The sequence below is a fragment of the Nocardioides lacusdianchii genome, assembly GCF_020102855.1.
GTDB lineage: Bacteria > Actinomycetota > Actinomycetes > Propionibacteriales > Nocardioidaceae > Nocardioides > Nocardioides lacusdianchii.
This window is the reverse complement of record NZ_JADHZD010000016.1, coordinates 1-57,351: the sequence shown is the minus strand read 5'-3', so window position 1 is coordinate 57,351 and position 57,351 is coordinate 1. Positions and strand designations below refer to the sequence as shown.

General features: G+C 72.1%; 50 protein-coding genes, 4 tRNA genes and 1 other RNA gene (1 of these 55 only partly in view). 39 read left to right on the top strand and 16 right to left on the bottom strand.

The window, feature by feature from the left end:
• The 3 genes in view from IRX98_RS18585 to mftM are tightly spaced (at most 4 nt apart) and all read left to right on the top strand, a layout consistent with a single transcriptional unit that may run on beyond the window.
• Window positions 1-87, top strand: partial view of an AAA family ATPase gene (locus IRX98_RS18585; RefSeq protein ID WP_224279305.1) — the final stretch only. 1,134 nt of this gene lie to the left of the window's left edge; 87 of the gene's 1,221 nt are visible here — the last part of the coding sequence; its start codon lies beyond the left edge, outside the window; its stop codon occupies window positions 85-87.
• Window positions 88-91: 4 nt separating this feature from the next.
• Window positions 92-1,612 (top strand): VWA domain-containing protein, encoded by a 1,521-nt coding sequence (locus IRX98_RS18580; RefSeq protein WP_235745940.1) that lies wholly within the window; start codon window positions 92-94, stop codon window positions 1,610-1,612.
• On the top strand, window positions 1,612-2,532 hold the full coding sequence (mftM, locus tag IRX98_RS18575; protein WP_207083554.1) for a mycofactocin oligosaccharide methyltransferase MftM: 921 nt from the start codon (window positions 1,612-1,614) through the stop codon (window positions 2,530-2,532). The genes IRX98_RS18580 and mftM overlap by 1 nt, the downstream gene beginning before the upstream one ends.
• On the opposite strand, the gene IRX98_RS18570 is transcribed toward mftM, so the two are convergent.
• The 5 genes from IRX98_RS18570 to mftD all read right to left on the bottom strand — a co-directional run bounded on the left by IRX98_RS18570 (window position 2,529) and on the right by mftD (window position 7,963).
• Window positions 2,529-3,206: a MadR family response regulator transcription factor gene (locus IRX98_RS18570; protein ID WP_277988341.1), complete on the bottom strand. Its 678-nt coding sequence runs from the start codon at window positions 3,204-3,206 to the stop codon at window positions 2,529-2,531. The genes mftM and IRX98_RS18570 overlap by 4 nt on opposite strands.
• Window positions 3,203-4,648, bottom strand: coding sequence for a MadS family sensor histidine kinase (locus IRX98_RS18565; RefSeq protein ID WP_224279303.1), 1,446 nt, complete (start codon window positions 4,646-4,648; stop codon window positions 3,203-3,205). Before IRX98_RS18565 ends, IRX98_RS18570 begins: the two co-directional genes overlap by 4 nt.
• A 13-nt stretch (window positions 4,649-4,661) precedes the next feature.
• Window positions 4,662-5,846, bottom strand: coding sequence for an iron-containing alcohol dehydrogenase (locus tag IRX98_RS18560; protein WP_224279302.1), 1,185 nt, complete (start codon window positions 5,844-5,846; stop codon window positions 4,662-4,664).
• Window positions 5,847-6,008: 162 nt separating this feature from the next.
• Entirely contained in the window at window positions 6,009-6,788 is a 780-nt protein-coding gene (locus IRX98_RS18555) for a mycofactocin-coupled SDR family oxidoreductase (protein ID WP_224279301.1), read from the bottom strand.
• The gene (mftD, locus tag IRX98_RS18550; RefSeq protein ID WP_224279300.1) at window positions 6,785-7,963 is read right to left on the bottom strand and encodes a pre-mycofactocin synthase MftD; all 1,179 of its coding nucleotides are present in this window, start codon (window positions 7,961-7,963) and stop codon (window positions 6,785-6,787) included. Before mftD ends, IRX98_RS18555 begins: the two co-directional genes overlap by 4 nt.
• A 279-nt stretch (window positions 7,964-8,242) precedes the next feature.
• Between mftD and IRX98_RS18545 the strand changes: the two genes are divergently transcribed.
• Window positions 8,243-8,623, top strand: a complete 381-nt coding sequence (locus IRX98_RS18545) for a hypothetical protein (RefSeq protein ID WP_224279299.1) — start codon at window positions 8,243-8,245, stop codon at window positions 8,621-8,623.
• Window positions 8,624-8,702: 79 nt separating this feature from the next.
• Here IRX98_RS18545 and IRX98_RS18540 read toward each other — a convergent pair.
• A tRNA-Arg gene (locus IRX98_RS18540) sits at window positions 8,703-8,775 on the bottom strand.
• A gap of 182 nt (window positions 8,776-8,957) precedes the next feature.
• On the opposite strand from IRX98_RS18540, the gene IRX98_RS18535 reads away from it, so the two are divergent.
• From IRX98_RS18535 to IRX98_RS18510, 6 genes are all read left to right on the top strand, one after another.
• The gene (locus tag IRX98_RS18535) at window positions 8,958-10,796 is read left to right on the top strand and encodes a phosphoenolpyruvate carboxykinase (GTP) (protein ID WP_224279298.1); all 1,839 of its coding nucleotides are present in this window, start codon (window positions 8,958-8,960) and stop codon (window positions 10,794-10,796) included.
• 48 nt (window positions 10,797-10,844) lie between these two features.
• On the top strand, window positions 10,845-13,097 hold the full coding sequence (locus IRX98_RS18530; protein WP_224279297.1) for a putative bifunctional diguanylate cyclase/phosphodiesterase: 2,253 nt from the start codon (window positions 10,845-10,847) through the stop codon (window positions 13,095-13,097).
• Between the two features lie 45 nt (window positions 13,098-13,142).
• Window positions 13,143-14,570 (top strand): glycosyltransferase family 2 protein, encoded by a 1,428-nt coding sequence (locus IRX98_RS18525; protein WP_224279295.1) that lies wholly within the window; start codon window positions 13,143-13,145, stop codon window positions 14,568-14,570.
• A 10-nt stretch (window positions 14,571-14,580) separates the two neighbouring features.
• Window positions 14,581-14,787 (top strand): hypothetical protein, encoded by a 207-nt coding sequence (locus tag IRX98_RS18520; RefSeq protein WP_224279293.1) that lies wholly within the window; start codon window positions 14,581-14,583, stop codon window positions 14,785-14,787.
• 171 nt (window positions 14,788-14,958) lie between these two features.
• Window positions 14,959-16,806, top strand: coding sequence for a phosphoenolpyruvate carboxykinase (GTP) (locus IRX98_RS18515; RefSeq protein WP_224279291.1), 1,848 nt, complete (start codon window positions 14,959-14,961; stop codon window positions 16,804-16,806).
• Window positions 16,807-16,945: 139 nt separating this feature from the next.
• Window positions 16,946-17,950 (top strand): TrmB family transcriptional regulator, encoded by a 1,005-nt coding sequence (locus IRX98_RS18510; protein ID WP_224279289.1) that lies wholly within the window; start codon window positions 16,946-16,948, stop codon window positions 17,948-17,950.
• Between the two features lie 475 nt (window positions 17,951-18,425).
• Here IRX98_RS18510 and IRX98_RS18505 read toward each other — a convergent pair.
• A tRNA-Ser gene (locus tag IRX98_RS18505) sits at window positions 18,426-18,516 on the bottom strand.
• A gap of 64 nt (window positions 18,517-18,580) precedes the next feature.
• Window positions 18,581-19,042, bottom strand: coding sequence for a hypothetical protein (locus IRX98_RS18500; protein ID WP_224279286.1), 462 nt, complete (start codon window positions 19,040-19,042; stop codon window positions 18,581-18,583).
• 100 nt (window positions 19,043-19,142) lie between these two features.
• Here IRX98_RS18500 and IRX98_RS18495 point away from each other — a divergent pair.
• From IRX98_RS18495 to IRX98_RS18485, 3 genes are all read left to right on the top strand, one after another.
• Window positions 19,143-19,227, top strand: a tRNA-Ser gene (locus tag IRX98_RS18495).
• Window position 19,228: 1 nt separating this feature from the next.
• Complete coding sequence (locus tag IRX98_RS18490) at window positions 19,229-20,110, top strand: AAA family ATPase (protein WP_224279284.1); 882 nt, start codon at window positions 19,229-19,231, stop codon at window positions 20,108-20,110.
• A gap of 3 nt (window positions 20,111-20,113) precedes the next feature.
• Window positions 20,114-21,490 (top strand): vWA domain-containing protein, encoded by a 1,377-nt coding sequence (locus tag IRX98_RS18485; protein ID WP_224279282.1) that lies wholly within the window; start codon window positions 20,114-20,116, stop codon window positions 21,488-21,490.
• A gap of 7 nt (window positions 21,491-21,497) precedes the next feature.
• Here IRX98_RS18485 and IRX98_RS18480 read toward each other — a convergent pair whose 3' ends face one another.
• Genes IRX98_RS18480 through IRX98_RS18470 form a run of 3 tightly spaced genes read right to left on the bottom strand, consistent with a single transcriptional unit; the run spans window position 21,498 to window position 24,184 of the window.
• A complete protein-coding gene (locus IRX98_RS18480; protein WP_224279280.1) occupies window positions 21,498-22,820 on the bottom strand; it encodes a hypothetical protein in 1,323 nt (440 codons plus the stop codon).
• Window positions 22,813-23,760: a hypothetical protein gene (locus IRX98_RS18475; protein WP_224279278.1), complete on the bottom strand. Its 948-nt coding sequence runs from the start codon at window positions 23,758-23,760 to the stop codon at window positions 22,813-22,815. The genes IRX98_RS18480 and IRX98_RS18475 overlap by 8 nt, the downstream gene beginning before the upstream one ends.
• Window position 23,761: 1 nt before the next feature.
• Complete coding sequence (locus IRX98_RS18470; protein WP_224279275.1) at window positions 23,762-24,184, bottom strand: hypothetical protein; 423 nt, start codon at window positions 24,182-24,184, stop codon at window positions 23,762-23,764.
• Window positions 24,185-24,370: 186 nt separating this feature from the next.
• Between IRX98_RS18470 and IRX98_RS18465 the strand changes: the two genes are divergently transcribed.
• Window positions 24,371-25,888 (top strand): potassium/proton antiporter, encoded by a 1,518-nt coding sequence (locus IRX98_RS18465; protein WP_224279272.1) that lies wholly within the window; start codon window positions 24,371-24,373, stop codon window positions 25,886-25,888.
• 7 nt (window positions 25,889-25,895) lie between these two features.
• Here the strand turns inward: IRX98_RS18465 and IRX98_RS18460 are convergent, their stop codons facing one another.
• Both IRX98_RS18460 and IRX98_RS18455 read right to left on the bottom strand, forming a co-directional pair.
• The gene (locus IRX98_RS18460; RefSeq protein ID WP_224279270.1) at window positions 25,896-26,399 is read right to left on the bottom strand and encodes a LytR C-terminal domain-containing protein; all 504 of its coding nucleotides are present in this window, start codon (window positions 26,397-26,399) and stop codon (window positions 25,896-25,898) included.
• Window positions 26,399-26,695: a type II toxin-antitoxin system VapB family antitoxin gene (locus tag IRX98_RS18455; RefSeq protein WP_207083576.1), complete on the bottom strand. Its 297-nt coding sequence runs from the start codon at window positions 26,693-26,695 to the stop codon at window positions 26,399-26,401. Before IRX98_RS18455 ends, IRX98_RS18460 begins: the two co-directional genes overlap by 1 nt.
• A 68-nt stretch (window positions 26,696-26,763) precedes the next feature.
• Between IRX98_RS18455 and IRX98_RS18450 the strand changes: the two genes are divergently transcribed.
• Window positions 26,764-28,356, top strand: coding sequence for a helicase HerA-like domain-containing protein (locus tag IRX98_RS18450; RefSeq protein ID WP_224279268.1), 1,593 nt, complete (start codon window positions 26,764-26,766; stop codon window positions 28,354-28,356).
• A gap of 21 nt (window positions 28,357-28,377) precedes the next feature.
• Here the strand turns inward: IRX98_RS18450 and eccCa are convergent, their stop codons facing one another.
• Window positions 28,378-32,382: a type VII secretion protein EccCa gene (gene eccCa, locus IRX98_RS18445; protein WP_224279266.1), complete on the bottom strand. Its 4,005-nt coding sequence runs from the start codon at window positions 32,380-32,382 to the stop codon at window positions 28,378-28,380.
• A gap of 130 nt (window positions 32,383-32,512) precedes the next feature.
• Between eccCa and IRX98_RS18440 the strand changes: the two genes are divergently transcribed.
• From IRX98_RS18440 to IRX98_RS18390, 11 genes are all read left to right on the top strand, one after another.
• Complete coding sequence (locus IRX98_RS18440; RefSeq protein ID WP_224279264.1) at window positions 32,513-33,880, top strand: ubiquitin family protein; 1,368 nt, start codon at window positions 32,513-32,515, stop codon at window positions 33,878-33,880.
• Between the two features lie 299 nt (window positions 33,881-34,179).
• Window positions 34,180-34,491, top strand: a complete 312-nt coding sequence (locus tag IRX98_RS18435) for a WXG100 family type VII secretion target (RefSeq protein WP_207083579.1) — start codon at window positions 34,180-34,182, stop codon at window positions 34,489-34,491.
• 33 nt (window positions 34,492-34,524) lie between these two features.
• Window positions 34,525-34,815 (top strand): WXG100 family type VII secretion target, encoded by a 291-nt coding sequence (locus IRX98_RS18430; protein WP_207083580.1) that lies wholly within the window; start codon window positions 34,525-34,527, stop codon window positions 34,813-34,815.
• 149 nt (window positions 34,816-34,964) lie between these two features.
• Window positions 34,965-35,357: a hypothetical protein gene (locus IRX98_RS18425; RefSeq protein WP_224279262.1), complete on the top strand. Its 393-nt coding sequence runs from the start codon at window positions 34,965-34,967 to the stop codon at window positions 35,355-35,357.
• A 5-nt stretch (window positions 35,358-35,362) separates the two neighbouring features.
• The gene (locus tag IRX98_RS18420) at window positions 35,363-36,706 is read left to right on the top strand and encodes a hypothetical protein (RefSeq protein ID WP_224279260.1); all 1,344 of its coding nucleotides are present in this window, start codon (window positions 35,363-35,365) and stop codon (window positions 36,704-36,706) included.
• 111 nt (window positions 36,707-36,817) lie between these two features.
• Window positions 36,818-38,200, top strand: a complete 1,383-nt coding sequence (gene eccD / locus IRX98_RS18415) for a type VII secretion integral membrane protein EccD (protein ID WP_224279258.1) — start codon at window positions 36,818-36,820, stop codon at window positions 38,198-38,200.
• 16 nt (window positions 38,201-38,216) lie between these two features.
• Complete coding sequence (locus tag IRX98_RS18410; RefSeq protein WP_224279256.1) at window positions 38,217-39,635, top strand: type VII secretion protein EccB; 1,419 nt, start codon at window positions 38,217-38,219, stop codon at window positions 39,633-39,635.
• Window positions 39,632-40,873 (top strand): S8 family serine peptidase, encoded by a 1,242-nt coding sequence (locus tag IRX98_RS18405; RefSeq protein WP_224279254.1) that lies wholly within the window; start codon window positions 39,632-39,634, stop codon window positions 40,871-40,873. The genes IRX98_RS18410 and IRX98_RS18405 overlap by 4 nt, the downstream gene beginning before the upstream one ends.
• Window positions 40,874-40,928: 55 nt before the next feature.
• The gene (locus IRX98_RS18400) at window positions 40,929-41,996 is read left to right on the top strand and encodes a sugar phosphate nucleotidyltransferase (protein ID WP_224279253.1); all 1,068 of its coding nucleotides are present in this window, start codon (window positions 40,929-40,931) and stop codon (window positions 41,994-41,996) included.
• Window positions 41,997-42,040: 44 nt separating this feature from the next.
• Window positions 42,041-43,342 (top strand): UDP-N-acetyl glucosamine 2-epimerase, encoded by a 1,302-nt coding sequence (locus IRX98_RS18395; RefSeq protein ID WP_224279252.1) that lies wholly within the window; start codon window positions 42,041-42,043, stop codon window positions 43,340-43,342.
• A gap of 64 nt (window positions 43,343-43,406) precedes the next feature.
• A complete protein-coding gene (locus tag IRX98_RS18390) occupies window positions 43,407-44,783 on the top strand; it encodes a flavin-containing monooxygenase (RefSeq protein WP_224279251.1) in 1,377 nt (458 codons plus the stop codon).
• On the opposite strand, the gene IRX98_RS18385 is transcribed toward IRX98_RS18390, so the two are convergent.
• A tRNA-Ser gene (locus tag IRX98_RS18385) sits at window positions 44,775-44,860 on the bottom strand. The genes IRX98_RS18390 and IRX98_RS18385 overlap by 9 nt on opposite strands.
• A 118-nt stretch (window positions 44,861-44,978) precedes the next feature.
• Here IRX98_RS18385 and ffs point away from each other — a divergent pair.
• From ffs to IRX98_RS18340, 9 genes are all read left to right on the top strand, one after another.
• Window positions 44,979-45,068, top strand: an RNA gene (ffs, locus tag IRX98_RS18380) — signal recognition particle sRNA small type.
• Between the two features lie 68 nt (window positions 45,069-45,136).
• Complete coding sequence (locus IRX98_RS23205) at window positions 45,137-47,287, top strand: DNA polymerase III subunit gamma and tau (RefSeq protein ID WP_308045421.1); 2,151 nt, start codon at window positions 45,137-45,139, stop codon at window positions 47,285-47,287.
• Window positions 47,288-47,318: 31 nt separating this feature from the next.
• Window positions 47,319-47,696, top strand: coding sequence for a YbaB/EbfC family nucleoid-associated protein (locus tag IRX98_RS18370; RefSeq protein ID WP_224279250.1), 378 nt, complete (start codon window positions 47,319-47,321; stop codon window positions 47,694-47,696).
• A 10-nt stretch (window positions 47,697-47,706) separates the two neighbouring features.
• Window positions 47,707-48,303, top strand: a complete 597-nt coding sequence (recR, locus tag IRX98_RS18365; RefSeq protein ID WP_224279249.1) for a recombination mediator RecR — start codon at window positions 47,707-47,709, stop codon at window positions 48,301-48,303.
• The gene (locus IRX98_RS18360) at window positions 48,300-48,881 is read left to right on the top strand and encodes a DUF5063 domain-containing protein (protein WP_224279247.1); all 582 of its coding nucleotides are present in this window, start codon (window positions 48,300-48,302) and stop codon (window positions 48,879-48,881) included. Before recR ends, IRX98_RS18360 begins: the two co-directional genes overlap by 4 nt.
• Before the next feature lie 91 nt (window positions 48,882-48,972).
• A complete protein-coding gene (locus IRX98_RS18355) occupies window positions 48,973-50,253 on the top strand; it encodes an aspartate kinase (RefSeq protein WP_224279245.1) in 1,281 nt (426 codons plus the stop codon).
• A complete protein-coding gene (locus IRX98_RS18350; RefSeq protein ID WP_224279243.1) occupies window positions 50,250-51,299 on the top strand; it encodes an aspartate-semialdehyde dehydrogenase in 1,050 nt (349 codons plus the stop codon). Before IRX98_RS18355 ends, IRX98_RS18350 begins: the two co-directional genes overlap by 4 nt.
• A 10-nt stretch (window positions 51,300-51,309) precedes the next feature.
• On the top strand, window positions 51,310-52,362 hold the full coding sequence (locus IRX98_RS23630; RefSeq protein WP_224279241.1) for a helix-turn-helix transcriptional regulator: 1,053 nt from the start codon (window positions 51,310-51,312) through the stop codon (window positions 52,360-52,362).
• Between the two features lie 52 nt (window positions 52,363-52,414).
• A complete protein-coding gene (locus tag IRX98_RS18340) occupies window positions 52,415-52,846 on the top strand; it encodes a hypothetical protein (RefSeq protein ID WP_224279239.1) in 432 nt (143 codons plus the stop codon).
• Between the two features lie 4 nt (window positions 52,847-52,850).
• Here IRX98_RS18340 and IRX98_RS18335 read toward each other — a convergent pair whose 3' ends face one another.
• Window positions 52,851-53,471: a hypothetical protein gene (locus tag IRX98_RS18335; protein ID WP_224279238.1), complete on the bottom strand. Its 621-nt coding sequence runs from the start codon at window positions 53,469-53,471 to the stop codon at window positions 52,851-52,853.
• A 193-nt stretch (window positions 53,472-53,664) separates the two neighbouring features.
• Between IRX98_RS18335 and IRX98_RS18330 the strand changes: the two genes are divergently transcribed.
• The 4 genes from IRX98_RS18330 to IRX98_RS18315 all read left to right on the top strand — a co-directional run.
• Window positions 53,665-54,552, top strand: a complete 888-nt coding sequence (locus tag IRX98_RS18330) for a DUF4397 domain-containing protein (RefSeq protein WP_224279236.1) — start codon at window positions 53,665-53,667, stop codon at window positions 54,550-54,552.
• Entirely contained in the window at window positions 54,549-55,238 is a 690-nt protein-coding gene (locus IRX98_RS18325; RefSeq protein WP_224279234.1) for a class F sortase, read from the top strand. Before IRX98_RS18330 ends, IRX98_RS18325 begins: the two co-directional genes overlap by 4 nt.
• Window positions 55,238-56,221: a hypothetical protein gene (locus IRX98_RS18320; protein ID WP_224279232.1), complete on the top strand. Its 984-nt coding sequence runs from the start codon at window positions 55,238-55,240 to the stop codon at window positions 56,219-56,221. The genes IRX98_RS18325 and IRX98_RS18320 overlap by 1 nt, the downstream gene beginning before the upstream one ends.
• A 151-nt stretch (window positions 56,222-56,372) precedes the next feature.
• On the top strand, window positions 56,373-57,351 hold a 979-nt coding region (locus tag IRX98_RS18315; protein WP_224279230.1), incomplete at its 3' end, for an integrase core domain-containing protein.

The following is a 57,351-nucleotide window of genomic DNA, read 5'->3' as shown; positions in this document are numbered from 1 at the left end:
GACGAGGCACCCGCGGTCAAGACGGTCACGGCCAGCCAGGGCGAGCGCTCGTTCGCTGCGCGCTCTGCCCGCAAGCGTCCGGTCTGATCCGATGGAGGGGGCAGTCCATCGCTTCATCAGGTTCCTCCGCCTCAACGGGGTGCGGGTGAGCACGGCGGAGGCGATCGACGCGATGCACGCCGTCGCTCAGGCCGGCGTGCTCGGTGAGCGCGAGGTGCTTCGATCGGCGCTCATGGTCAGTCTGATCAAGGACCGTCGCGACCTGGACACCTTCGATCGCGTCTTCGACCTGTTCTTCGGGCTGCAAGCGGTCTTCGAGGACGAGGTCGGCCACGGCCACAGCCACGACGACCTGACCGATGACGGCGAGCTCGAGCAGTTCACGCTCTCCGACGAGCCCGGCGACATCCCCGAGGACGGTCACTCGCACGGCAAGCCGGACGACATCAAGGAGTTCTTCAAGCCGGAGGACATGGCGCAGCAGTACAACCTCCACCAGGAGGCGAACAAGATCGACATCGCTGCCCTAACCGACGAGATCGTGCTCTCCAACGACACCGAGGGCAGTGCCGGCGAGGCCGCGCGCGTGCAGATCTCCACGCACCGGATGCACAACCCGGGCTCCCCCGGCGACCTCATCCGCAGCCCTGGCATGGAGCTCGACGTCGAGCTCACCGTGGCCCAGGAGATGGCACTGCTCAGCTGGCTCGAGGACGCCCTGCCCGATGTCGACGAGGACCGCGGTGCGACGCTCGAAGCCCTGCGCGCGGCACTCGCACCCTTCCTCGCCGGGTTGCCCGAGCGCTTGAAGCAGCACCTCGAGAAGCTGATGGCGGTCGAGCACGAGATCGAGAAGCGCGAGATCCGGGCAGCCCAGACCGAGCGGATCCACGAGCACGAGCGGGCCGAGCTGGAAGAGGCCCTGCGCCGCTTGCTGAGGTCGCTGCGTGGCGCGCCGCGTCCGCGTCGCAAGGCCGCCGCGCGTGGCGTCGTCGACGGCGCCCGCACCATGCGCGCCAACATGAAGTACGACGGCGTCCCGTTCCGACCGGTCACCGTCAGCAAGGTCGAGGACCGGCCCAAGCTGCTGGTGCTCTGCGACGTCTCGCTCTCGGTGCGCTCGGCGGCGCGCTTCACCCTGCAGCTCGTGCACAGCCTGCAGTCGCTGGCCTCGTCGGTGCGCACCTTCGCGTTCGTCAAGGACCTCGTGGAGATCACCGACCTGTTCGCCGAGCACCACCCCGAGGAGGCGCTCTCGCTCGTGATGTCCGGACTGCCGGCCGGTGGTGTGCTCGACGTCGATGCCGACTCCGACTACGGATCCGCGTTCGAGGACTTCCTGGAGCAGTTCGGCTCCGCCGTCACCCGCCGTACGACCGTGATCGTCCTCGGCGACGGCCGGGGCAACGGCAACGACCCGCGACTGTCGGTCTTCGAGGAGATCACGCGGCGGGCCCGCGAGACCGTCTGGCTCACCCCGGAACCGCGCTATTCGTGGGGACTGGGTCGCTGCGATCTCCCCGCCTATGCGGAGTACTGCAGCCGCGTCCAGGTGGTGCGCAACCTGACCGGTCTCGACCGGGTCACCATGTCGATGTCCGAGGTCGGCTGATGACCGAGGCCGCGACCTCGGCCCCCATCGACCCGCTCCAGGCCTGCCTCGACGGGGCCTATGTCGACGAGGTCGTGGAGGTGCGTGCGCAGGGTCCGGTGCCGCCACGACGCGCGCTGCACACGATCCGCACCGAGCACTTCGACGTGCACAACGACCGAGACCTGCTCCACGTCGGCCACCGGGTGCCGCCCGAGCTGGTCGACGACGACCTCGCCGGGCTGCTCGCCGATGAGCTCTTCGGTCCGGGCTGGCTGCGTGGGCCCGAGGTCTTCGAGCGGATCTTCACCGGCATCGTGCGCACGTCGCGGTCCGGGGCACTGGACAGCTGGGAGCTCTTCTACCGCAACTCGATGGCGCGCATCGAGCAGCGCATCGACGACCACACCGGGGTGGCGCAGGGCTCAGATCGGCACGGCACCATCGCCAACTACGCACCCGTCTACGCCCGGGCGGAGCAGCTGCTCGCTCCCGGCAGCGTGCTCGAGCTGGGCTGCTGCTTCGGCTTTCTCTCGCTCCGCATCGCGGCCAGCGGTCGGCGCACGACAGCCAGCGACCTCTCCCCCGGCACCAGCCGGCTGCTCGCCGGGGTGGCGCCGCGCCTCGGCATCTCCTTGACCACGGTCGCGGCCGATGCCGGGCACTTCCCCGGTCCTGACGCGAGTGCCGACACGGTGCTGGCCATCCACCTCCTCGAGCACCTCGACGCCGGGCACGGCGACCGAGTGGTCGCCGAGGCGGTGCGCCTGGCGGCGCGGCGGGTCGTCATCGCCGTACCCCTCGAGGACGAGGCGGACGAGACGTGGGGCCACGTCCGCACGATCAGCCTCGACGACCTGACAGCGTGGGGCCGCGCGACCGGGCTACCGTTCGAGGTGAACGAGCATCACGGCGGCTGGCTGGTGATCGACAAGCGTTAGATCAGGCCGAGCTTGGTCGCTTCGTAGACGGCCTCGGCGCGCCGGGAGACGCCCAGCTTGCGCAGGATGTTGCCGACGTGGAACTTCGCGGTCGTCTCGGAGATGTACAGCTTGACGCCGATGTCGCGGTTGGAGAGCCCGCGCGCCAGCAGCCGCAGCACCTCGCGCTCGCGGGCGGTGAGCTGCTGGGACTCCTCGGGGTCCGGGGTGTTGAGCCCGCGCACCATCGCGGCCGCCGACCGCGCGTCGAAGGCACTCTCACCACGGCTGATGTCGCGGATCGCCCGGACCAGCCCGGAGGTGTCGACGTCCTTGAGGACGTAGCCGCGCGCGCCAGCGCGGATGGCCTTGAGCACCAGCTGCTCGTCGAGGAAGGTGGTCAGCACCAGCACCCCGATGTCGGGGTGGCGGCTCGTGAGCTCGGCGCACAGCTCGAGCCCCTCGGTGTCGGACGCGGTCGACAACTTGAGGTCGAGCAGCACGATGTGCGGCGCGGAGCGGCCGATCACGGTGAGCGCCTCGTCGGGGGTGGATGCCTCGGCGACCACGATCAGGTCGCGCTCCCGCTCGAGGATCGAGCGCAGGCCCTGGCGAACGATGGCGTGGTCGTCGACGAGCATGATCCGCACCGTTTCCACGTCATGGCCGTGCTGGGGTGGTGTCAGCGTCGTCACGAGCTGTCCTTTGTTCGGTGGGCCTTCAGTGCGGCGGGTTGCCGCTTCCCGGTCGCGACCAGCTGGTCGATGATGCCCGGCCGGTCGGGCGGTGTGAGCGGGAGCGGGATGCGCATCTCGACGCGGACTCCGCCGATGCGAGCACGACGGAAGGCGACGCTGCCGCCCAGCTCGACCAGCCGGCTCTCGATGTTGGCGAGGCCGCGGTGCGACCCGTCGCCGGAGCGACCGCGCTCCAGGCGCAGCAGCCGGCTCAGCTCCTTGGGGTCGCCCTGCCCGTCGTCCGCGACCGACACCAGCACCTGGTCTGGCCGGTAGCGCAGCCGCACCACGGCCCGCTCCGCCTTCGCGTGTACGGCGACGTTGAACATCGCCTCGCCGACAGCCCTGGCCACCTCGTGCCCGGCCTCGGCCGGCAGCAGCACGGCCTCGCCCTCGACCCGGACCTGGACCACGAGCTGGGGCCGGTGGTGGGCGGCCACCTCGCGCAGCAGCTCGGGCAGCTCGACCACGGTGTCGCTCGGGGTGCGGTGCAGGGCATAGATCGCACGCCGCAGCTGGTCGACCGCCTGCTGGGAGAGTTCCTTGGCCGTCCCGAGTCGATGGGAGATGCCGGCCCCGGGTTCACCCAGGGACTCCGCCTCGCCGCGCGCCACTTCGACGGCCATACCGGCCGAGAGGACGTACTGCGCCACGGAGTCGTGCAGCTCACGAGCGATCCGGTGCCGCTCCGTGTCGATGAGCTCGCGCTGGTGCGCCAGCACCAGTCGGTCCTCAGCGAGCCGGAGCTCGGAGGTACGCACCTCGAGGTCGCGCTCGTGTGCGCGAGCCTCGCCGTGCAGGAGCTGCGCTCGACGGTGCAGGGCCATGCTGGCCTGGTACTGCTCCGAGGTGTGCAGCGAGACCGCCGCCTGGTTGGCGAGGATGCGAAGCACGGACAGGTCGCCGGGTTCGGGGTCGACGGCCAGCTGGTGGAGGCCCACGAGACAGCCGATCGGCCGACCCTCGAGCGTCATCGGCACGCGCACCCATCGGCCGTCGTCGTTGCTGCGCACCGCGTGCCCGGCCCGGATGGCACCCAGCTCACGCTGCACCATCGGCGGCAGGCCGGAGTCGTCGGCGGTCGGCTGCCCGTGGGGACCGTCGGCCGGACCCAGGACCAGGAACCGGGGCCGGGCGCCCCTGAGGTGCCCGTCGGACAGCGCCAACAGGGTCCACTCGGCCTGCAGGTGCTCGGCTGCCGCCCGCACCACTTCCTCGAGCAGCCCGCGAGGCCCCTCGTGGGTGCGCACCAGCGCCCGCGAGATCGAGTCCATCGCGCGTACGGCGCGCTGCATCCGCTCGTCGGAGTTGACGTAGGCGCGGTAGTAGGAGCCCTTGCCGGACCTGACCCCCGTGAGGGTGGCCAGGTCCGGTGGAGGCTGCTGTGGCCGCGTCGTCACGATGCGCCCCTCATCACAGGGCGTCCCTGAACAGCTGCTGGATCTCGGCCTCGGACGCCGTGCGCGGGTTGGTGGTCAGGCACGCGTCGTCGAGCGTGGTGTGCGCCATCGTGTCGATGTCGGTGTCGGACACCCCGAGCTCGCGCAGCCCGCGCGGAACGCCCACGTCGTCGGCGAGCCGCCGGATGTGCTGGGCGAGGAGCTCGGCGGCCTCCTCGCCGGGCATGCCGTCGACGGCGATGCCGGCCGACCGGGCCAGGTCGATGAAGCGGTCAGGACTGGCACGGGCGTTGTAGCGGATCACGTGGGGCAGCAGGACACCGTTGACCACGCCGTGCGGCGCGTCCAGCAGCCCGCCGACCTGGTGGCTCATGGCGTGCGTGGCGCCGAGGATCGCATTGGTGAAGGCGAGGCCCGCTTGCAGGCTGGCCTGCGCCATCTTCGCCCGCGCCGTCATCTCGGCCGGCTCGGTGATCGTCGTGCGCAGGTTGCGGCAGACGAGGCCCACCGCGTTCAGCGCATGGGTGTCGGCGAGCGGGTTGTGCGCCAGCGACACGAAAGCCTCGATGCCGTGGGTGAGTGCATCGAGGCCCGTGGCGGCGTTGAGGTCCTCGGGCATGGTCGTGAGCAACCGCGGGTCCGTGATCGACACATCGGGTACCAGGGCTCGGCCCATGATGGTCAGCTTCACGTGCCTGTCGGTGTCGGTGACGATGCAGAACTGCGACACGTCGGCGCCAGTGCCGGAGGTCGTGGGGATCATCAGCAGCGGCGGGATGGGTCGCGTCACCTGGTCGACGCCGGCGTAGTCGCGGATGTCGCCGCCGTTGCCGGAGAGGATCGCGACGCCCTTGGCCGCATCGATGACCGAGCCGCCGCCGAGGGCGATGATGACGTCGCACTCGCTTTCGGCATACAACTCGTAGGCCCGGCGCACCTCGTGGTCCTTGGGGTTGGGCGTGACGTCGGTCCACAGCACCGGCGTGAGCCCCTCGGCCTTGAGCCGGGTGAGCAGCGTCGCCAGCCAGCCCGCCTCCACGATGCCGGGGTCCGTGACCAGGAACGGTCGACGTGCCCCCAGCCGGATGGCCGCGAACCCTGCCTCACCCAGTGAGTCGGCACCGAACACCACCTCCGGCGCGTGGAACTTCGCCAGGGCTGGAGGGGCCGGGGGGCGCGAAGGGGTCAGGGCAGACACCACAGGACCTCCTCACCCGGTTCGTTTCCACGGTAGCCCAGGGAAGCGAGCCGGGAACCCACTGGTGGGACGCCCTCACCCTAGGTGCCGGCCGGGCGACTTCCGCCCGTCACTGTGCGGGGGCCGCCCTGCCCGATCGGACAGGCACAACCAGATGCAAGCTCAGCCTCCCAGGTCGATGACCGAGCCGTTGAGCAGTCCGCCCGCCACGGAGCAGCAGTGCACGATCGTCGCGGCCACCTCCGCCGGCTCGTGCAGGCGTCGGGTGAGCTGGTCGCCGGCCAGGTCGGCCGGGTCCTCGAGCCCGTAGAGCCGGGCCGTCGCGTCGAGCATCGCGGTGCGAGTGGCTCCGGGTGAGACGGTCACCGCCGTGACGCCGGTCCCGACCAGGTCTGCCGCCAGGCCGCGCACCAGTCCGATCACTGCGTGCTTGGTCGCGGTGTAGCCGGCCAGGTGGAACAGCCCCCGGCTGCCCGCGGCGGAGGCGATCGCGACGAACCGGCAGCTCGCCGGGTCCGGGCCGGCCAGCATGTGGGGTACGGCGACGACGGCGGTGTTCCACACGCCGACCAGGTCGACCGCCCAGAGCGACTCGAGCTCGGCGGCCGTCGTCTCCCACGCGGGCCGACCGCCGACCATCACGGCGGCGCTGGCCACGGCCACGTCCAGCCTTCCCCAGCGCTCCAGTGCGAGGTCGGCCGCCGCACCGAGTCCGTCGGGGTCCCGGACGTCGGCGACGTGCGTGATGACCGCGTCGCCGTACGACCCGAGCAGGTCGAGGTCGTCGCGCGTCGCCAACGGGTAGTCGACACCGGGCAATCCATGGTCCTCGCCGAGGCACGCATCGACCGCGACCACGCGGCAGCCGTCGTCGACGAGGGCGCGGACCGTGGCCGCGCCGATCCCCCGAGCAGCACCGGTGACGAGGGCGACGCGGGTCACGACCGCGGGACGCCCAAGGTGCGGGTGAAGCCGTCGGGGACGATCACGTCGTCGGGCGTGAGGTCGTGGATGGAGGAGTGGCCGAGCCCCAGCAGCGTGGAGTCGATGCCACCGCGCAGGATGTCGAGGACGTTCTCGACGCCCGGCTGGCCGCCGGCGGCGAGCCCCCAGAGGTAGGCGCGGCCGATCATCACGGCCTTGGCACCGAGGGCGACCGCCTTCACGACGTCGCTGCCCCGCCTGATCCCGGAGTCGAGCAGCACGTCGAGGTCGTCACCGACGGCGGCCGCGATCGACGGGAGCACCCGGATCGGGGCCGGGGTGCCGTCCAGGTTGTTGCCGCCGTGGTTGGAGACGGAGATGGCGGTGACCCCCGCGTCGCGGGCGCGAAGCGCGTCGTCGACGCGGCAGATCCCCTTGAGCATAAACGGCCCACCCCACTCCTCACGCAGCCAGGCCACGTCCTCCCAGGACGGCGGCGGGGTGGTCATCCATTCGCCGTACGCCCCGAAGAACGTCGGCGCCTCGCCACCGGGCTCGGCCAGGTTGGGCGCGCTCAGGTCGGGCAGGGCACCGGAGCGCAGGAAGTCGGCGAGCCACCGCGGGCGGCGCAGCACCTCGGGCGCGAACTTCGCCATCGCCTTGAGGTCGAGCTTCTCCGGGATCTGCGGGCTGCCCCAGTCGCGGCCGTGCGAGAAGGACCAGTCCAGCGTGGCGATCAGCCCGACCGCTCCCGCGTCGCGGGCCCGATTCATCCGACGGACCATCGCGTCGCGGTCGCCCATCCAATAGGTCTGGAAGAACGTCTGCGAGTTCGCCGCGATCACCTCGGTGAGCGGCTTGCTGGCGAATGAGCTCAGGCCCATCGCCGTACCCCGCGCCGCAGAGGCGCGCGCCACGGCAACCTCACCGTCGGGGTGCACGGCCTGCACCCCTGTCGGCGAGATGATCACCGGCATCGAGATGTCCTGGCCCATCACCCGGGTGGCGAGGTCACGCTTGGCCGAGAGTCCGGCCACGTGCGGCGCCAGGCCCAGCTCGCCGAACGCCCGCGTGTTGTCGTCGTAGGAGATTCCCCGCTCCGACCCGGCGAGCAGGGCGGAGTAGACCGACGACGGCAGCCTCTTCTTCGCCCGTCGTTGCGCCTCGTTCACTGTCTCGAACCACTGACCCATCGGATCCTCCTCGTGTCGTCGGTTCGACGCTAGGCGGCGTACACGGTGCTGATAACTGCCCGTCCGGAGGGGACGTGACCACCACACCGGCAGGCCGTTACAGCCCCGGACGCACGCGAGATCACACCGCGTGCGGACACCCAACTGCCATTCGTTGCCGTTAGGCGTGGCCACAAGGAGACCCATTGGCCTGCCGGGCGCCGCACACAACGACATCGAAGAGGTCGAGCGGCTCGCCCGGGTCAAGCTCAGTTGCGGCATCGAATTCGCCAACCCGCGATGAACGACACCGTGCGCCTGACGATCGAGCGAATCGACATCACCGACATCGCCCTGCCAGGCGACGTGCTGCTCGACATCACCGAGACCACCGAGTCCGTTCTCGAGCGCGGTCGCCTGGACAACCGTGCGCTGGTACCGCGGACTTCTACCGTCGATGCAACGCACCCTCAGCTCCCCGCTGCTCCTCGGGAAGGTCGAGGTGATGACGGCCAGGGTGATGGGCATGATCACGGCTGCGCCGATACCGCTGGCCACGCGTGGAGCGGCTCCGAGCGGTCAGGCGACGCGGACCCCGAGGGGGAGTGGTGCGGCTGGGTGCGCCGGGACCCGCCTGCTTCCGCCAGTGGTACCTGCGGTGGTTCTTGGGCCGATTCTTGAGCCGATGCTGGCGACCGTGGTGGGTGGTGTCTCGCCTCGCGTGTGGCGTTCGTGCAGGTCATCGACCTGTTCCGATCTGCGCGCCTGTAGGGATTCGAACCCCAAACCTTCTGATCCGTAGTCAGATGCTCTATCCGTTGAGCTACAGGCGCCCGTCCGTGCTGGTCGTAGGACCCGCGAGGACTGGTCGAGAATAGCGGACGTACTCCGGACGAGCGAAATCAGCACCTCCCGAGGGCCGGTCCGGCCCGCGAGGCGGTGCCCTAGGGTGCCTAGCACCGCACACGCGACGGCACGTCGAACAACGGGTCGTCGCACGACGAGAGGCAGCGCGATGGCAGATCTCGAGGCAGTCCTGGACGAAGCCGGGCTGACCAACCCCCGTGTCCGCGAGTTCGTCAAGGAGTACGCCGAGCTCACCGGCGCCGAGCACGTCGAGGTGGTCAACGCCTCCGACGACGCCCGCCTCCTCGAGGAGGCCGTGGCGGCCGGCGAGCTCCAGCGCGCGGGGGAGGGGCGCTACTACTCCCGCAGCTACTACAAGGACACCGCCCGCTCCGAGGAGCGCACCATCGTCGCGACGAACGACGAGAAGGACCGCGGCGTCTACAACAACTGGCGCCCGGCCTCGGAGATGAAGCCGATGCTCCACGACCGGATGCGCGGCGCGTCCGAGGGCAAGACGATGTACGTCATCCCCTACCTGATGTCACCCCCCGGCAACCCGCTCGAGCCCTGGGCCGCCGGCGTCGAGCTCACCGACACCCGCACCGTCGTGCTCCACATGATCCGGATGGCCCGCGTGGGCGTGCAGTTCGTCAACGACCTCGAGGACCCGGACTCCTTCGTCCGCGCGGTCCACGTCACCGGCGACCTGGAGAGCCTCGGCCAGGGCACCCCCGACGACCAGCGCTACTTCGTGACCGTCGCCGACGAGCGCACGATCCTGCACTTCGGCTCCTCCTACGGCGGCAACGCGCTCCTGGGCAAGATCGCGCACGGCCTGCGGCAGGGGGCGTACGACGGCTGGGCGAGCCGGAAGTTCCTCGCCGAGCAGTACATGCTCATCGGCATCCACGACAAGGAGACCGGGAAGACCTGGCACGTCTGCGGCGGCTTCCCCAGCGCCTCCGGCAAGACCAACCTCGCGATGATGGCTCCCCCGGACGCGCTGGGCGAGCGCTACCACGTGACGTTCTACGGCGACGACATCGCGTGGCTGTGGGTCGACGAGGAGTCCGGTCGGCTGATGGGGATGAACCCGGAGTACGGCGTCTTCGGCGTCGCCAAGGACACCAACGAGGTGACCAACCCCAACGCACTGGACTCGATCCGGGAGGGCTCGCAGGCGATCTTCACCAACGTCGCCCACAACCCCACGACGGGCGAGGTGTGGTGGGAGGGCAAGTCCCCGAAGCCGCCGACCGACGTGAAGGGCTGGCTCGACTGGACCGGCGCACCACTGGCCGACCGCAAGGACAACGACACGGCCGCGTGGGCGCACCCCAACAGCCGCTTCACCACGACCCTGGCCAACGTCCCCAACATCGCACCCGACTACGACGTGCCGGCGGGCGTGCCGATCGACGCGATCATCTTCGGCGGCCGCACCCGCGACCGCGAGCCGCTCATCCGCGCGATCACCGACCTCGCCGAGGGCGTCTACGACGGCCTGACGCTCGGGGCCGAGGCGACCTTCGCGGCCGAGGGCGTCGACGGCCAGCTGCGCTACGACCCGATGTCGAACCGGCCCTTCATGGCCTACGGCGAGGGTGACTACGCCCGCCACTATCTCGACGTCGTCGGTGCGGCGAAGGAGCAGCCGATCTTCGCGCACGTCAACTGGTTCCAGAAGGACCCCGACGACGGGCACTTCCTGTGGCCCGGCTACCGCGACAACCTGCGTCCGCTGCTCTGGCTCCTGCAGCTGAAGAACGGCGAGGTCGAGGGACGCCGCACGGCCGTGGGCATCATCCCGACCGAGGAGGAGCTCGACCTCGCGGGCATGGACGTCCCGGCCGCCGACCTCCAGCGCATCCTCACCATCGACAAGGAGCGCTGGCAGCAGGAGATGGGCTTCCGCGAGGAGCACCTCGCGCAGTTCGACCGGATGCCCGAGGAGATCTGGGAGGCGCACCGCCGGGTGGCTGCGGACCTCGACGCGGAGGACTGACCACCGAATCGGCCCCGGCGGACGAAGATCGCACGTACGATCAAGTGCGTGTCAAGATCTCGGCAACATGCGGACCCGCTGCTGTGGTTGCGCAACGGCAAGCCCGGCGTAGGGCTGGCGGTGCCGTTCGCCGCGGTGGCGCTGGCGTGCCTCGGGGTCATCCTGGTCCCGCCGTACGTCAGCGGGTGGTGGGTCTACGCGTTGGCCGGGCTGCTCCTCGTCGCGGTCGCGGCCCTCTTCGTCCTCGCGGTGCGCCGCCCCGAGCGCACGTGGCTCGACCCGGCGCCGGCGTACCTGATGTTCCCCTTCGTCGCCCTCGTGCACCACGCGTCGGGAGGCGCGGCGGGGGGCACCTCGTCCGGACTGAGTGCGAGCGTCCTGCTGCCCATCCTGTGGCTGGCCATCACCGGCACGCGCCGTGAGCTGTGGGTGGCGAGCGGCCTGACGGTGCTCGTCTTCCTCCTCCCGATCGTGCTCATCGGCGCGCCGGAGTACGTGTGGGGAGACTGGCGCCGCGCCGCGGTGTGGAGCACGGTCGCGCTCGTGCTCGCCCCCGTCGTCCAGCGGATCGTGCACGACCTCGACCGGGAGACCCGTCGTGCCCGGACGGCGAACGAGCGTGTGGAGCGGCTCTTCGACAACGCTCCGCACGGGGTCGCCCTGCTCGACCCGGCGGGAACGGTCGTGCGCGTCAACACCGCCCTGGCCGTGATCGTCGGCCTCGAGCCGCCGGACATGGTCGGGCACCCCTTCACGAGCTTCGAGACGCCCGGCGAGGACGCCATCTCGGACCACGTCGAGCGCCTGATGTCCCACCGCAGCGAGATCATGGACGCCGAGTGCCGTCTGCGTGACTCGGGCGGCAACGACGTCGCCGTGGCGCTCAGCAGCACCGTGGTCCAGGACCCGCAGATCGGCGACATCGTGATGGTCAACGTCGTCGACGTCTCCGACCGCCGTCGCTACCTCGACCGGCTCGCCCACCTCGCCGACCACGACGTGCTCACCGGGCTGGCCAACAGGCGCCGCTTCGAGAGCGAGCTCGAGCGACACCTGGACCGGTGCCGCCGGCACGGTCCCACCGGAGCCCTGCTGCTGCTGGACCTCGACAACTTCAAGCAGGTCAACGACTCGCTCGGGCACAACGCCGGCGACCAGCTCCTCGTGACGATCGCGGGTCTGCTGCGTCGTTCGATCCGCACCACCGACGTCGTCGCGCGGGTGGGCGGCGACGAGTTCGCCATCATGCTCACCGACGCCGACCAGGCCGCTGCCCAGCGGGTGGCGGACCTCGTCGTGGAGCGCATCCGCGACCACGCGGCGACCCTCGACGGCGTACGCCGTCACGTGTCCGCGAGCGTGGGCGCGGTGACGTTCGCGGCGGCCTCCGAGCACTCCGCCGACATCCTCGCCCTCGCCGACATGACGATGTACGACGCCAAGGAGTCCGGCCGCAACCGCGTCGCGCTCCTCGCCGAGGGGGAGGGACGCGGCCCGCGCAGCTCGATGCGGCTGCAGTGGCAGTCGCGGATCGAGGAGGCCCTCGAGCACGACCGCTTCGCGCTCCACTTCCAGCCCATCATGGACATGAAGACCGGTCGCATCGACTCGGCCGAGGTGCTCCTGCGCCTGCGTGGCGAGGACGGCGAGCTCGTGCCGCCCGGGCGCTTCGTCTACATCGCCGAGCGCGCCGGCCTCATGCCGAGGGTCGACCGCTGGGTGCTCGACCGCAGCCTCGAGATGCTCGCGCAGCTGCGCCAGATCGTGCCCGACTTCTGCCTGGAGGTGAACATCTCCGGGGCGTCGATGGGCGACCCCGCGGTCGAGCAGACCATCCTGTCGGCGCTCCAGCGCTTCGATGTCGACCCGCACGCGCTGATCCTGGAGATCACCGAGACCTCAGCGGTGGCGGACGTCGCCCTGGCCCGCGAGTTCGCCGAGCGGATGGCGGCCCTCGGGTGCCGGTTCGCCCTCGACGACTTCGGGGCGGGCTTCGGCTCCTTCTACTACCTCAAGCATCTGATCTTCGACTACGTGAAGATCGACGGCGAGTTCGTCGCGCACGTCCACCGCTCGTCGGTGGACCGCACGATCGTGCGCTCGATCGTCGGCATCGCCCGCGACCTCGGCAAGCAGACGGTGGCCGAGTTCGTCTCCGACCCCGAGATCCTCGAGGTGGTCCGGGCCGAGGGCGTCGACTACGCCCAGGGCTTCCTGATCGGCAAGCCCGTGCCGATGGACGTCTTCATCGAGGAGTTCCTGCTGGTGCCCGCACCCGTGCCCGCCGTGGCTGCGGACTGAGCGCGCGGGCCACCACCCATGGCACAGCAGGAGGGAGCAGGTCGCGTGCAGTGGCTGCAGAGGTCAGTGGGACTGGCGATCGTCGGGACCGCCGCGCTGGGGGCGGTCGCCCTCTGGCTGGCGGTCGCCGCCGGTGCCCCCGAGAGGGGTCGCGCCCCCAGTGAGGGGGTGCTGTTCGGCATCTGGCGCGTCTTCTACGACACCGAGATGCCGGCGCCGCGCGTCCTCCTCGCCGCGGCGGGCGTCGCCCTGCTGCTGGCCGCTGCGGTCGCGGGGCTCGAGCGTCGCCTCCTGACCCGGGCGCGCCGCAGCGAGGACGGCAACCGGATGCCGCTGGCGCCGAAGCTGGTGATGTCCGAGACGCGCGGGCAGTTCGCCGGCCCCGTCACCATCACCGTCCTCATCCCGGCCCACAACGAGGAGGGCTGCATCGCGGAGACCCTCACGTCCCTGCTCGCCCAGGAGCCCCCGCCGGCGCGGATCGTGGTCGTCGCCGACAACTGCACCGACGGGACCGTGCGCCTGGCGCGCGAGGCGGGCGTGGAGGTCTTCGAGACGGTGGCCAACCGGCACAAGAAGGCCGGCGGGCTCAACCAGGCGCTGCACGACCTCCTCCCCGCCCAGGGGGACAACGACTGCGTGATGATCATGGACGCCGACACCACGCTCGACCCCGGCTTCCTCGCCGGCGCCACGCGCCGGCTCACCGACGACCGGGCCCTGATGGCGGTCGGTGGGCTCTTCTACGGCGAGGACGGCTTCGGCCTCATCGGACAGTTCCAGCGCAACGAGTACACGCGCTACCAGCGCGACCTGCGCCGGCGCCGCGGGCGGGTCTTCGTGCTCACCGGAACGGCGTCGGTGTTCCGCCCACGTGCCCTGCGTGCGGTGGCCGAGGAGCGCGGCAAGCTCCTGCCGGGCGTGCCCGGCGACGTCTACGACACGGTGGCCCTCACCGAGGACAACGAGCTCACGATCGCGCTGAAGACGCTCGGCGCGCTGATGGTCTCCCCCCGCGAGTGCACCGTCGTCACCGAGGTGATGCCGTCGTGGAGCGGTCTGTGGGCCCAGCGGCTGCGCTGGCAGCGCGGTGCCCTGGAGAACCTCGGCGCCTACGGGATGCGGCCGCAGACCTTCCGCTACTGGATGCAGCAGCTCGGCATCGGCTACGGCGTCATCGCGCTCGGCGCCTACCTGCTGCTGATCCTGCTGATGGTGCTGGCCACGTCGAGCTGGGTGTGGTTCCCGTTCTGGATCGGGATCGGCCTCGTCTTCACCCTCGAGCGGGTCGTCACCGTGTGGCACGGCGGGTGGCGGGCGCGCCTGCTGGCGCTCTCGCTCTTCCCCGAGCTCGGCTACGCGATGTTCCTCAACGTGGTCTACCTCAAGGGCGTGTGGGACCTGACGCTGGCCCGCCAGGCCGACTGGAAGCACATCGTCCAGCCCGACACCGCTGCACGGACGGGGGTCTGACGTGCTGGGCGTGGTCCCCATGGGGGTGCTCCTGCCGGACAGCATCCTGCGTCACGAGGCCATCGCGGTGCTCGCCGCCTTCGTGGCGATCAACACGATCGTCTACGTGACGCTGTCGGTGGCCAAGATGCTGCCGAAGGTCTACGTCAGCGACTGGTTCACCACCCGCAACCGTCGGGCGGAGACGCGCAGCATCCACCCGGACGCGCCGATCTGACGCAGCGGCAGGGCTGCCCAGCCGCGCCCGGGGCATACCTCCGGGTAGCGAGATCCACGTCACAACCCTTAGACCGATCCAATACGTGCTCGCTTTCACAAGCGCTAGCGTCCGGAAAAAGTCGCCGACAACGAGGCCGCGCGAACCGCGACGAACGCTGAAGGAACGGTCATGACCGCCACCATCGACACCCAGACGACTCCGCCGACGACCCACGAGGGCATCCTCGCCTGGGTCACCGAGATCGCCGAGCTCACCCAGCCCGACACCATCCACTGGTGCACCGGCTCCGACGAGGAGTGGGCCCAGCTCACCGCCTCCCTCGAGGCGACCGGGACGTTCACCCGCCTGAACCCCGACGTCATGCCCAACTCGTTCCACGCCGCCTCCGACCCGACCGACGTCGCCCGGGTCGAGGACCGCACCTACATCTGCTCGGTCGACGAGCGCGACGCCGGTCCCACCAACAACTGGATGGACCCGGCGAAGATGAAGGACCTCATGCGCGGGCTCTACGCCGGCTGCATGCGGGGACGCACGATGTACGTCATCCCCTTCGTGATGGGCCACCTCGAGGCCGAGCAGCCGATGTTCGGCGTCGAGGTCACCGACTCGGCGTACGTCACCGTCTCCATGCGCGTCATGGCCCGCATGGGCAGCGACGTCCTCGCCCGCATCGAGGAGCTCGACGCCGCCGGCCGCGACCCGCAGTGGGTGCCGGCGCTGCACTCGGTCGGCATGCCGCTGGAGCCCGGCCAGGCCGACGTGGCGTGGCCGTGCAACGACACCAAGTACATCGTCCAGTTCCCCGAGGAGCGGATGATCTGGAGCTTCGGCTCGGGCTACGGCGGCAACGCCCTGCTCGGCAAGAAGTGCTACGCGCTGCGCATCGCCTCCGTCATGGCGCGTGACGAGGGCTGGCTGGCCGAGCACATGCTCATCCTCAAGCTCACCTCGCCGCAGGGCGTGACCAAGTACGTCGCCGCGGCCTTCCCGAGCGCGTGCGGCAAGACCAACCTGGCGATGCTGAAGCCGACCATCCCCGGCTGGACCGTCGAGGCGATCGGCGACGACATCGCGTGGATGCGGGTCGGCGAGGACGGTCGCCTGTGGGCGGTCAACCCCGAGTTCGGCTTCTTCGGCGTCGCGCCGGGCACCAACGAGCACACCAACCCGCACGCGATGGAGACCATCCGCAAGGGCAACTCGGTCTTCACCAACGTCGCGCTGACCCCCGACGGCAACGTGTGGTGGGAGGGCCTGGAGAACACGCCCGCCGAGGCCACGAGCTGGAAGGGCGAGCGCTGGACCCCGGAGATCGCCGAGGAGACCGGCGAGCTCTCCAGCCACGCCAACAGCCGCTACTGCACCCCGATCAAGCAGTGCTCGATCCTCGCCGACGAGTACGACGACCCGCGCGGCGTCCCGATCGACGCGATCCTCTTCGGCGGCCGTCGCAAGACGACCATCCCGCTGGTGACCGAGGCGCGCGACTGGAACCACGGCACGTTCATGGGGGCGACGCTCTCCTCGGAGACCACCGCCGCCGCCGTGGGCGCGGTCGGCGTCGTACGCCGCGACCCGATGGCGATGCTGCCCTTCATCGGCTACAACGCCGGCGACTACTTCGGCCACTGGGTCGGCATCGGCAAGGACAACGACGCCGCCAAGCTGCCGAAGATCTTCTACGTCAACTGGTTCCGCCGCTCCGACGACGGTGACTTCCTCTGGCCGGGCTTCGGCGAGAACAGCCGCGTCCTCAAGTGGGTCATCGAGCGCATCGACGGCCAGGCCGCCGCCATCGAGACCCCGATCGGCCACGTGCCGGCGCCGGGCTCGCTCGACGTCGACGGCCTCGGCCTCACCGACGAGCAGCTCGCCCAGGCGCTCGCGGTCGACGCGGAGGAGTGGAAGGCCGAGATCCCGCAGATCGAGGAGTGGTTCGAGAAGTTCGGCGACGACCTGCCCGCCGTGCTGTGGAGCGAGCTCGACACGCTGAAGGCCCGCCTCGACGCCTGATCGCCGACGCAGCGTTGCCGGGACCCGCTCCTCCTGTTGTGCCGGGAGGAGCGGGTCCTGCCGATTTCCTGCCCTTGCCACGTGGGTCCGTGTGGCACGATCACCCCACTGGTGTCGGGGGTGAGTGGGAGGATGTGCCATGCCCTTGGGGCAGCACGAGCGCGCGTTGTTCGAGGAGAAGTCCGCGCCGCTCTACGAGGAGATCGTCGCCTCGGGAGGCATCGAGGCCACCGACGCGCGGATCGGCCGGCGGGGTGAGCTGCACGACGCCTTCGAGCTGCTCGCCGAGGTCGGACTCGTCGTCCAGAGCGACGACGGCACCAGCTGGCGAGCCGTCGACCCGGCCGCGGTCCAGGCCCAGGTGGTCGCTCCGCTGGGCCAGCAGGGCGCGGAGCTGATCGCCCAGTCCGCCCACTGGGCCCAGGCCTTCGGCTCGCTCTCGCAGGCCTGGCGTCGTTCGCCCAGCGCCGTGGGAGGACCGTTCACCGAGATCCGCGGCGCCACGACGATCCGGACCTTCCTGGAGTCGACGGTCGCCGATGCGGAGGAGGAGCTGTTGAGCGCGCAGCCGCAGGACCGGCGCGGGGTCAAGCAGCTCGCGGAGGTCACGGCGCGCGAGATCGCCCTGCTCAAGCGTGGCGTGAGGATGCGCACGCTCTACCAGCACGCTGCCCGCCGCGGCACCGACACCCGCAAGTACGTCGCCGCCGTGTCCGCCGCCGGCGCGGAGGTGCGGACCCTGGACGAGTTCTTCAACCGGCTGATCGTGGTCGACCGGCGCGTCGCGGTCATCCCGAGCCACGAGGGCCTCAACGCCGCCATGGTGATCAGCGACCGGTCGATGGTGGGCTACCTCGTCGACATGTTCGAGCGCCACTGGGAGCGCGCCCGACCGTTCACCAGCAGCGAGACCTCACTGATGCGCGACATCGCCGCGGAGCAGCGGGCGATGACGATCCGGATGCTGCTCGAGGGCCGCGCCGACCCGGCGGGCGCCAAGCGCCTCGGGGTCAGTCCACGCACCTACGCCGCCTACGTCGCCGACCTGAAGAACGAGTTCGAGGTCGAGACGCGTTTCCAGCTCGGCTACGAGATGGGCAAGCGAGGGATCTCCGGGCGCGAGGCCGACGAGGCGGGTCACTGACCCGGTTCCACCGCCGACGCCGCGCCGGACAGGGATCGAGGGCAGCAGCTCGGGGTGAGCTGCTGCCCTCGAATGCTGGGACGGGCCTGTGGGGGAGGCCGTCCGGACCAGACTCGTGGGGGGTTGAGAGGGTCCGTGTCCCAGCTCTTCACTGCGTGCACATCATGGCACGTCGATCAGCGGGAAACCCCGATCCTCGTGCCCCATGTGTAGTCCGCGTTTGCCGGGGCAGCGCCCACGCCGATGATTCCGATGCTGAAGGCGGCCACGAGAGCGGCCGCCGCGATGCGGCGTGCTGGGGTCATTGCTTTCACCTCTAATGTCACGTTGTCACAGGGGATGACAGGTCCATTCTCACCCACCGTCAGGGGTGGCGTCCCACCGATCGGATTGCAGGTCTGTGCATTGCAGGTTCCTGCAAACCTGGCGACGCCGCGCGTCGGCCCCCTCGCGACAGAGGGGGCCGACACCTGGGCGGAGGCGGAGGGATTTGAACCCTCGATGGGGTTTTAGCCCCAAACCCGCTTAGCAGGCGGGCGCCATAGACCGGACTAGGCGACGCCTCCATGCCCGACCAAATGTCGAGCGCACAGAAGGTTACAAGGCCCGGGGTGCCTGCGCCGAATCAGGTCAGAAGTTCCGCAGTCCCTGGCCGCGCTGGAGGTGTTCCTGGAGATCGCGGGCGAAGGCCTCCCGGTCCATCGCGAGCATCTCCACGGGGATCGTGGTCGTCCGTCCGTCGCGCAGCCGCAGCACCACCACGGGTGCCTCGAGGAGGGTCGTGGTGACCGCGTCCTCGACGTCCCTCCACCGCGCCGACGCGGCGCCGACGCCGCGCACCCACTGGACCCGGTAGCCCTCGTCGGTGAACTTCACGACCCAGCCCTTCTCGCGCCAGAGCCACCAGCACGCCACCAGCGACGCGAGGGTGACCAGGACGGGCACCAGGAGGAAGACGGTGTGGAGGTCGAGCACCGCGATCAGCAGCGTGCTGACGAGGATGAGCACCGCGACCCCGCACAGCACCACGCCCAGCAGGCGCGCCGCGACGGCGGGGGCGAGACGGTGCACGGTGGCGGTATCGGTCGTCACGCAGCGATTTTCCCACGCGGACCGTCGGATCGTCCCCCGGGTGGTCGAGCGCCGTCGTTGGGTAGAGTCCCGCGGTGTGTGGCGTCGCGACGCCGCGCGAGGAGGGGTGCCGGAGCGGCCGATCGGAACCGCCTTGAAAGCGGTCGTAGGGAGACCTACCGCGGGTTCGAATCCCGCCCCCTCTGCGTGACTACCTGGTTCAGCAGCCCCGCCGACGCGGCCACCCGCCTGCGCGAGGCCGGCTACCTCACCGACGACGCGACCGCCCTGACGGCGTACCTCGCGGGCGCGCTGGAGAAGCCGCTGCTCGTCGAGGGCCCGGCCGGCGTCGGCAAGACCGAGCTGGCCAAGGCGGTCGCCCGCGCGACGGGCGCTGAGCTGGTGCGGCTCCAGTGCTACGAGGGCCTCGACGAGGCGCGTGCGCTCTACGAGTGGAACTACAAGAAGCAGCTGCTCCGCATCCAGGCCAGCAGTGGCCAGGGATCGCGGCAGGACAGCTGGAGCGAGACCCACGACGACATCTTCACCGAGGAGTTCCTGCTCACCCGGCCGCTGCTCAGCGCGATCCGGCGCGAGGAGCCGACGGTCCTGCTCGTCGACGAGGTCGACAAGACCGACATCGAGGTCGAGGGCCTGCTGCTGGAGGTGCTGAGCGACTTCCAGGTCACCATCCCCGAGCTCGGCACGGTCACGGCCACCCGGCGTCCCTTCGTGGTGCTGACCTCCAACGCCAGCCGCGAGCTGTCGGAGGCGGTGAAGCGGCGCTGCCTGTTCCTGCACCTCGACTACCCCGACGCCGAGCGTGAGCGGGCGATCGTGACGAGCCAGGTGCCGGGCCTCGACGACAAGGTGGCCGCGCAGCTGGTCGACGTCGTCGTGCGGCTGCGCGAGCTGGAGCTGAAGAAGGCCCCCTCGATCGCGGAGTCCGTCGACTGGGCCCGCACGCTGATCGCGCTGCAGATCGGCGACCTCGACGAGGCCACGGTCGCGCGCACCCTCGGCGTCGTGCTCAAGCACGCCTCCGACCAGCGCCGCGCGGTCAAGGAGCTCAAGCTGGCGACGGCCTGATCCGTGAGCCTGCTCGACACCCACATCGGCTTCGTGGAGGCGCTGCGCGCCGCCGGGTTGTCGGTCTCGCTCGCCGAGGGTCTCGACGCGATCAGTGCGCTGGAGCAGGTCAGCTGGCACGACCGCGAGACCGTGCGGGCGGCGTACGCCGCGACCCTGGTCAAGCGCCAGCCGCAGCGGGTGACCTTCGACGCGGTCTTCGACATCTACTACCCGCGGCTCGTCGGCGACGGCGTGGCCGGCGAGCGCGACGGTGACGACGCGGAGCCGGCCGCCGGTCCGCGCGACACCGGACCGGACCTCGAGCGCTTCCGCGAGGCCCTCGCCGAGGCGCTGGCCTCCGGGGACCAGCAGGCGTTGCAGGACCTCGCTGCGGAGGCGGTCGCGCGCTTCGGGGCGATGCCCGGGCGCGGGCCGGGGCTGTCGAGCTGGTCGGCGTACACCTCCCTCCAGCGGGTCTCGCCCTCCGAGCTCGTGGACCGCCTCGTGCAGGGGCTGCTCGCCGACGGCCTCGACGCGGAGCGGGCCCAGCGCACCGCCGGTCGGCGCATCGGGGACTTCACGCGGATGGTGGAGGGCGACGCCCGTCGGCGCATCGCGGAGGAGAAGGGGCCCGAGCACGTCGTCGGTGTGACCGTCCGCCCGACGATCGACCGCCTCGACTTCACCGCCGCCCGACGCAGCGACCTGGAGGAGATGCGCCGTGAGGTCTATCCCCTCGCGCGGCGCCTGGCCGCGCGCCTCACCAAGGAGCAGCACGCCCGCCGCCGCGGCCCCCTCGACGTACGCCGCACCGTGCGCGCCTCGATCGCCACCGGCGGGGTGCCGCTGACCACCCACCACCGCCCGCGGCGCCCGCACCGCACCGAGCTCGTCGTGCTGTGCGACGTCAGCGGGTCGGTCGCCAACTTCGCGCAGTTCACCCTGATGCTGGTCTTCGCGCTGCGGGAGGCCTTCAGCGGCGTGCGGGCCTTCACCTTCGTCGACGACGTGGCCGAGGTCAGCGACGTGTTCCGCCCCGGCGCCGACGTGGCCGAGGTGATGGAGTCACTGGCCGCGAGCATGTCGCAGGCGGCGATGTTCGGTCGCACCAACTACGGCCGGGCGCTGACCCGCTTCGCCGAGGAGCACCCCGACGCGATCGGCCCGCGGTCGTCCCTGCTGGTCCTCGGCGACGGTCGCTCCAACTACAGCGACCTCGCGCTGCCGGTGCTCGCCGACCTGGCCGGGCGGGCCCGGCACGCGTGGTGGCTCAACCCCGAGCACCCGCGGCACTGGGGCACCGGGGACAGCGCGGCGGACACCTACGGCACCATCGTGCCGATGGTGGAGTGCCGCAACCTCGCCCAGCTGGGCGAGTTCGTGCACGAGATCGCGTGAGCCTCGCTCAGCCGGCGAGGTAGCCGAGCCCCTGGAGCCGGGAGATCTCGGCCCTGAGCTCGGGATGCTGGGCGCTGTCGGCGGCCCGCGCGCCGGCGACGTAGACGTGGGCGCCGTCGCGGTCGCCGCTGTCGAACACGACCGTGAGGCGGTTGGTCGTGCGCGCGTTGATCAGCGAGCCGAGGAGTGCGACGGGGTCGGCGCGGTCCTCCAGCGAGAGCATGCGCACGGCATCGGGGATGCGAGGCACCTGCGCCGAGGGCGCGCCGGCGGTGACGACCTGGTCGACCACGAAGCGTGAGGAGACCAGGCTCGCCGCGATCTCGGCGGCGACGGTGCCACCGGCGGCGGACCCGACGAGCATGACGCGCGCGTCGTCCTCGGTCACCGCCTTCTCGATCGCCCGCACGACCTGGCCGGCCGACGTGGTCGGGTCGGCGCCGACGAGGCGGAGCCGCCCCGACTCCGCGCCGAGGGTGCCGGGCAGGTAGGCGATGTAGCGGCCCGTGCCCACGCGCTGGACGCTGATCCGGCGGTCCTCGGCGACCAGGTTGGCCATCAGCTCCTCGAGGGACCGGGGCGCGGCGGCCACGTCCGTGCCGACCTCGGGCTCGGCCTCCTCCACCTCGACGAACGACCCCGCGGAGTCGCGGAAGGCCGAGACCGCGTCGGTGGGGAACGCCTCGACGCCGATCGCCCGCAGGCCGCCGCGTGCGGCGGCCACGCCCTGGTCGGAGGACAGCACGCCAGCGGTGAGCAGCGAGCGCATGTGGAGGCCGTCGAGGAGGCCGCCGCCGCCGGAGAGGTGCTCCATCAGGTCGGGGTTGCTCTCGGCGAGCTCGCTCAGGTAGGCGGTGACGCCGTCGCGGTCGAGCGTGTCGCTCTCGATCAGGCCGGCACTGACGATCGCGCCGCCCAGCGCCACCTCGGGGGCGAGGTAGCCGATGGCGCGGCCCGCGATCGACCCGAGCGTCTTGTAGGCGGCCTGTTGGAGCTCGTCGATCCAGCGGTAGGTCAGCACCGTTGCACGTACGACGAGCGCGTCGGCGTCGAGCTCGACCGAGCGGGTGAGCAGCCCGTGCTTGCCGGTGGTGGCGGCGCGGACGTCCTCCTCGGCCTGGCCCCAGGTGGCAGGGGAGAGCGGACCGGAGTCGACGACGTCGTCGTCGCGCAGGATCTCCGCACCCAGGCGGGCGCGGGTGCGCATCTCGTTGCCGGAGGCGTCGAAGAGGTCGGCGAGCGCCAGCATCTGGTCGTACTTGTCGGCGGCGACGGCCGCCGAGGAGTCGTCGTCGACGCTGTGGGTGCGGGGGATGTCGAGGTCACTCATCGGTGGGCTCCTCCCGGACCAGGACCTGCGCGAGCACGGGGGCGAGCTCGGTGGCGAGGGCGTCGGGGTCGACGCGGGTGACCGAGACGCGGGCACCGTCGTCGTGGCGCGGGGTGAGGGCGTGCCAGCCGTCCTTGAGCAGCACCCACGAGACCACGCCCACCGCTGTGGTGGCGCGCTCGGACACCTCGGCCGCCAGGATGCGCAGCCGTCCGCGGCCCTCGGCGTGCACGGCGGACACCGCGGCTGCCGCCTCGGCGTCGCCGAGCTCGTCGCCGTCGGCCAGCACGGCGCCGTCGGCGTGGCCGACCAGCACCGGCACCAGGTCGGAGCGTCCCGACCGGAGCGCCTCGCCGACCGAGTCGGCCAGCGCGTAGGGCACGTCGAGCCGGGCGGGCACCTGCGAGGTGGTGAGCGGCAGGTCCTCGGGAACGGCGGTGACGCGCGCCAGCTCGGTGGTCCACTGCCGGACGGGGAACCACGCCAGCTCGAACACGATGCCGTCGCAGGTCGACAGGCTCGCCACGGCGTCACCGGCCTGGCGGTGCCAGGCCTTGACCTGCGTGGCGCCGGCGGCCACGTCGATGTCGAGGGCGAGGCGCGGCGTCGCGAGCAGCCCGACCGCGCCGACGACGCCCGGGTCGGCGCCCTCGTCGGTGAGCAGGCCGCGCCGGCGGAGGGTGTCGTGCGGGTCGTGGAGGGTGCCCAGCGCGTCGGCGTACGCCGAGTCCTCGGCCGAACCGCGGCTCTGGCCCAGACGGCCGGAGAGCGAGCCGGCGTCGGTGGCCTCCCCGGGCTGGAGGTCGAACGGGAGCGGTGCCCCGCCGGCCAGCTCGGCGACCAGGCGCAGCTCGGGCAGGGTCAGGGCGAGCCGCCGAGCCAGGCCGTCGAGGAAGCTCGCCGGCACCGGGGGTGGGGTCGTGAGGTCGATGGTCACCATGTCAGAGCCCCGGGAGGTCGACGGTCAGCCAGTCCTTGTGACCGGCCGGGGGAGGGTCGAAGGCGAGGAGCGCGGCCTCGGCGTCGTCGGGGACCGTCGCGGGGTCCGCCTCGGCGGCGCGGGTGCGGGCGTCCTCGACGAGCGACGTGGCCTTGTGCGCGCGGGTCTCGATCGCCTCCTTGAGGGAGTCGACCTCGACGAGGTGCCGGGCGAGGGAGTCGGCCGCGGTCTCGTGGTGGGCGGCGGCCGTGCGGAGGTGGTTGGCGCGGTCCTTGATGCGCTCGCGCATCGCGTCGGCGGCCTTGCCGTGCCACGGCACGGCCTCGGCCTGCGACACGAGGCGCTGGGCGAGGGCCCGGATGTCACCGCTCTGCTCGCGCAGCTGCGCGACGCGCTTGCGGCCCGCGGCGGAGTCGCCGTACATCGATCACACCCTTTCGTCGGTGGACGACTACCCGAGAGGCGGCCTGCCCAAACGTTCCCACGTGGACGAGAGGGCATTCTCGCACCGTGCGAGGGCACTGGGACGCGGCCCGTCGGACCCGCTCCGGCCGATAGGATCGGGCGCAGGCCCGACCTGCCTCCCGCCGGCCCCGTGACAGAGGTGTGCATGACCTTCGACGTCCACCAGCTCGACCTGTTCGTGCTGGTCGGCGCGGTCGTGACGTTGGCGGCGATCCTCGCGGTGCGGGTCTCGGCGGGGGCCGGCCTGCCGTCGCTGCTGATCTACCTGCTGATCGGCGTCGTGCTGGGCGAGGGCGGTCCCTTCGGGATCCCCTTCGACGACGCACAGCTCGCGCACGCGCTGGGGTTCGGGGCGCTGGCGGTGATCCTGGCCGAGGGCGGTCTCACCACCGACTGGCGACAGGTGCGCCCGAGCATCCGCCTGGGGCTGTCGCTGGCGACCGTCGGCGTGGCCGTCTCGGTCGCGGTCGTGGCCGTCGGCACCCACTACCTCCTCGGCCTGCCGTGGGAGCTGGCCATCCTGCTCGGAGCGATCTGCTCGCCCACCGACGCCGCGGCGGTGTTCTCCGTGCTCCGCGCGCTGCCGCTGCCCAAAAGGCTGACCGGCGCGCTCGAGGCGGAGTCGGGCCTCAACGACGCACCGACCGTCGTGCTCGTCGGGATCATCTCCACGGGTGCGGTCGGCCAGGCCGGGCTGGCCGAGACGGCCGGCATCATCGTCTTCGAGCTCATCGCCGGGGGGCTCGTGGGAGTGGTCTGCGGCGTCGCGGGTGCGTGGCTCATGCGGCGGGTGGCGCTGCCGTCCTCCGGCCTCTACCCGCTGGCCGTGCTGTGCCTGGCGTTCACGGCGTACGGCGCCTCGTCCGCGCTGCACGCCTCGGGCTTCGCCGCGATCTACGTCGCCGCCCTCATCCTCGGCAACAGCGAGCTCCCGCACCGCGTCGCGACCCGCTCCTTCGCCGAGGGCGTCGCCTGGCTCGCCCAGATCGGCCTGTTCGTGATGCTGGGGCTGCTGCTCTCGCCCGGTCGCATCGACCTCGACACGGTCGTCCAGGCGCTCGTGACCGGGCTCGTGCTGACGCTGGTCGCCCGGCCTCTGTCGGTCTTCGTCAGCAGCATCGCGCAGCCGATGGCTCCGCGCGACCTGGCCTTCATCTCCTGGGCCGGGCTGCGCGGTGCGGTGCCGATCGTGCTCGCCACCATCCCGCTCTCCGAGGGCGTCGACGGCGCCGACGACCTCTTCGACATCGTGTTCGTGATGGTCGTGGTCTACACCCTCCTCACCGGCCCGACGCTGCCGTGGGTGGCGCGCCGCCTGCGGGTCGCGCGCCGCTCCGAGCCGCGCGGCCTCGACGTCGAGGCCGCGCCGCTCGACCGGGTGGACGCAGACCTCCTCCAGGTGACGATCGCGCCCACGTCGAAGATGCACGGCGTCGAGGTCGGGGAGCTGCGGCTGCCCCCGGGGGCCTCGGTGTCGCTGGTGATCCGCGGCGGCAACGTGCTGGTCCCGGAGCTGCGTACGGTCCTGCGCCACGGCGACGACCTCGTCGTCGTGACCCCGCGCAAGCTGCGGGAGGCGACCGAGGCCCGGATGCGGCAGGTCTCGGAGAACGGGCGGCTCGCGCAGTGGCTCGGTGACCCGTCGCGGCGCGAGCGCGACTGAGGTCGGGCTACTCCGAGCCCGTGGCGCGGCAGTAGGTCGCGTCGTCCTGGGCGATGACGGACTCGACCTGCTTCTTGCGCAGCGACTGGAACTCCTCGCCGACCACGACGACGACGCCCGGCCCGAGCGCGTCACCCTGCACGACCCGCGCACCCCGGAACTGCCGCTTGACGAGCAGGACGGCCGGGTTCTTGGGCTCGCCCGACCAGATCTGGGTGGTGGTCGCGGGGAGGGGGGAGTCGCCGACGTCGCCCTCGACGAAGCCGCGCTCCGCGAGCTGGGCGCTGGTCGCGCCGGCGAGGCCGCTGCGTCCGCTGCCGTTGAAGACGCTGACCACGACCTGGTCGCGGCGCACCTCGGAACCGGCGGAGACCGCCGTGTCCTCGCAGATCGCGACCGGCTCCTCCTGCGGCAGGGGCTCGGTCAGCGCGGCCCAGCCCCACACCGCGGCGACGACCACGAGCAGGGTCAGCACGCCGAGGGTGAGCGCGGACTTCACGGCACCCGTCATCAGCCGTCCGCCAGGTGGACGCGGGCGTGCAGCACGCTGCGCTGCTGGAGCGCGGCGCGCAGGGCGCGGTGCAGGCCGTCCTCGAGGTAGAGGTCGCCCTGCCACTGCACGACGTGGGCGAAGAGGTCGCCGTAGAACGTGGAGTCCTCGTCGAGCAGGGTGTCGAGCCGCAGGGTGTCCTTGGTGGTCACCAGCTCGTCGAGGCGCACCTGGCGCGGGGGCAGGTCTGCCCAGCCGCGCGAGTCGAGCCCGTGGTCGGGGTAGGGCCGGCCGTCGCCCACCCGCTTGAAGATCACGCCGGTGATCATAACGACGCCCCTCCCGGGCCCCACCCCGCTCCGCCCCGCGCGGCTAGGCTGGCGCCATGAGTGAGACTCCCGAGGCACCGCCGCAGGCCCCCGCCGACCCGATCTCGGCCGCGGTCGCGCCGGGCTACGACTTCGAGGGCCCGGCGCTCGAGCTCGGCGGCCTGATGCTCGACGCGGAGACCCTCGGCGACGTGCCGATCAGGATCCCGCTCGCCATGCTCAACCGGCACGGCCTGGTGGCCGGCGCGACCGGGACCGGCAAGACGAAGACCCTCCAGCTCCTGGCCGAGCAGCTCAGCGCCCATGGCGTACCGGTCTTCGCCGCCGACATCAAGGGCGACCTCTCCGGGCTCAGCCAGCCGGGCGAGAGCAGCGACAAGCTCACCGCGCGTACGGCGAGCGTGGGCCAGCAGTGGACGGCGACGGGCTTCCCGACCGAGTTCTACGCCATCGGCGGCCAGGGCATCGGCGTACCCGTGCGGGTCACGATGAGCGCCTTCGGCCCGACCCTGCTGGCCAAGGTGCTCGGCCTCAACGACACCCAGGAGTCCTCGCTCGGGCTCGTCTTCTACTACTGCGACTCCCACGGCCTGCCGCTGCTCGACCTCGCCGACCTGCGCGCCGTCCTGCAGTACCTCACCGGCGACCCGGCCGGGAAGGCCGAGCTCAAGACCATCGGCGGGCTCTCCCCGCAGACCGCCGGCGTGATCCTGCGTGAGCTGGTCTCCTTCGAGGCCCAGGGCGCCGACGTGTTCTTCGGCGAGCCGGAGTTCGAGACCAAGGAGTTCCTGCGCACCACCGACGACGGCCGCGGCATCATCAGCCTGCTCGAGCTGCCGAACCTCCAGGACCGGCCGGCGGTCTTCTCGACCTTCCTGATGTGGCTGCTCGCCGACCTCTTCCACGACCTCCCCGAGGAGGGCGACCTCGACCAGCCCAAGCTGGTCTTCTTCTTCGACGAGGCGCACCTGCTCTTCAACGACGCCTCCGACGCCTTCCTCGACCAGATCGCCCAGACCGTGCGGCTGATCCGGTCGAAGGGGGTCGGCGTCTTCTTCGTGACGCAGTCACCGACCGACGTGCCCGACGAGGTGCTCGCACAGCTCGGCTCGCGCGTGCAGCACCAGCTCCGCGCCCACACGCCCAACGACGCCAAGGCCCTGAAGGCGACCGTCAACACCTACCCCAACAGCGCCTACGACGACCTCGGCGAGGTCATCACCTCGCTCGGCATCGGCGAGGCCGTGGTGACGGTGATGAACGAGCGCGGCGCGCCGACGCCGGTCGCCTGGACGCGGCTGCGGGCGCCGGAGTCACTGATGGACGCCGCCGAGACCTCCGCGATGGAGGCCGCGGTCACCGCCTCCCCGCTCGCCGAGAAGTACGCCGAGGCGATCGACCGCGAGTCCGCGCGCGAGCTGCTCGCCAAGAAGCTCGAGGAGGGCGCCCGCAAGGCGGCCGAGGACGCCCGGGTCGAGGAGATGGCCCGCGAGCAGCGCCACGAGCGGGTGACCAAGAAGTCCTCCAAGCCGGCGCCCGAGGAGGACTCGATGATGGAGACGGTCGTGAAGTCGACGGCGTTCAAGGACTTCATGCGCACCGCCGCGCGCGAGATCGCGCGGGGGATGTTCAGCTCCGGGCGGCGGTGACGCTGCAGGGCCCGCCCGGCCTCACATGGTCGGGTCGAGCCACGCCAGCTGGGTCGTCTGGGTGCCGCCGTCGCGGGTGACGACGCGAGCCCGGCCCTCGGGCGCGGGCTGCGGGCGCAGGTTGCCGATCAGCACGCCCTCGTCGCGCGGGCCCGAGAGCATCACGCCCGGCATCGCGAGGTCGCGCAGCGACTGGATGACCGGCTCGTAGAGGGCGCGGGACGCACCACCCGTACGCCGTGCGACCACCACGTGGAGGCCGACGTCGCGGGCCTGCGCCATCAGCGGCTGCAGCGAGGACACCGGCGAGGACTGCTGGGTGGCGACGAGGTCGTAGTCGTCGACGACCACGAAGACCTCCGCGCCGGTCCACCACGACCGGTTGCGCAGCTGGTCGGGCGTCACGTCGGGGCCGGGGATGCGGCCCTCGAGGTAGCTCGCGATGTCCTTCAGCGTCGGCGTGGCCTGGGTCGCGGAGGTGAGGTAGTTCAGCAGGTACTCGTCGGGGACCTCGCCGAGCAGCGAGCGCCGGTAGTCGACGAGGACGATCTGCGCCTCCTTCGGCGTGCGCGTGCGCATGACCTCGTGGACGTACGCCCGCAGCAGCGCGCTCTTGCCCGACTGGCCGTCGCCGAAGATCAGCATGTGCGGCTCGGCGTCGACGTCGAGGCCGACCGGGGCGAGCTCCTTCTCGTTGATGCCGAGCAGGATCTGGCGCTCGGGCACCTGGCGGCGCACGGCGTCCTCGCGGATCGCCTCCAGCGTGACCATCTCCGGCAGCAGGCGCAGCTTGGGGCCCTCGGGGCCCTTCCACGCGGCGGCCATCTTGTCGATGAGGTCGTCGACACCGTCACCGAGGGTGTCGGCGTTGCCGTCGCCGTCGATGCGCGGCAGCGCACCGAGGAAGTGGAGCTTCGACGGCACCAGGCCGCGGCCGGGACGACCGACCGGCACGAGGGCCGCGACCTTGCGGTCGACCTCGGAGTCGAGGGGGTCGCCCAGGCGCAGCTCGAGCTTGGAGCCGAAGACGTCGCGCATCGCGGCGCGGTAGTCGGCCCATCGGGTGGACGCGGTGACGATGTGGAGGCCGAAGGTCAGGCCGCGGGCGGCGAGCTGCTGGATCTCCATCTCGAGGTCGTCGAACTCCGCACGCAGCGTGCTCCAGCCGTCGATGACGAGGAAGACGTCGCCCCAGCCGTCGTCGACACGGCCCTGGGCGCGACGCGACCGGTAGGTCTCGATGGAGTCGATGCCGTTGGTGCGGAAGTAGGCCTCGCGGCGGTCGACGATGCCCTCGACCTCCGCCATCACTCGTCGTACGACGTCGGGCTCGGAGCGCGTCGCGACGCCCGAGACGTGCGGGAGCCGGGCCAGCGGCGCGAAGGTGCCGCCGCCGAAGTCGAGCACGAAGAACTGCGACTCCATCGGGGTGGTCACCAGCGCCATGCTCGTGACGATGCTGCGCAGCAGCGTGCTCTTGCCCGAGCGCGGGCCGCCGACGACGGCGACGTGTCCGGCGGCGCCGGTGAGGTTCAGCGTCATCGTGTCGCGGCGCTGCTCGCGGGGGCGGTCGACGGTGCCGAGCGGGATCACCAGGCCCGGGACGTCGCGCCACTGGGGCGAGGTCAGGCCCAGGTCGGGGTGCTCGACGAGGTCGGGCATGAGCTCGTCGAGGGTGTCGGGCACGTCGAGCGGCGGCAGCCAGACCTGGTGCGCCTCGGGCCCCTTGCCGATCATCCGGGTCACGGCGATGTCGAGCAGCGAGGGCTGCTCGCCCTGCTGCTGGGGCTGGGGGCTCGCGACGTCGGGGGTGTCGTCGGCGACCGGCTCGAGCGCCTGCACCTCGGAGATCGTGAAGGGCAGGATCCCGCGGATCGCACCGCCCTCGTCGCGGGCGACGCGGGCGCGGCTCGACGGCGGCCCCGAGACGTACGCCGCCTTGAAGCGCAGCAGCGTGGACTGGTCGGGCTTGAGGTAGCCCAGGCCCGGGACGGCGGGGAGCTCGTAGGCGTCCGGCACGCCGAGGACCGCGCGGGACTCGCCGGCGGAGAAGGTGCGCAGGCCGACGCGGTAGGACAGGTGGGACTCGAGGCCGCGCAGCCGACCCTCCTCGAGGCGCTGCGAGGCGAGCAGCAGGTGCAGGCCCAGCGAGCGGCCGAGGCGGCCGATGGCGACGAAGAGGTCGATGAACTCCGGCTTGGCCGAGAGCATCTCGGAGAACTCGTCGACGACGATGAACAGCGACGGCATCGGCTCGAGCGGCTCGCCGTTGGCGCGGGCCTTCTCGTAGTCGCGGACCGAGGCGTAGTTGCCGGCGTCGCGCAGCAGCTCCTGGCGACGCGTCATCTCGCCGGACAGCGCGTCCTGCATGCGGTCGACGAGGGTGAGCTCGTTGGCGAGGTTGGTGATGACGGCCGAGACGTGCGGCATGTCGGCCATGCCGGCGAAGGTCGCGCCACCCTTGAAGTCGACGAGCACCAGGTTGAGCTGCTCCGAGGAGTGCGTCATGACCAGGCCGAGCACCAGCGTGCGGAGGAACTCCGACTTGCCGGACCCGGTCGCGCCGATCACCAGGCCGTGCGGGCCCATGCCCTGCTGGGCGGACTCCTTGATGTCGAGGTGGATCAGGCCGCCGGAGTCGCCGATGCCGATCGGCACCCGCAGCCGGTCGCGGGCCGGTCGCGGCCGCCAGGCGGTGGCGGGGTCGTAGGCGAAGATGTCGCCCAGGCCCAGCAGGTCCATGTGGTCGGGGGTCGTCGAGGTGATGTCGACGGCACCGCCGGCCGAGGACGACTCGGCGCTCGCGGTCTTCAGCGGCGCGATGCGTCGGGCGTACGCCTCCGCGGTGGCGATGTCGCACTGGTCGGCCAGCGCCCGCACGGGCTCGCCGCGCAGCCGCAGCGCGCTCACCGGGCGCTTGCCCAGCTCGTCGGGGCCGTCGGCGAACTCCAGCCGCAGCCGCGTGGAGTCCTCGAGCTCGTCCCACCGGCTCGGCAGGTCGAGCAGCGTCACGCCGTGCAGGCCGTCGGGCGGCACGATGTGGTTGCCGGGCGGCAGGTGGCCACCGTCGATGACCAGCAGGATGTGGGGCGTCGCGGCCCGCTCGTCGGCGCCGAAGCGGGGCCGGTCGCTGAGGTCGGGGGGCAGCAGGTTGCCGAGGTCGTCGAGCGAGGTCGAGACCAGGCGCATCGGCCCGACCGCGTCGGCCTCGCGGGCGCTCTGGGCGTGGGGGAGCCACTTCACCCAGTCCCAGTGCGTGAGGTTCTGCTCCGAGCTGAGCACCGCGACGATTAGCTGGTCGGGGTTCTGGAAGGCCGTCGCCGAGCAGATCATCGCCCGGGCGGTCGAGCGGACCTCCTCGGCGTCGCCGCACAGCTCGATGCGGTCGAAGGCGCGCAGGTCGATCGAGGCCGGCAGGTTCGGCTGGAGGCGGTGCACCACCAGCAGGCGGTGGAGCGCGGAGGCGGCGGCCGGGTCGACCTGGTCGACGGGTGCGCTCTCCGGCGGCACCAGCTCCAGCGACAGCGGCTGCGAGCACAGGCCGTAGCGGACGTGGAGGAAGTTGGCGTCGGAGGCGGTGTGCTCCCACAGACGGGTGCGGTCCTCGGCGAGCGAGGGCAGCGCGGAGGGCTCGGGGTGGTGCCAGTTGAGCGCCCGGCGCTGCTGGTCGGCCGCCTCGCGGGCCACCTTGCGGATGTTGCCGAGGTAGCGGAGGTACTCGGTGCGCGAGCCGGTGACCTGCTGCGCGCGCTGCTTCCGCTGCCGGTCGATCTGCACGATGATGAAGCCGAGCGTGGCGAAGAGGAACATGCCCGCGGCGAGGAAGCTGCGGGTGCGGTTGCCGCCACTGCCCATCGTGGCGACGAGCACGATCGAGCCGAGGCTGCCCAGCATCGGGATGGCGTTCATCAGGACACCGCCGGCGCCCTCGCCCTCCTGCAGCTCCGGCGGCGGCTGGAGCACGATCTGGCCGCCCGGCATCTCCGGCTCGTCGAGCCTCTGGCCGCCCCGCAGTGTCGTGCTCACGCGTCCCCCGTTGCCTCACCCGTTGAAGTCGCGACGATGATAGGTGTGCTCCGGCACGGGCGCGACTACCCTGCTGCCGAGAAGCGCCCGCCCGATGCACGAGAAGGGGGATTTCGTGTCGGACGTAGCGATGCCCAGCTCTGCTGGCGCCACCATCGCCGTCAGCATCCACGGTCCCGCCGGGGTGCTCGACCTCGTCGTGCCCGCCGGAGCCACGTCCGTCGACGTCGCACGCGAGTACGCCAAGCAGGCCGAGGCCGCCGGTGTCGTCTCCGGGATCCCGCTGCTGCAGACCGCGCTCGGGGAGCGGCTCGACGCGGCGGTGCCGCTGGCCGAGGTCGGGGTGCAGTCGGGCGACGTGCTGGTGGCGACCACCGGCGTGCACCGCCCCCGCAAGGTCACCCTGCTCGAGGCGGCGAAGAACGCGCCCGAGAGCCCGGCGCTCGCGTCGATGATCGCCGGCGTCGCGTCGCTCGCGGCCGCCCTCGCCGGGTGGTACGCCGCCCGCGCGGGGGAGGACACCGTCCGGACCGTCACGGTGGGGATCCTGCTCGCGTGCGCGCTCGTGGGCGCCCTGCCGGTCGGCCGGCACACCCGCCAGCGCGCCGCAGCCGCACCCGCCTTCGCGGCGGCCGCCGCGTTCGCGGCCCTCTACGAGCCGGGACCCCACCTGCTGCCCGCCATCCTCGGTGCGGCCGGCATCGCGGCCGCGGTCGTGGCCGGCATCGGCCGTGCGCTGTCGGTCGACGGCGGCGACGAGATCGGCACGGTGTGGATCGTCTCCGGGCTCACCGTCTTCGCCTGCTGCGCCCTGCCGGCGCTGATGGGCTGGGACGCCCGCGTCGCGTGGACGCTGCTGGTCTTCGGCTCGATGATGGCGGCCCGGTTCGCGCCGTCGCTGGCCATCGACGTCTCCGACGAGGCGCTGCTCGACCTCGACCGGCTCGCCGTGACCGCCTGGTCGGCGCGCGACACCCAGCGCAAGGGGCGACGCGGCCGCATCGTGGTGGCCGCCGACGCGATGGAGCGCCTGGTCCACCGGGCCTCGCGGATCGTCACCGGGGCCTCGGCGGCCATCCTCGTCACCGTCGTGGTCGCCAGCCCGCTCCTGCTGCGCAGCGCCACCATCGACCTCGACCGCATCGGTGCCCGCTGCCTGGTGTTCTTCGCCGGCTGCTCGCTGCTGCTCGCAGCGCGCTCCTACCGCCACGCGGCCGCGCGGGCGCTGCTGCGCCTGGCCGGGCTCGGTGCGCTGGTCTCCCTGGCGGTGCACCTCGTCGGCGGGCCCGGTGCCTCGCACCTCGACACCTTCTTCTACGTCGTGGTCGCGCTGGGCGCGATCGCGCTCGCCGCGGCCATCGCCACCGGACGCGGCTGGCGCTCGGTCTGGTGGTCCCGACGGGCCGAGGTCGCGGAGTCGTTGTGCGGCAGCCTCGCCTTCGCCTCGGCGGTCGTCGCGGCCGGCGTCTTCCGCCGCCTGTGGGAAATGACCTCGTGATCGACATGAATCCGCCGATCTCTCGCCTGCTGCGTGCCGCCATCCGCACGCGCCGGCTGCGTTGTCGCGCACTCGACGGGCCTCCGGCCCGCCTTCGGCACTCCGCCTTGCCGTCACGCACGCCTGGCGACACTCGCGACGGCGTCGATCGGTGGATTCATGTTTAGCCCGAATCCGGTCGGGTAGATGCACGTCAGCGCGGGGGGCCGGGACGTCTCCCCGAGCACCGGATCACCACCAGTGGATCACCAACACACAGAAACTCGGTCGGTTCGACCGCCGAGGGAGAAGGATCTTTCATGAGCGAGATGTACGGCCAGACAGAGAAGGCCCTCTCCAAGGGCGCCGACTTCGTCGACCAGGCCCGCGGTGACGTCAAGAACAAGTGCGGCGTGCTCTCCGGCAACATCCAGACGATGATGGGTGGATGGGGCGGCCAGGGTGCCACCGCGTTCAACAACCTCATGATCGCGTGGGACCAGAAGCAGGAGACGATCCTCAAGGCCCTCGACCAGCTCTCCGCGTCGATGAAGGAGACCGAGCGCGACAACGTCTCGACCGACGAGAGCCAGTCCGCCACCCACGCCAACCTCCAGGGCCGTCTCGGCTGACGCCGAGCCCCTCACAGACTTAGGAGATCGATGATGAGCTTCGACGGAATCAAGGTCCAGCACGGCTCCCTCGACGCCGGTGCCGCCGACGTCATGAAGGCCGCCAAGGACATCGAGGCGCGCCTCGACCAGCTCGAGAACGAGCTGAACCCGCTCAAGTCGGACTGGAACGGTAACGCCAAGATGGCGTACGACCAGGCCAAGGCCAAGTGGGACCAGGCGATGACCGAGATGACCCTGCTGCTCCAGCAGGCCAGCCAGGGCGTCGACGCGTCCAACGCCGAGTACAAGGCGGCCGACGCCCGGGGCGCCAACCGCTTCTGAGCGCAGCGCACCACGTCTGAGGCGAGGCCGGTCGTCCCCACGGGGACGGCCGGCCTCGCGGCATTTCCGTCGAGTTTCCGCACTTCGGCCCGGAGCGGGCGTCCCGTCGCCACAATGGGTGCAGCCGGGGGTCGGCGTACGAGCGTGACGTGGGGGAACGCGTGGGCGAGATCAGGGTCGATGCCGAGCTGATCAGGGGCATCGCAGCACAGCTGCGTCAGGCCGGCGACCACATGCACCCGTCCTTCGACCGTGCCGGGCCCGAGGACGTCGGCCAGGCGCGCGGGCACCGCGACGTCGACACGCTCGCAGGCGCCGAGACCCGGGCCGGCAACTTCGGCGCCTTCCACGCCGGCCAGAGCCTGCGCTCGGTCTACGAGCTCGCCCACCAGCGCACCGTCGAGGACCGCCAGGCCCAGGCCCGGACCGTACGCCGCTTCGCGCGCGACCTCGTGGACTGCCTCGGCGACCTCGAGGGCACCGACGAGCTCGACCGCGACCACTTCCGGCGGCTCGCGCAGCTGTCCCTCGGCGAGGGCTGAGCCCGGTGGCCGGCTACTACGAGACCCAGGTGCGGCGCGCCATGCTGACCGTCGGCGACACCGACGTCCTCAACGAGATGGCCGCCGGCTGGCGCTCGTCGATCCCCGCGCTGCGCCAGGTGGAGGACGAGCTGACGGCGGGCATCCGCGGGCTGCGCGGGCACGACCAGCTCGGCGAGCAGACCCGTGACGCGGCGGTCGGCGCCTTCCGCGACCTGCGCGAGCACCTCGTGGAGCAGCGCCGGCTCCTCGGCCGCACCGCCCAGGCGCTCGACGCCGCCGGTGAGGTCGTCGGCCAGGTCAAGTCGCTGGTGCGCGTGTGGGACCGCGTCGGCGCCCCGCGCCCGCCGGGGCCGGCCCCGCAGCCGACCGCCGACTCCGGCCAGACGGCGTACCTCGCCGCGGCCACGCTCCACCACCGGGCGTCGGCGCGCCACGCCGTCCAGGTGCAGCAGCGCGAGGAGGAGGCGCGCGAGGCGTGGGAGGCGCTCAACCGCGTCTTCGAGGAGTCCGAGGACAAGATCCGCAGCGCCCACGGGATCCCACGCGAGGCCCCGACGAACGAGCCCGAGCCGGTCTGGCCGCCGCACGGCTGGCCCGGCCCGCCACCGCCCGAGCCCGACCCCGACTGGCCGGTGCTGCCGCCGTGGCCGCCCGTCCGGACCACCGACCCGGTGGGAACGGGCCACGGTCCCGGCACCGGTCCCGGCCAGGGTCCGGGCGTCGTGCCCGGTGCCGTCCCGGGTGCCGATCCCGGCTCGGCCCACTCCCTTCCGCCCGGCGTCGCACCGCAGCCGGGCCACCACCCGCAGTCCCCGGGCTGGGGCCATGACGCACCGCCGAGCACCACCGTCGCCGGCACGCCGCAGGGCGGAGTGGCGTACGCCTCGGGCGGCCCGTCCACCCCTGCTGGCTTCGCTGCGCCGACCGCTCCGGCCGGTGCCGGCATGCCTCCCCTCGCCATGGCGGGGGCCGGCGGGATGGCCGGCGCAGCCGCGGCCGGCGCGGGTGTCGCCGGTGCCGGTGCCGGAGCTCGGGCGAGTGCCGGCGCCGGTGCCGGTGCCGGCGCTGCGCGGGCCGGTCAAGCCGGCGGGGCGTCCGGGCGCGGCGGCCGCGTGGGACGTACGGCTGCCGCGCCCGTCGGCGGCAAGGGCAGCCAGCAGGCGTCCGGCCGCGCGAAGGCCGGACAGAGCCGCGGGGGCGGAGCGGGTCGGGGAGCCAGCGCGGGAGCGGCCGGCTCCCGCGGGGGACGGCGCAGGGACCGGTCGGCGCCGTCGCGCGACGACCTGCTCGGCACCGACGACCACTGGCTCGACGACGAGGGGACCGCGCCCGACGTCCTGCGGTGAGGCGCGCCGCATCCCACCGTCGGTGGGGTGGGGGGATTTCGCCTAGGCTGCATTCCGTTCGGTGCCCGGCCCGCGTCGGCGCACGTGAAGCACAACCAGGGGGAAACACCAATGAGTCAGGGGTCCTCGGTCGCCTCGGGCCTGGTCCGGGTGACCATCGCCTCGGGGTCCCGGCGCGTCGATCTGGTGCTGCCGGGGTCGATCCCCGTCGCCGAGCTGGTGCCCGAGCTGGCGCGCTCGGTCGGCCTGCTCGACGCCTCCACCGTCTACGGTGGCTACCGCCTGGTGACCCAGGAGGGCCGGATCCTGGTCAACAACGCCGGCCTCACGATGCAGGGCATCGAGGACGGCGGCCTGCTGACGGTCACCGCCGGCGTCGACGACAAGGCGCCGCGCGTCTACGACGACGTCGTCGAGGCGATGGCCGACGTGGTGGAGAACGAGCTCCAGCCGTGGGAGCCCTCGGCCGGACGGCGTACGGCACTGGGCGCGGGCAGCATCCTGCTCGGCCTCGGCGCGCTCGCGCTGCTGCTGCGGGGCGAGAGCCTGCTCGGCGGTGTCGCCGCAGCGGTGATCGCCGGCCTGCTGGTCGTCGGTGGCGTCGTCCTGGCCCGGGCCCAGGAGGAGCCCGAGGCCGGCGTGGCCGTGTCCCTCCTCGCCGCCCTGTACGCCGGTGTGGCCGGGCTGCTGCTCGCCCCCGGCGAGCTGCCGGGCTGGGGGTGGCCCCTCGCCGACGCCTTCTTCTCCGACCCGCTGCTCTTCGCCGGGCTCGGCGTCCTCGCCGCCGGCCTGGTCGCCGTCGTCGGCCTGCAGGACGGCCGTCCGCTGGTCATCCCGGCCATCGTCGTGGGCGCGGTGCTCGTGGCCAGCTCGGTGCTGATCCGGGTCGCCTCGCTCCAGCCCGACGTCGTCTTCACCGTGCTGCTGACCCTCGTCGTCCTCGCCGGCAGCATCTTCCCGTGGCTGGCGCTCGGGGTCACCGGCACCAAGGTCGACCAGCTCTACTCGCTGCACGACATCACCGCCGACCCCGAGGAGATCGACCCCGACGAGGTCGCCGGCGACGCCCGCGTCGGCCACGAGATCCTGCTGGCCGTCTCCGCGACGGTCGGCACCCTGCTGGTCCTGTTCGCGCCGTTCGCGGTGGGTCGCGGCGCCTACGGCACCGTGCTCGCGGCCGTGTGCTGCCTGGCCGTCATGTTCCGCACCCGCCAGTACCGCACCGGCGCCGAGGTCCTCGCGGGCCTGACGTCCGGGATCCTGGGCCTGGTGTCGGTGGCGGTGTCGATGCTGCTGATCCACGACGGCTGGCGCGCCGGTGCGGCCATCGGCCTCGCCGGTGTGGGCGCCGTGCTGCTCGCGCTGACCCTGGTGCCGGCCTCGCCCTCGGTGCGCCGCGGACGGATGGGCGACGTGGTCGAGATGGTGACTCTGCTCGCGCTGCTCCCCCTGATGGTGCTGGCGGCGGGCTTCGTCGCCGCTGTGGCGGGTTGAGGCGGGCTGGGAACAGATGGCTACCAAGAAGGACCTCGTCGAGGCCCACGCCTTCAGCCGCCGCCGCCTGGTCACCGCGTTCGTCTCCGGCGCCCCCGGTGGGCGCGAGGTCGAGCCGGTGCGTCCGGGCCGGGTGCTCATCGGCGGCGTCGCGCTGTCCGTCCTGCTGCTCGCCGGCGCCGCGATCGCGGGCTTCCTGCTCGGCCGCCCGCCGGCGCAGTGGCTCGACGAGGGCAGCTTCATCATCTCCAAGGACACCGGTGAGCAGTACGTCGTGCTGCGCGGCGGTGACGACCCGCTGCTCCAGCGGGTCCCCAACTACGTCTCGGCGCAGCTGCTGCTCGAGGACGCCGAGCTGACGCCCTACACCGTGCGCGACAAGTACATCCGCACCGTGCAGCTCGGTGAGGACCTCGGCATCGAGGGTGCCCCGGCGGGCCTGCCGTCGGCAAGCGAGCTCGTGGACGACGGCTGGACCGCCTGCACCGCCTCCGAGGTCGGCATCAAGGTCGCGGTCCAGCAGACCCCGACGGTCGAGGACCTCACCGGGTCGGCGTTCCTGGTCTCCCACGAGGGCGAGCAGTGGCTCATCGCCACGGCCCCTGCCGTGGGCAACCAGCAGGAGCGCGCCTACCGCTTCCCCATGCCGGCCAACCAGACCTCCGCCTCCACCGTCGGCAACCGCATCGGCTTCGGCGCCACTCCCGTCGAGGTCGACGTCGACTGGCTGAACCTCTTCCCCGAGCGCGCCGCGCTCGAGGAGGACGCCTTCGGTGTGACGCGCCGCGGTGAGCAGGTGCCCTACGGCGACAGCCGCACCGACCTCTCCCGCTACCGCATCGGCGACCTGCTGCTCGCCGACACCGGGCGCTACTACCTGCTCGGCGACGAGGCTCCCGAGGAGCTCTCGCCGTTCGCCGGCATGGTCTACGACGTCGTCGGCCGGGCCGCGACCCCCATCACCGAGGACCTCGTCGCGTCCTTCGGGTCCACGAAGTACCCCGCCGAGTGGCCCGCCGCCCTGCCCACGGCGGTGCCCGACGGCGCGCTGTGCGGCGTCCTGCACCCCGAGGCGGGTGCCGACCCGGCCGTCAGCCTGGCGACCAACCCGACCGGTGCGGCCGACCCGAGCGAGGTCTCGTCCGGGCGCCACGAGGTCGACGTCGAGCCCAGCGCCGGGGCCTACGTCCAGTCCGGCTCCGAGGCCGCGGCCGACGCCGGCACCCCCTACGTCATCGACACCAAGGGCGAGAAGTACGCGCTCCTCGGTCCGCAGGTCCCGGACTTCATCGGCTACGCCGAGGTGGACCCGCCGCTCGTGCCGAGCACGTGGCTGGAGTTCTTCGAGCCCGGCGTGCCGCTCTCGACCAACCGGGCGCGCCGGCTGCCCGACGACGCGGCGCCCGCCGCCGCGGAAGCGGACAGCGGCTCATGAGCCGCGCACGACTGCGTACGACGCTCGCGGCCGGGCTGCTCGCCACGGGGGTCGTGCCGCTCTGGGCGTCCCCGGCCTCGGCTGAGCACGACGCCCCGTGCTCGGTCGGCGAGGTGCCGGGCTCCGAGCAGCTCGCCGACACGCACAGCAAGAGCAACCCGGCCTTCGAGCGGATGCACGTCGAGCAGGCACAGGAGATCGCCACCGGTCGCGGCGTGAAGGTCGCGGTCATCGACAGTGGCGTGATGCCGCTGCCGGGCATCGACCGCCCGACGGCCGTCGCGGTCGGCGGTGCCTCAGCCACCGGCATCCTTTCCGGCCACGGCACGATCGTCGCGGGCCTGATCGCCGGTCCGCGCGGCGTCGCCCCCGACGCGCAGGTCTTCGACTACAAGGTCTACGACACCGAGGTCGCCGACATCGCCGAGGGCGAGAAGCAGGTGACCTCCGCGGGCATCGTCGCCGGCATCGAGGCCGTCATCGCCGACCACCGCACGCAGCAGTTCGACGTCGTCAACATCTCCCTCGCCGTGCCGGCCTCCGACCCCGAGCTCGAGACGGCGGTCGCGCGCCTCGTCGAGCTGCCGCTCGTCGTCGTGGCCGCCTCCGGCAACCGCGAGGAGGGCGACGGCTCCGACGACGAGTCCTTCGAGGGCACGCCCGGCAACGACGCCGACGTCTACCCCGCCGACTACCCCGGCGTCCTGGCGGTGAGTGCCGTCCCGCCGGGCGCCGAGGACCCGAGCACCTACGTCCTGCCCAACCTCGACACCGACGTCGCCGCGCCCACGCTCGGCGCGATCTCGCTGAACGCGTCCGGGCAGGCCTGCGACATCATCGAGGTGGCGACGTCGTGGTCGGCGGCCGAGGTGAGCGGCGTCGTCGCGTTGCTGCGCGAGCGCTTCCCGCGCGAGACCCCGCAGCAGCTCGTTGCCCGCCTGCTGGCCACCACCGAGGGCGACGGCCCGGTGCAGGGCGAGGACGGCGAGGTCGCGAACCCGTGGACCGGGGCCGGTGTGGTCCAGGCACACGACGCGCTCACGCGCGAGCTGAAGCCCGGTCGCAAGGGCAAGGTCGAGACGACCGTCGCCGAGACCCGCACCGATGCCCAGGCGCCTCCCGCGCCCGAGCGCATCGACCTGTTCAGCACGCCCCGCGCGATGCTGCTGTGGTCGGGCCTGGTCGCCGGATCGCTCCTGGCACTGGCCTTCATGCTGCGCCCGCTGCTGCGCCGCTGACGCACGACCGACCGTTGCCTCTGCACACTCCCCGACACCGTGATGGAATCAAGCCATGACCGACACCACCAACGAGCCGGTTGCCGTCATCCTCGCCGGCGGGCAGGGCTCGCGCCTCTGGCCGATCAGCCGGGACCGTCGACCCAAGCAGTTCCAGCCCGTCGTGGGTGGTCGTCCGCTGCTCACGGGCACGATCGAGCGGCTCAGCGAGATCGTCGACCCGTCCCGCATCCACGTCTCGACCCGCGCCCGGTTCGCCGACGCCGCGCGCGCGACGCTCGGCCCGGTGCCGCCGGAGAACCTGATCCTCGAGGACGACCCGGCCGGTCCCGCGACGGCCTTCGCGCTCGGCATCGCGACGCTCGAGCACCGCTACGGCAACGCGCCGGCGCTGATCGCCCCGTCCGACCACCTGATCACCGAGGACGAGGCCTTCAACCAGGCCTCGCGCGACATGCTCGCGCAGCTCGTCGAGACCCCCGAGTCGATGGTGGTGCTCGGCGCCGAGCCCACCGGCTTCGACGGCACCCTCGGCTACATCCACACCCGGGGGGAGGGCGGGCCGGTCGAGGTGATCACCAGCTTCTTCGAGAAGCCCGACCCTGCGACGATCGACGAGATCGGCGACGAGGGATCGCTCTACTGGAACACCGCCTGCTACGGCGTACGGGTCCAGCAGGCGTGCGACGCCTACCGCGCTGCGATGCCGATGGTCTTCGACGCCATCTCGCGCTTCACCGCCGACCGCCCAGACGTCAACGGCTACCGCGGTGCGGCCATCGGTGGCCACGAGCTCTACCCGCTGCTGGCCGCCGGGATGGAGTGCCTGGTCGTGCCGCGCCACCTCGGCTGGAGCGACATCGGCACCTGGAAGCGTCTGGAGCAGGTGCTCGCCGCCGACGACGAGCACGCGATCGGCCCCGCCCTGCAGCTGGAGAGCGACGACGTCCTCGTCGCCAGCATGGACGGGCGGCCCGTCATCACGCTCGGGGCGACCGGCCTGGTCGTGGTGTCGCACGAGGACGCGGTCTACGTCCTCGACAAGAAGTTGGCCCTCGACGCCGGCGGCCTCGCACACCTGCGTTCGCTCCTCGCGGCCAGCACCCGCGAAGATCTCCTCTGACCCCCGCTCCGCCGGCGACCCCCGCACCTCACCCGAAGGAACCCATGTCCCACGAGAACAGCCAGCACATCGTCGTGGTCGGCACCAAGCCCGACATCATCAAGCAGGCGCCGATCTACCACGAGCTGCGCAACCGCGGGCACGACGTGGTGCTGTGCCACACCGGCCAGCACTACGACCACAACCTCTCGCAGTCGATGCTCGACGAGTTCGGTGTCCGCGAGGACGTGAACCTCGAGGTGCGCGGCGGCGTCAACGACCTGGTCTCCGGCATCACCGCCAAGCTCGCCCTCTACCTGCGTGGCTTCGCCGAGCGTGGCGGCTTCCCGATCACCTACGTGCACGGCGACACCACCACCGCGATGGCCGGCGCGCTCGCCACCTTCGGCGAGCGCCAGGCGCTGGTCCACGTCGAGGCGGGCTTGCGCACGCTGTCGCCGAAGCCGGAGGTGCTGCAGGGCTGGCTCGACCAGGGTGCGGACCTCGACTGGGCGTCGTTCCGCGCGCAGTCGATCGACCGCAACAGCTGGTCCAAGGGCAGCCGCGAGCCCTCGCCCGAGCAGTTCAACACCCGCGTCGCCGACGCCGGCACCGACCTGCACGCCGCGCCGGTGGAGCTCAACCGCGAGTTCCTCGTGGACGAGGGCTTCGCGCCCGCCGCGATCGACGTCGTCGGCAACTCCGTCGTCGACGCGCTCGCGCAGGCGGTCGCCGGCAGCGACAAGAACCAGGTGCTGCAGAAGTTCCCGCAGATGGGCGCCGGCTCCTTCCTCCGCTTCTGCGTCCACCGCCGCGAGAACACCACCAACCACTTCAGGTTCAACCTGCTGATGGACGCGATGGAGTCGCTGCTGGAGCAGGGCCACCACGTCCTCTTCATCCGCCTGCTCGGCACCGAGGCCGCGATCGACAACTTCGGCCGCCGCCAGTGGCTCGAGGACCTCGAGGCGAGGTACGGCGACGCGCTGATCTCGACCCCGGTGTGGGACAGCTACCTCGACGTGGTCGCCGCGATGTCGATGTGCGCGGTGATCGTGACCGACTCCGGCTCGATCGTGGAGGAGGCCAACGTGCTCGAGGTGCCGTGCGTGACGCTGCGCTTCGGCTCCGACCGGTCCGAGACCTTCCTCGCCGGCAGCAACTTCCTCGCCCCGCCGATCGACAAGGCGCTGATGACCAGCGTCATCCACAACGTCTTCGAGCACCGCGCCGAGCTGTCGTGGGACCGCGTCTACCCCGAGGGCGCCTCGCGGATGCTCGTCGACGCGGTCGAGCGGCGCCTCGACGAGGGCAGCCTGCTGATCTCCGAGGAGTGGCGCTACGGCCTCAAGGCGCAGCTGCGCTGACCTGCGGCCGCGCCGTTGACGGCGTCCGTGGCTCCCCCCATCCTGTGGAGGGAGGGGAGGAGTCATGGCCGCTGGCACAGACGGTGTGTGCGTCATCGGCGCCGGCCCGGCCGGCCTGGCCACCTCCGTCGAGCTGGCGCGTGCCGGCGTCGACTTCACCTGCTTCGACCAGCGCCCCGGACCCGGGGGAGTGTGGTCCGCGGCGGTGACCCCCGGGCTCACCCACGCGTGGCCGGCGTTGACCCTCAACAGCCCGCGCGGCTGGTTCGAGCTCAGCGACCACCCGATGCCGCGTGCCTACCCGGACTTCCCCCGCGCCGAGCAGGTGACGGCCTACCTCGACGGCTGCCTCGACCACTACGGCATCCGGGACCGCTTCGAGTTCGACACCGGTGTGACCCGGGTCGACCCCGCGCCGGGCGGCGGGTGGGAGGTCTCGCTCACGACCGGCGAGACCCGCCACTTCGGAGCCGTGGTCGTCGCCAACGGGCACCACAACGAGCCGCTGCGCCCCGACTTCCCGGGCGAGTTCACTGGCGCCGTACGGCACTCGCAGTCCTACCGCGACCGCGAGGCGTACGCCGGCAAGCGGGTGCTGGTGGTCGGGTTCGGCAACAGCGGCAGCCAGATCGCCGCCGACGTCAGTCCGGTCGCGGAGGCAACCGTGCTGTCGATCCGGCGGGGCGGTTACGTGCTGCCCCACTACGCGCGCGGCCTGCGCATCGACCGGGCCATGCCGGCGTGGCTGGGCTTCCTGGTCAACGCCTACCTGCCGCGGGCGGTCGCCGGCCCGCTGCTGACGGCGTACTGCCGTGTCGTCGTCGGGTCGCCGACCCGCGCCGGGCTGCCGCGCCCGGACCACCACTTCGGCTCCGCGCTGCCGACGGTGACCGCTGACCTGCCCGCGCGGATCGAGGCAGGTCGGGTGCGGGTGCGACCGCAGGTGGCGCGGCTGGACGGGACGGTCGTGGAGTTCACCGACGGCAGCCGCGAGGAGGTCGACGAGATCATCCACTGCACGGGATACCGCACGACGACCCCGTTCCTCGCCGAGGACGTCTTCGCCTCCGACGACAACCGGGTGCCGCTCTACCTCCGGGTCTTCCACCCGCAGCACCCGTCGCTCTACTTCGTGGGCTTCCTCCAGGCCGTCGGCTGGGGCTTCCTCCCGCTCTTCGAGTCGCAGGCGCGTCTGGTCGCAGCGCACCTCGCCGGCACGTACGCCCTCCCGGACGCCGCGCACATGGGCGCGGCGATCGAGGAGGACCGGCAGCGGGTCCGGCGCGACTTCGTCGACTCCTCGCGCAACCGCTACCAGATGAACGGAGCGGTCTACCGGCACGAGTGCGCGGTCGAGCTGCGCCGCGGGGCCCGCCGGGCCGGAACAAGCACCTGGGCCCCCACTCGCAGGAGCGGGGGCCCAGGTGTGCGGCGGAGGTAGGGGGATTCGAACCCCCGAGGGCTATTAACCCAACCCGCTTTCCAAGCGAGCGCCATAGGCCACTAGGCGATACCTCCGCCGAGGAGAGTACCGGTCGGCTCGGCGGGCGGTGAAATCGCCCGGCCGCGGCCCCGGGCGGGCTGCTCGCGGACCCTCGGTTTGGGGACCTCGTCGGGCTCCGCCTAGACTCCCGGCAACCCCCCACGTGGCGTCACCTCGCCCAATCCCCCAGGGCCGGAAGGCAGCAAGGGTCAGTGAGCTCTGACGGGTGCGTGGGGGGCCTCTTCATGTCCCCTCCACCTCAGGGGGCGGGCCTGTGGTCGCTGTGGGTGGGCACGGTTAGGGTTCACGACGTGGAGTCACCGCTCGCGCTCTATCGCCGCTACCGGCCCGAGACCTTCCAGGAGGTCATCGGGCAGGACCACGTGACGGAGCCGCTGCGGGCGGCGCTGGCCGCCAACCGGGTCAACCACGCCTACCTCTTCTCCGGTCCTCGCGGCTGCGGCAAGACCACGTCGGCGCGGATCCTGGCCCGCGCGCTCAACTGCGCGCAGGCGCCGATCTCCGACCCCTGCGGCGAGTGCGACAGCTGCCGCGACCTGGCGCGCGGCGGACCCGGCTCGATCGACGTCATCGAGATCGACGCCGCGTCCCACGGTGGCGTGGACGACGCCCGCGACCTGCGCGAGAAGGCGTTCTTCGCCCCGGTGCGCGACCGCTACAAGGTCTACATCATCGACGAGGCCCACATGGTCACCACGCAGGGCTTCAACGCCCTGCTCAAGCTGGTCGAGGAGCCGCCGCCGCACCTGCGCTTCATCTTCGCCACGACCGAGCCCGAGAAGGTGCTGCCGACGATCCGCTCGCGCACCCACCACTACCCCTTCCGGCTGATCCCGCCGCGCCTGCTGAGCGACTACCTCTCCCAGCTCGCCGGTGAGGAGGGGGTGAGCATCGAGCCCGCCGCCCTGCCCCTCGTCGTACGCGCCGGCGCGGGGTCCGCGCGCGACACGCTGTCCGTGCTCGACCAGCTCCTCGGCGGCGCCGGTCCGGGCGGCGTCACCCACAAGCTGGCCACCGACCTGCTCGGCTTCACCCCCGACTCGCTGCTCGACGAGGTGGTCGAGGCCTTCGCCACCCGCGACGGTGCCGCGGTCTTCTCGGTCGTCGACAAGGTCGTGGAGACCGGCCAGGACCCGCGCCGCTTCACCGAGGACCTGCTGCGCCGACTGCGCGACCTGGTCATCGTCACCGCCGTCCCCGACGCCCCGGCGACCGGCCTCATCGACGTCGCCGAGGACGCGGGGGAGCGGCTGGTGGCCCAGGCCGCGCGCTTCGGGGCCATCGAGCTCAGCCGCGCCGCCGACATCGTCGCCTCCGGGCTGACGGAGATGCGTGGTGCCACGGCACCCCGCCTCCTGCTCGAGCTGCTCTGCGCCCGCGTGCTGCTGCCGGGGGCCGACCACACCGCCGACGGCGTGATGGCGCGCCTGGAGCGCCTCGAGCGCCGCATGGACGTCACCGGCGCCCCGGCTCCCGCCGCGGTCACGCGGGCAGCAGCCGCACCGGCTCCCGCCGCACCGGCTCCCGCCGCCCCGCAGGCGGCACCTGCGGCGACCCCCGCCCCGGCGCGCGCCGACGAGCCCGCACCGCCGCCCCCGGTGCCGATCGCTCCCCCTGTCGAGTCCCCGGCGCCGTCGCGGCCCGAGGCACCCGCCCCCGTGCGGGACGACGGCCCCGCCCCGCCCCCGCCGATGCCCACCTCGCTGCCCGAGCCGCCCCAGCCTCCGCCGACGGTGGCCGAGCCCGCGCCGGAGCCGACGGCCCCGGCCGCCCCGGGAACGCCGGTGGCCGAGCAGCCGGCGGGACCGCGCGGCGGCCTCAGCCTCGTCGACGTACGCCGCCTGTGGCCCGACATCCTCGAGCAGACCAAGAACCGTCGCCGCCTGGCGTGGATGGTGCTCTCGCAGCACGCCCACGTGGTCGACGTCGACGGCACCCGCCTGACCGTGGGCTTCGCCAACTCCGGCGCGCGCGACTCCTTCGTCAACGGTGGGTGTGACGAGATCCTGCGCCAGGCCGCGATCGACGTCGTGGGCATGGACTGGCGCGTCGAGTCCATCGTCGACCAGTCCGGTGCCGCCGCGGAGGCACCCGTGGTGCGCCAGTCGGCCACCGCCGCGCCTCCGCGGCCCGGTGCCGACGCCGCCCCGGCCGCGGACGCACCCGATGCCCCGCCGTCGTGGGTCACCGGGGAGTCCGCCGCGCATGACGCCCCTGCTCCGACTCCGGCGCCGGCGCCGGTCGTGTCCGCGGCCCCGGCCCGCGAGGCGCTGGAGGCCGCCCGCGCGGGCGGCACGCCCGAGGCGTCCGAGCCCGTCCGGTCGGCCGACGACGACGTCGACCCCGACGACCCCGACGCCGAGTCGGCCGCGCTCGACACCGAGTCCCTGCTCAGCCAGACGCTCGGCGCGCGGCTGATCGAAGAGATTCGCAACGACTGATGCACGTCCCATCCACGACGGGGGAGACCCGATGACCCAGAACCCCTTCGACGCCCTCGGCGGCGGCGGCTTCGACATGAACGCCCTGCTCCAGCAGGCCCAGCAGATGCAGCAGCAGCTCGAGGAGGCGCAGGCCAACCTGGCCCGCCAGACCGTCGACGGCACCGTCGCCGGCGGCGCGGTCTCGGTGACGGCCAACGGCGTCGGCGAGCTGGTGGGCGTCACCATCCGCACCGGTGAGTTCGACGGCAACGACCCCGACGACCTCTCGGACCTGTCCGACCTGATCGTCGCGGCCTACCGCGACGCGCGGGCCAAGTCCGAGGCCCTGGCGAGCGAGTCGATGGGCCCGCTCACCGACGGCCTCGGCGGCGGGGCCGGCGGCCTCGGCCTCCCCGGCCTGGGCTGAGGGGCTTCATTTGTACGAGGGCGTCGTCCAGGACCTGATCGACGAGCTGGGCCGACTGCCCGGCGTCGGTCCCAAGAGCGCGCAGCGGATCGCCTTCCACCTGCTGCAGGCCGAGCCGGTCGACGTACGCCGTCTCGCCGACGTGCTGATCGAGGTCAAGGCGCGGGTGAAGTTCTGCTCGATCTGCTTCAACGTCAGCGAGGACGAGCAGTGCCGGATCTGCCGCGACGAGCGGCGCGACCCGAGCGTGCTGTGCGTCGTGGAGGAGTACAAGGACGTCGTCGCGATCGAGCGCACCCGCGAGTTCCGCGGCCGCTACCACGTGCTCGGCGGCGCGATCTCGCCGATCGACGGCATCGGACCCGACCAGCTCCACGTCAAGGAGCTCATGCCCCGACTGGCCGACGGCACGGTCACCGAGGTCATCCTCGCCACCGACCCCAACCTCGAGGGCGAGGCCACTGCGACCTACCTCACGCGCCTGCTCCTGCCGATGGGCTTGCGCGTCACTCGCTTGGCGAGTGGACTGCCAGTGGGCGGTGACCTCGAGTACGCCGACGAGGTCACGCTCGGCCGCGCATTCGCCGGAAGGAGATCAGCACAATGACCGACGCCGACCAGATCAGGTTCGAGGAGCAGATCGCCGACTCGGTGACCAGCTTCCTGCTCGCCCTGCGCGAGATCGCCCGCGAGGGCAACGGCTCGGAGGCCGTGTCGCTGCTCCTGCTCGAGATCAGCCAGGTGCTGCTCGCGGGTGCCCGCCTGGGTGCGCAGACCGACTTCGCCCCGCGCGAGGAGTTCCAGCCCGACGTGGGCCCGGAGGCCGACATCGACGAGCTCCGGCTGCGCCTGGCCGACATGCTCGAGGGTGTCGACTCCTACACGTTCGTCTTCGACCCCTACGTCCCCGAGGTGGTCGAGAGCCGCCTGTCCGACGACCTCGCGTCGATCGCGATCGACCTCGAGAACGGCCTGCGCCACTTCCGTGCCGGCAACGTCGAGGAGGCGCTGTGGTGGTGGCAGTTCTCCTACGTCAACAACTGGGGCAACCTCGGTGGTGCCGCCCTCAACGCACTGCTCACCGTCGTGGCCCACGACCGCTTCGACACCGACTTCGTCGCCAACGCGGCGGCGGTCGCGGTCGCCGATGAGATGCTCGAGGTCGACCCGGCCGAGCAGCCGTAGAATCGGGCACGGCCTGCCGGCAACGACGCCGTCGGGCTCGTCAGTCGAAGGCGGCCGCTGACGGCCGCACCCCGATCCCGAGGACCAAACCGTGGGCATTGTCGTGCAGAAGTACGGCGGCTCCTCGCTCGCCGACGCCGACGCCATCAAGCGCGTCGCGCGGCGCATCGTGGAGGTCAAGAAGGCCGGGCACGACGTCGTCGTCGCCGTCTCCGCCATGGGCGACACGACCGACGACCTGGAGGACCTGGCCAGGGGCGTGTCGCCCCTGCCGCCGGCGCGCGAGATGGACATGCTGCTCACCGCCGGTGAGCGGATCTCGATGGCGCTCGTCGCCATGGCGATCAGTGACCTGGGCTTCACCGCCCGCTCGTTCACCGGCTCCCAGGCGGGCGTGATCACCGACTCGGTGCACGGCAAGGCCAAGATCATCGACGTCACGCCCGGCCGGATCACCCAGGCGATCGGCGACGGCCACATCGTGATCGTCGCCGGCTTCCAGGGCGTGTCCGCGGACACCAAGGAGATCACCACCCTCGGTCGCGGCGGCAGCGACACGACCGCGGTCGCGCTCGCGGCCGCGCTCGGGGCCGACGTCTGCGAGATCTACACCGACGTCGACGGCGTCTTCACCGCCGACCCGCGGGTCGTCCCGCACGCCCGCAAGCTCGACCGGGTCTCCTACGAGGAGATGCTCGAGCTCGCCGCCTGCGGCTCCAAGATCCTGCACCTGCGCTGCGTGGAGTACGGCCGCCGCTACGGCGTCCCGATCCACGTCCGCTCGTCCTTCAGCCAGCTCGAGGGCACCTGGGTCACCAACGACCCGCAGGCGCCCAGCCAGGGAGACACCATGGAACAGCCCATCATCGCCGGCGTCGCCCACGACCGCAGCGAGGCCAAGATCACCGTGGTCGGGGTGCCCGACAAGGTCGGGGAGGCGGCGCGGATCTTCGAGGCGCTCGCCGAGGCGCAGGTCAACCTCGACATGATCGTGCAGAACATCTCGGCGGCCGCGACGAGCCTCACCGACATCTCCTTCACGTTGCCGCGCACCGACGGGCAGACCGCGATGACGGCGCTGGCGCGGATCCAGGCCGAGGTCGGCTACGACAAGCTCCTCTACGACGACAAGATCGGCAAGGTCTCGCTGATCGGTGCGGGCATGCGCTCGCACCCCGGCATCACGTCGAAGTTCTTCGGCGCGCTCGCCTCGGCGGGCGTCAACATCGGCATGATCTCCACCTCCGAGATCCGCATCTCGGTGATCGTCGACGAGAGCGTCGTCGACGACGCGGTCCGCGCCACCCACACGGCGTTCGACCTCGACGCCGACGAGGTCGAGGCCGTGGTCTACGGGGGCACCGGCCGATGAGCGCACGCGTCAACCTCGGCATCGTCGGCGCCACCGGGCAGGTGGGGGTCGCGATGCGTCAGATCCTCCTCGAGCGGGACTTCCCGGCCGACCAGGTCCGCTTCTTCGCCTCCTCCCGCTCGGCGGGCACGGTGCTGCCCTTCGGCGACCGCGAGATCACCGTGGAGGATGCCGAGACCGCCGACCCCGCCGGCCTCGACATCGCGCTCTTCTCGGCCGGCGCCACCACCTCGCGCGCGCTCGCGCAGAAGTTCGTCGACGCCGGCGTGATCGTCATCGACAACTCCAGCGCCTTCCGCAAGGACCCGGCGATCCCGCTCGTCGTCGCCGAGGTCAACCCCGGTGCGATGGCCGGCGTGGTCGAGGAGGGGCGCGGCATCATCGCCAACCCCAACTGCACGACGATGGCCGCGATGCCGGTCCTCAAGCCGCTGCACGACGAGGCGGGGCTGGCGCGGCTCATCGTGTCGACCTACCAGGCCGTCTCCGGATCCGGCGTCGCCGGCGTCGAGGAGCTCGCCGGTGGCGTGGCCGAGGCCGGCGACAAGGCCCGCGAGCTGGCGTACGACGGCTCCGCGGTCGCGTTCCCCGAGCCGGTGAAGTACGTCGAGCCGATCGCCTACAACGTGCTCCCGATGGCCGGCTCGATCGTCGACGACGGCCTCAACGAGACCGACGAGGAGCAGAAGCTCCGCAACGAGTCGCGCAAGATCCTCGACCTGCCCGACCTGCTGGTCTCCGGCATCTGCGTGCGCGTGCCGGTCTTCACCGGACACTCGCTCGCGGTCAACGCCGAGTTCGCCCGGTCGATGACCCCGGCCCGCGCCCGCGAGATCCTGGCCTCGGCCGAGGGCGTCGAGCTCGACGAGGTGCCGACCCCGCTCAAGGCAGCCGGCAAGGACCCGTCCTACGTCGGGCGGCTGCGGCAGGACCCGGGCGTGCCCGACGACCGCGGCCTCGCGCTCTTCATCAGCAACGACAACCTGCGCAAGGGCGCTGCCCTCAACACGGTGCAGATCGCGGAGCTGATCGCCGCCGCTCGGTGATACTGGTCGGGTGCACGTGCACCCCACCCGCGTCCGGCTCCCCGTGGGTGTCGCTGTGCTCGCGGTGCTCGCCACCGCGCTGACGGCGTACGCCCGTGCTGTGGGCACCACCTTCTGGGGGACGTCGTACGTCCTGCCGGTGGCAGCGCTCGTGTGTGCGGCCGTGATGGTCCGGGAGCACCAGCGGCTGGACCCCGGCTGGGTCCGCTGGCGCCGTGCGGTCGCCGCACTCGCGCTCGGCGCGCTGGCCTGGCCGGTCCTGCTGGCCGGTGCCTCCCTCGCTTCCGGCCTGGCCCCGGGCTCGAAGGTGGCGTGGGCCCTCGCCGTCGCCGGAGGGGTCGGGCACCTGCCGCTGATCGCTGCGTTCTCGCTGCTGCCGCTGCTGGCCGTGCGCTACCTGGGACGTGGGCTGCCGCGGTGGCCACTGGCGGTGCTCGTCGTGCTGGGCGTCGCGGCGGTCGTGGGCTTCGCGCTCTTCTTCGGCGACTTCTCTCCGCTCGAGGCGGAGGCCCTGGTCGGCTGGGGTCCGGGCGAGCAGATCGGAGCAGGACTGAACCTGGCCTTCCTCTCCACGGTCCTCCTCGGGCCGGCCGTCAGCCTCACCGCCGCGGTCCGGGCCACGGGCGAGGCGACGCGGCGACTGGCCGCGGTGGCGCTCGCGAGCCTCGCCGGCGCCGCGCTGGTGGTGCTGTGCGGCGCGGTCGCCACGCAGAGCGCGGCCGGGTTCGTCGTGGCAGCGATGTACGCCGCACTGGTCCTGGTGGTCGTCGGTGGATCGAGGGCGCTGGCGCTGCCCGTGCCCGAGGAGTCCGGGCAGCCTGACGCACCGGCGCGACTCGGACCGCTCACCACCCGCGAGAGCGAGGTGCTCGAGCTGCTGGCGGAGGGCCTGTCGAACGCAGGGATCGCCGCGCGGCTCGTCATCTCCGAGCGCACGGTCGACGCGCACCTGCGCTCGGTGTTCGCCAAGCTGGACCTGCCGGAGGGGCCGCTGGAGAACCGGCGCGTGCACGCGGCGCTCGCGTGGCGCGGCGAGTTAGGCGAAAGGGCCGATGCCGGCTGACCTGCGACCTTCCTAGGTTCGGGGCACCCAGCCCATGCCCCAGGAGGCCGCCGTGCGTACCCCACTCACCCTGCTCGGACTCGTGTGGATCGCCTTCCTCACGATCTTCCCGTTCGCTGCGGCAGGCGACACCAGCTTCCTCCACATCGCCGCGCACCTCGTCCAGCTGCCGCTCCTCGTCGTGGCCACGCTGGTGGCGTGGCGCCAGCGTCGGGGAGCCACCGCGCGGGTCCAGCGCGCCCTGGGGTGGGTGCTGTCAGTCTCGGTCCCTGCGGCGGTCGTCGGCGTGGGCCTCGAGCTGGTGACCGCGGTCGTCCGGCTGGCGGAGGACGGCTGGGTGAACAAGGACACCGCCGACGTCTTCGAGAGCGGACCGCACGCCGTGGTCGCCTCGCTCACCATCCCGTCGATGATGATCAGCATGATCGCGGTGCTCGCACTCGTGCTGGTGGTGGGACTGCGCCGACGCAGCCCGGTCGGCTGAGCCGTCAGCGCACGTCGCGGGGAGTGGGTGCCTCGGCGTCGGCGTTGCCGCCCACCACCGACGACGTCACCCACCAGGAGGCGCCGTAGCTGACGGCGGCCACCAGGGGCACGGCGACGAGCGCCCACCACTCGTCGAGCGAGCCGAGCAGGAAGACCATCACGAGCACGGCCATGATCCCGACGGCCAGGACGCTCGTGGAGCCGGCGTCCGCGACCCCGAGGGCACGCAGCAGCAGGCTGCCGGCCCACGCGAGCAGCACGAGGCCGGCGAGCAGGAGCGGCAGCCCGACCGCGCCGCCGCACGACGACGTGCCGCGTACGACGCTGCAGCCGGCGCCGGCCAGCCAGGCGAGCAGCACCGCGAGGGCGCCGATCGCGACGCCGGTCACGGCCGCTGCGGGGAGGCCGGCCAGGGCGACGGACGGGAGCCGGCTGGCCTCGCGGCGGCGTACGGGCTCGTCCGGCGCGGGCTCGGCCTCGACCGCCGGGGCGACGGCCGTCGTCGGCTCCGCACGTACGACTGGCTCGACCGGTTCGGATCCCGGCTTGCTCCGCCGGAGCGAGAAGGCGGGCATCTCCAGAGAGGGTCCGTCGTCGGGTTTGCCGTTGCCCGGGTCAGCCATGGGGGCAGTGTGCCACCCGCCGGGGCCCTCAGGTCTAGTCCACAGCGGCTCCGGGGGACAACGGGGAGTCAACGGAGGCCCACGGAGCAGCCACAGGAGGGTTGTGCACCGCTGACCCGCAATCCGGCAGCTGCACCTGCGCGAAGCATCGCCAGAGACGCGCAGGAGCGCGCCCGATGAGCAGGAGCACGGCATGAAGAGAATCGCGTGGTTGTCGCTGGTGGGTTCGTTGGCGATGGGCCTCTCGTCCCTCGCGGGTGTGGCGCAGGCCGCCCCTCAGGAGACGACGGCTCGGCTGATGGTCGTCCAGGCCGTGCCCGACGAGAGCCTCCACGTCGAGATCGACGACGAGGTCGTGAGCGAGGGCTCCGCGACCGGCGAGGTGCTCGGCCCCTTCACCGTCCCGGCGGGCGCACACCAGGTCAGGTTCATCGACGAGAGCGGCGACGTGGTCGTCGACACCGCGGTGGATCTCGAGGCCGGGTCGGTCCAGGACCTCGTGGTGCACCGGCCCGCGGAGGTCGGCGGCCAGCCGCTCGCCACGCTCTACGCGACGCCGACGGAGCCCATCGCTGCCGGCAAGGCGCGTGTGCTGATCGCCCACACGGCCTCGGTCGCACCGGCCGACGTCCGCCTCGACGGGACCGTGGTCTTCCGCAACATCGCCAACGGTGAGTTCGCCACCGCGGACGTCGCCGAGGGCTCGCACGTCGCCGAGCTGGTGCCGTCGGGTCTCACCGCCCGGCCGATCCTCGGCCCGCTGGACGTGAGTCTCGCGAGCGCCTCGGCCACGATGGTCTACGCCGTCGGCAACGCCCAGGACGCGTCGATGGACGTCATCACCCACAGCATCCCGCTCGCGGCGAGCGCCGGCGAGGCACCCGCCTCGATCGACGCAGGCAGCGCCGGCCTGGCAGCGGGCATCGACGTGTCCCCGTTCTCCGGGCCGGACTCCGTCGAGCTCGCACCCGGGACGTCCCGCTGGACGGCGATGACCGCGCTGCTGGCCGCCCTCGTCGCCCTGGGCGCGGGGGCGTGCGGCTGGAGCAGCAGGCACCGCGCGGTCGAAGCCTCGTCGTGAACGAGCCGACCGGACGGCACGCGGCCCGGCAGGGGAGGATCGTACGCCGGCTGGCGGTCGGCCTGGCCGTGGCGACCGTCGTCGCGGTCCTCGTCGCCCTCATGGTGGTACGCGGCGGTGCCGCCCCCACGGCCGGCGGGGCCCCGGTCGGTGAGCCGGCCCCGGAGACGGTCACCCGAGGACTGGCCGCGACCGCGCCCCGCACGGGCTCGGTGGCACCCGAGTCTCCGCAGCGGACCGTGCTGCCGAGCGGGACCGTGGTGCCGGTCGTCGCGGTGTCGACGACCCGCGACGGCATCCTCGACGTGCCGTCCGACGTCGACGTGGCCGGCTGGTGGCGCGGCGGGTCACGCATCGGCGACCCGTTCGGCTCCGTGCTCGTGTCCGCCCATGTCGACTCCGAGCGGGAGGGCCTGGGACCGTACGCCGAGCTCCTGGGCGTGCGCCCGGGCCAGAAGGTCGTGCTGACCTCGGACACCCTGCGCCAGGAGTACGTCGTCAGCTCTCTGCGGCTGCTCGACAAGGGCCCCCTCTCCGACCACCCGTGGGTCTACTCGCCCGCCGGGGCGCACCGGCTGGTCATGGTCACCTGCGCTGGACCGTTCGACCCGAGCAGGGGCGGCTACCAGAGCCTCGCGGTCGTCACTGCGACGGCCGTGGGCGAGCCCACGCCGAGGAGCGAGTGATGACGGACGTCACGGACGACGGCTCGACCCGACGGCGTACACCGGAGCTCCCACCGGAGTTCGCCCCGCTCGCCCCGCTGGGGCTCGCGTCAGGTCCGCCGAGCCGTGCCCCGGGCGAGGCGCCGCGGCTGCGGCTGACTGCGGCGGCGTCGAGGCGTCATGCTCCGGACCGCTCCGCGACCGCGCCGGCGGGACCGCCGCCCGCAGCCTTCACCGCCGGGGCCGCTCCCGCCCCCGTTCCGGACGCACCGGTCGAGGAGCTGGCGCCCGGGCCACGGCGCCCCCGACGGCTGCTGGTTGCCGGTGGTCTCGTCGGGCTGCTCGTCGTCCTCGTGGTGGTCGCGGGCGTGGCCCTGCTGCCGCGGTCGGGCGAGCGGACGGTCGCGGCCGAGGTCGCGCCGCCCGCGGCCGCTGAGGAGCTGCAGGGGAGTGAGTTCGACCCGCCGGTGGCGCTGTCCCCGGACAGCGAGTACGTCGAGACCGAGGTCCTCGACGGGGACGACCTCGTGGTGACCCACTGGATCTCGACGACGACACCGATGGACCGGGTCCGGCTGCGGCCGCCGAGCAGCCCGGTGCTGGCCGGGGTGGACGTGGCCGCCGAGGACCTCGTGGTCGCTGCGGACGGCGTACGCCTGGACGCCGGGGCCGTCGTCGTGGACGTGCCGAGCGACCTGCCGTCAGCCGCGACGTTGTACGTCCGCTACCGGCTGCCGGACGCGCTCCGGCGCAACAGCTCGGTGGACGACCGGGCCCTCGCCACCGTGACGTCGGTGGGCGTCGGCCTCGAGGGGCGCTCGCTGCCGCGGACCCAGGTGTTCCCCGGCGGGCGGGTCATGACGCTGGCCTGCCTGGCCCAGGGATCGCGTGCGGTTCCCGAGTCGTGCGGCACCTACGTCGAGGGTGCCTGGCAGGTCCGGTCGGCCGCAGGCGAGGTGCCCGTGACGGTGATCGCCCAGTTCGACCTGGCCGTCACCCGCTAGCCCGGCCCCGGAAATGGCCAAGGCCCGAACCCACTTCCGTGGGTTCGGGCCTTGCGGATGTCCTGAGACATCACCATGTCGGGCTGACAGTGTGCTGGCTCAGGACATAGGAAACCCATGTCTCACGACATAGGAAACTCGATGCTGGCCTGTGTCGAAGGCAAGGCTGGTCATCACCGCGATCGAGACCGAGGGCATCACCCAGGCTGAGGCCGCCCGCCGCTACGGCGTGAGTGAGGGCTGGGTCAGCAAGCTGATGGCCCGCCGACGAGCCGAGGGCGACGCCGCCTACGAAGCGAAGTCACGGCGTCCGGTGACCTCGCCCAACGCGACCCCCGAAGCAGTTGTCGACCTCGTCCTCGCGCTGCGCAAGCAGCTGGTCGAGTCCGGCCTCGACGCCGGAGCCGACACCATCGGCTGGCACCTGCAGCACCACCACGCAGTGACCTTGTCCCGGGCCACGATCAACCGGATCCTGACTCGCGCCGGTGCGGTGTCCCCTGAGCCGGCCAAGCGTCCGAGGTCGTCCTACATCCGCTTCCAGGCAGAGATGCCCAACGAGACCTGGCAGTCAGACTTCACCCACTACCGACTGACCAACCCAGACCGCAGCCCCGGCGCAGACGTCGAGATCATCACCTGGCTCGACGACCACTCCCGCTACGCCGTGCACGTGAGTGCGCACTGGCGGATCACGGCCAAGATCGTGCTCGACACCTTCACGAAAGCCGCAGGTCAGCACGGCGACCCCGCATCCACCCTGACCGACAACGGCATGGTCTACACCGTCCGGTTCGCCGGCGGCCGCGGCGGCCGCAGCATGCTCGAGCACGAGCTACGACGCCTCGGGATCGTGCAGAAGAACTCCCGCCCGAACCACCCCACCACCTGCGGGAAGGTAGAACGCTTCCAACAGACGATGAAGAACTGGCTACGCGCCCAGTCCGAGCAGCCGACCGACCTCGAGCACCTACAGGCCCTGCTCGAGGAGTTCACCACCACGTACAACCGGCACCGCCCGCACCGGTCCCTGCCACAACGAGCCACACCGGCCATCGCCTACACGACCCGCCCGAAAGCCACACCAGGCGCCGACCGTGACGGGGACACCCACGACCGCGTCCGGTTCG

What these genes read in the sequence shown, in the direction of transcription:
- IRX98_RS18580 (WP_235745940.1), top strand. Translation starts at nt 92, where the DNA reads ATGGAGGGGGCAGTCCATCGCTTCATCAGGTTCCTCCGCCTCAACGGG.
- mftM (WP_207083554.1), top strand. Translation starts at nt 1,612, where the DNA reads ATGACCGAGGCCGCGACCTCGGCCCCCATCGACCCGCTCCAGGCCTGC.
- mftD (WP_224279300.1), bottom strand. Translation starts at nt 7,963, where the DNA reads ATGGGTCAGTGGTTCGAGACAGTGAACGAGGCGCAACGACGGGCGAAG.
- IRX98_RS18545 (WP_224279299.1), top strand. Translation starts at nt 8,243, where the DNA reads ATGAACGACACCGTGCGCCTGACGATCGAGCGAATCGACATCACCGAC.
- IRX98_RS18535 (WP_224279298.1), top strand. Translation starts at nt 8,958, where the DNA reads ATGGCAGATCTCGAGGCAGTCCTGGACGAAGCCGGGCTGACCAACCCC.
- IRX98_RS18515 (WP_224279291.1), top strand. Translation starts at nt 14,959, where the DNA reads ATGACCGCCACCATCGACACCCAGACGACTCCGCCGACGACCCACGAG.
- IRX98_RS18510 (WP_224279289.1), top strand. Translation starts at nt 16,946, where the DNA reads ATGCCCTTGGGGCAGCACGAGCGCGCGTTGTTCGAGGAGAAGTCCGCG.
- IRX98_RS18480 (WP_224279280.1), bottom strand. Translation starts at nt 22,820, where the DNA reads ATGAGTGACCTCGACATCCCCCGCACCCACAGCGTCGACGACGACTCC.
- IRX98_RS18475 (WP_224279278.1), bottom strand. Translation starts at nt 23,760, where the DNA reads ATGGTGACCATCGACCTCACGACCCCACCCCCGGTGCCGGCGAGCTTC.
- IRX98_RS18470 (WP_224279275.1), bottom strand. Translation starts at nt 24,184, where the DNA reads ATGTACGGCGACTCCGCCGCGGGCCGCAAGCGCGTCGCGCAGCTGCGC.
- IRX98_RS18465 (WP_224279272.1), top strand. Translation starts at nt 24,371, where the DNA reads ATGACCTTCGACGTCCACCAGCTCGACCTGTTCGTGCTGGTCGGCGCG.
- IRX98_RS18460 (WP_224279270.1), bottom strand. Translation starts at nt 26,399, where the DNA reads ATGACGGGTGCCGTGAAGTCCGCGCTCACCCTCGGCGTGCTGACCCTG.
- IRX98_RS18450 (WP_224279268.1), top strand. Translation starts at nt 26,764, where the DNA reads ATGAGTGAGACTCCCGAGGCACCGCCGCAGGCCCCCGCCGACCCGATC.
- IRX98_RS18440 (WP_224279264.1), top strand. Translation starts at nt 32,513, where the DNA reads ATGCCCAGCTCTGCTGGCGCCACCATCGCCGTCAGCATCCACGGTCCC.
- IRX98_RS18435 (WP_207083579.1), top strand. Translation starts at nt 34,180, where the DNA reads ATGAGCGAGATGTACGGCCAGACAGAGAAGGCCCTCTCCAAGGGCGCC.
- IRX98_RS18430 (WP_207083580.1), top strand. Translation starts at nt 34,525, where the DNA reads ATGAGCTTCGACGGAATCAAGGTCCAGCACGGCTCCCTCGACGCCGGT.
- eccD (WP_224279258.1), top strand. Translation starts at nt 36,818, where the DNA reads ATGAGTCAGGGGTCCTCGGTCGCCTCGGGCCTGGTCCGGGTGACCATC.
- IRX98_RS18410 (WP_224279256.1), top strand. Translation starts at nt 38,217, where the DNA reads ATGGCTACCAAGAAGGACCTCGTCGAGGCCCACGCCTTCAGCCGCCGC.
- IRX98_RS18405 (WP_224279254.1), top strand. Translation starts at nt 39,632, where the DNA reads ATGAGCCGCGCACGACTGCGTACGACGCTCGCGGCCGGGCTGCTCGCC.
- IRX98_RS18400 (WP_224279253.1), top strand. Translation starts at nt 40,929, where the DNA reads ATGACCGACACCACCAACGAGCCGGTTGCCGTCATCCTCGCCGGCGGG.
- IRX98_RS18395 (WP_224279252.1), top strand. Translation starts at nt 42,041, where the DNA reads ATGTCCCACGAGAACAGCCAGCACATCGTCGTGGTCGGCACCAAGCCC.
- IRX98_RS18390 (WP_224279251.1), top strand. Translation starts at nt 43,407, where the DNA reads ATGGCCGCTGGCACAGACGGTGTGTGCGTCATCGGCGCCGGCCCGGCC.
- IRX98_RS18370 (WP_224279250.1), top strand. Translation starts at nt 47,319, where the DNA reads ATGACCCAGAACCCCTTCGACGCCCTCGGCGGCGGCGGCTTCGACATG.
- IRX98_RS18360 (WP_224279247.1), top strand. Translation starts at nt 48,300, where the DNA reads ATGACCGACGCCGACCAGATCAGGTTCGAGGAGCAGATCGCCGACTCG.
- IRX98_RS18350 (WP_224279243.1), top strand. Translation starts at nt 50,250, where the DNA reads ATGAGCGCACGCGTCAACCTCGGCATCGTCGGCGCCACCGGGCAGGTG.
- IRX98_RS18335 (WP_224279238.1), bottom strand. Translation starts at nt 53,471, where the DNA reads ATGGCTGACCCGGGCAACGGCAAACCCGACGACGGACCCTCTCTGGAG.
- IRX98_RS18330 (WP_224279236.1), top strand. Translation starts at nt 53,665, where the DNA reads ATGAAGAGAATCGCGTGGTTGTCGCTGGTGGGTTCGTTGGCGATGGGC.
- IRX98_RS18320 (WP_224279232.1), top strand. Translation starts at nt 55,238, where the DNA reads ATGACGGACGTCACGGACGACGGCTCGACCCGACGGCGTACACCGGAG.